Source organism: Frigoribacterium sp. PhB107 (genome assembly GCF_003751515.1).
In the GTDB taxonomy this organism is placed as follows: domain Bacteria; phylum Actinomycetota; class Actinomycetes; order Actinomycetales; family Microbacteriaceae; genus Frigoribacterium.
The window spans coordinates 1712565-1761251 of the sequence record NZ_RJKU01000001.1 but is presented as its reverse complement, the minus strand read 5'-3'; the positions used below and the strand labels follow the sequence as shown (position 1 = coordinate 1761251).

The window sequence follows — 48687 nt, the reverse complement described above, 5'->3', positions numbered from 1 at the left end:
GGAGGCGACGATGCCGAAGGCGGACTTGGTGATGGTCTTGCGTGAGATGTTCACGATGGTTCTCCTTGTCTGTGGTTCCCGGTGGGGAGTTGACAAGGGTTCGCCACCCTCACGCAGAACGACTGGTCCCGTTATCAGTCCGTGACCTTCGAGTCCCGAACGGGTCTGCCGGGGCTGCCGCGGCGCCCCCTCCGGCCCGGTCGCGTGCCTGCGGGCTCGTGCGGCACTCGCCCCCTCAGCCGGATCGCGATCTCGGAGGCGTCGAGATCCGCCAGGGACTCGGCCAGCACCTCGGCGTCGACCGTTCCCGCGTCGCGGGCGTCGAGCAGCGCGGCCCGCTGGGCGGCCAGCACCGCCAGGGTGTGCCGGACGGCGGCGTCGATGCGGGCACGCCGTGCGTCGTCGTCCAGGTCGGCAGCGGCAGCGGCGGCAGCGGTGTCCCGCACCACCTCGCCGCCCGGCACCGCGGCAGCCGTGTCGCGGAGCAGCACCACGAGGCGGCGCCGTTCCGCCTCCGTCTGCCGGTGTGCCGCCTCCTCGTCGACGGGTGCCGCGATGCGACGCAGCAGCGGCCCGATCGTGCCGCCCTGCACCAGCAGCGACAGCGCGGCCACCGCGTACGCGATCAGCACGAGCACGGGACGCTGCGGGGTGTCGTCGGGCAGCGTCTGTGCGGCCGCGACCGTCACCGCGCCGCGCATGCCGGCCCAGACCACAGCGGTGCCGTCCCGCCAGCCGAGGGGCTGCGCGAGGAAGTACTCGATGTCGGCGAGCCCCTGCGTGACCCGTCTGGCGAACTGGTCGAGGGCCCGGGGCGATGGCGTCCGTCGGCCGCGGTTCATCTCCGTGAACGATTCGTGCGTCCCCTCGCTCGTCGAGATGCGCTGATGCATGTCGGCGACGCGGGGACGCATCGCCTCGGCGTGCCGGGCCCGCGCCGAGAGCACCCTCAGCAGCGGCGCCACGTAGGCGGCGCGCACGAGCACCGTCAGCACGAGCGCCCCCACGGCGATGAGGAGGGCCGGGGCGAGGCCGGCGTGGTCCTGCTCGACAGCGATCACGATCGACCGGATCTGCAGCCCCATCGTGAGGAACACCGCGCCCTCGAGCACGAGCTCGACGGTGCGCCAGTTCTGCCCGTCCGACAGGCGCGACTGGGGCGACAGCTCGCGCGGCGCCCGGATGCCCGTCACGAGCCCGGCGACGACGGCCGCGACCAGGCCCGATGCGCCCACGGCACCGGCCGGCACGGACGCGAGGAACGGCACCGCGAACGAGATGACCGTGTTGACGGTCGGGTCGGTGAGCCGACGCCGCGCGGCAAGGTTCACGGCCCCGACGACCAGCCCGATCACGACCGCCACGACGACCGAGTACGCGAAGGTGCCGAGGGCGCCCCAGAACGAGAAGGAGGCGGCGGTCGCCACGATCGCCGTCCGCAGCAGCACGAGGGCGGTCGCGTCGTTGAGCAGGCTCTCGCCGTCGAGCATGGCGACGACCCGTCGCGACACCGAGGTCTGCTTGACGATCGACGTCGCGACGGCGTCGGTGGGGCTGACGATCGCGCCGAGGGCGACGCCCCACGCGAAGCCGAGATCGGGCAGCACCAGCGAGAAGAACAGGCCGAGCAAGAGCGAGCTTGCGACGACGAGCAGCACCGACAGCCCGCTGATCGCGCCGAACTCGCGTCGGAAGTTCATCGCCGGCATCGACACCGCCGACGAGTAGAGCAGGGGCGGCAGCACCCCCGCCAGGATCAGCTCGGGATCGATCTCGACCGAGCCGAGCGCCGGCAGGAAGCTGGCGCCCACCCCCACGGCGACGAGGAGGAGCGGCGAGGCCACGCCGAGGCGCGGGCCGACGACCGTGGAGGCCGCGATCACCACGAGGCCGGCCACGAGGAAGAGGAGGGTCTCGGTCACGGCACGAGTGTGGCACGGGCGTCGTGCGCCGCAGGTTCTGTCGTCGAGGGCGGGTGTTCCGGGCCGAGGGCGGGTCGCAGGGGACCCGCCCTCGGCCCGGAATGCCCGCCCTCGAGAGGCTCATCGGGCGTCGACGGGGACGGCGCTCAGGCTCGGGGCGCGACGACCGCCCAGCCGTGCGCACCGACGACGAGCACGTCGCCGTCGAGGCCGGCGTCGCGTCCCGCGACCCAGCCGTCGGCGGCGGGCGCGGGGTCCGCGACGCGGAGGGGCTCGTCGCCGAGGTTGAGCGCGACGAGCAGCAGCTCGTCCGCCCCGTCGGCCCCGGCCGCGGCCCCGCGCGCCTCGAGCACGAGCGTCTCGTTCGTCACCGAGACCGTGCGCGTGCGCGCCCCGTGCAGCCACGGGTGACGACGACGGACGCCGACCATCTCCTGGTGGAGGGCCAGGACGGCCGGGTCGGCGCCGGCCACGAGGGACACGGCGTCGGCACCGGCGTCGGTGCCGACGGCGTCGTCGCCCGACCAGCGGGGGAACGCGGGACGGATCGCGTCGTCGCCGCCGACCCGCTCCTCCTTGACGGCCCGCAGCCCGAGCTCGTCGCCGTAGTAGACGGACGGCACGCCGCCCAGGGTGAACAGCAGCACGACGGGGTGCGCGTGGTGCCGCTCGTCGTCGATCTGGGTGGCGATGCGGGTGACGTCGTGGTTGCCGACGAACGTCAGCGGCGCGAACTCGTCGAGGAACTCGTCGTGCCGCGTCAGCGCCCAGGCGAGCTCGTGCAGGTTGACGTCCTGGATGCCGTGCCAGGTGCCCTGCCAGAGCTCGTACTGGGTGACGCTGTCGAGGCCTCCGTCGCGGACGGCCGCCGCGTAGTCGCCGTGCAGCACCTCGCCGACCACCCAGACGTCGGGGTGGCTCTCGCGCAGGGGAGGCAGCACCTCGGCCCAGAACGACGACGGCACCGAGTAGGCGGCGTCGAGGCGCCAGGCGTCGGCGCCGCGGTCGGCCCAGTGCACGAGCACCTCGGAGACGAGGCGGACCACCTCGGGCGACGAGTGGTCGAGTGCGATCAGTCCGCCGTGCCCCTCGAAGGTCGCCAGCTCGCCGTGCTCGTCGCGACGGAACAGGGCGGCGGCCGGCGAGGACGAGTCGGCCCGCGCCTCCTGCAGGGCCGGGAACTCGGGGCCGACGTGGTTGAAGACGCCGTCGAGCATCACCCGCACGCCCTTGGCGTGCGCGGCCTCGATGAGCGTGACGAGGTCGTCGTCGGTGCCGAGCCGCGGGTCGACGCGGAACCAGTCGATCGTGTCGTAGCCGTGCGTCGACGCCGCGAAGACGGGGCCGAGCGCGAGCCCGTTCGCACCGAGCGCGAGCAGGTGGTCGAGCCACGGCACGAGGTCGAGGAGGCGCGGCTGCGGCGAGCGGTCCGCCCCGGTCGTGTCGGCCCCGCCGAACCCGAGCGGGTAGACGTGCCACCAGATGACGTGCTCGGTCCAGGCACGCTCGGGGGCGGTCGGGGTGCGGGCGTCGGTGCTGCTGCTGCTGCCGGTGCTGGTGCTGCCGGGGCTGGTCGGGGTGCTGTGCTGCATGCGGGCCACGGTAGCGGCGGGCGCGCGGGCCGGTCCGCCCGCAGGTCGTCACGCGCGCTGCGCGGCTGCGCCTGCGCGGCCCGAGGGCGGTCGCGGCTCAGTCCGCGTCGATCTCGACCGGGTCGCTGAGGTCGAGCGACCAGACGGCGACGCCGGCGAGGCCCAGCCCGCGGGCGAGCTGGACGCGCGTGTCGAGCGAGCGCGAGTCCGACCACCAGATCACCGCGCCGTCGGCGAGGGTCGCGGTCTGCTCCGCGGCCGTGGAGTCCCAGCGGGCGCTGCCGCCGGCGTCCCCGACGCGGTCGCGCGCCTCCTCGTCCGACACCTGCCCGCCGGGCTCCTCGCCGCCCCAGCGGTAGCCGTAGCCCGCGACGCCGAGCACGACCTGGTCGGTCGGCGCGAGCGCGGTGAGGGCGGCGAGCGAGTCGATCGTCCAGTCGAGGGAGCCGACGGGGCCCGGATCGTCGGGCTCCCACGGGCCGTGCTGGTCGTAGGCCATCAGCGTGAGGTGGTCGAGCGACGCCGCCAACGCCGGCACGTCGTAGCCGAGGTCGCCGTAGCCCTCGACCGTCGTCGAGGCCTGCAGTGCGACGTCCAGCCGCACGTCGGGGCCGACCGCTGCCCGCAGCTCCGAGGCGAAGGCGGTCAGCCCGGCGGAGTCGCCTGCCGTGAGCCCCTCGAGGTCGACCATGAGCGAGTCCCAGCCGCCCGTCGACACGCGCGAGGCCAGGTCGGCCGCGACCGCGGACCGGTTCGCCGGGCTCGACAGCAGAGCGCTCGCGACCGGCTCGCTGAAGTCGCCGATCCGGTCGTCGTAGTTGCTCACGAGCAGCTGCGCCTGCAGTCCCCTGGCGTGGGCCGCGTCCCGTTGGGCCTCGGCGTCGAGCGACGGGCTGCTCACGCTGGCCCCGTCGGCGGCCACGAGCACGCCGTCGACCCCGACCACGTCGAGGGAGGCGGCGCTCGCGTCGACGAGGTCGGGGTCGGAGCCCTCGAGCACGAAGCCCGTGACGTCGAGGGCAGGGGCAGTGGCGGCGTCGGCGGGGGTGGCGTCAGCAGGGACGGCGTCGGCGGGGGCGGCGTCGTCCGATGCCGCGGCGTCGTCGAGCGTCGCCCCGGACGAGGAGGCGGCCGGGGCGTCCGGCGACGAGGCGCCAGTGGTCGACGTGCACCCGCTCAGCGCCAGGGCGAGCAGGGCCAGGGCCGCGACGGGGGCGACGGCCACGACGGGACGCGACCCGCCCGCGCGGACGGAGCGGGAGCGGCCGGACGTCGGTGTCATGGACGGATCGTACGACGACTCGCGACCGATGCGAACTCCCGCTGCAGGATGAATCAGCGCTCCGGCGACGTGCACGACTGCACGGACCGTCTCGGCGGGACCGTCTGCCAGTTCACCCGCACCGAGGAGCAGTACGGGACGGACTCCACGCAGACCGTGCTCGTCCGCGACGGCGTCGTCGTCACGGTGCGCCAGTCGAACTACCCCACGGACGACTTGCTCGGCTCGATCGTCACCCGCATCTGCGGCTGACGCCCGACCTCGCGCACGTGCTCGTGCGCGGTGCCGGGAACGACGTGACGCTGCGAGGGAGTGGGAAGCTGCGGGACACCCCGGACGCGTCACATCGTCTTCACCTCAGGGCAGGTCAGACGCGGCCCCCGGGGCGGGCGGCAGCGAGCTCGAGGTTCACGTCGTCGGGGTCCTGCAGCGAGAGGACCACGAGGCCGAACGCAGGCAGGTCGGTGACCTCGCCGTGCTCGATCCCGGCCGCCTCGAGCCGCTCGGCCGCGGCGTGCAGCTCGTCGACGGAGCCGACCCGGAGGCTCAGGTGGTCGAGCCCGACCCGGTCGGGGTCGAAGCGGTCGCCGGCCGGGGCGACCGGCCGCAGCCCGAGCGTCTGCCCGCCGAAGGTGAACGAGCAGCCTCCGTAGGTGCGCTGCGGGTCGTCGTGGATCGTCGGGTCGTCGATCTGGTCGCTGAAGTCGCTGCCCGGCGGCATGCCGAACAGCTGCTCGTAGAAGGCCTTGCTGCGGCGGACGTCCGTGACCGTGAGGCGCACGTGCGAGAAGCCGAGGGGCGTGACGATGGCGTCGTTCATGGGGCCATCATCGGCTTCGAGGCTGGTCATGGCTCGCTCGCGACGCGGGGCCCAGAACGGGCGAGTTCGACGGGGCAGGCGCAGGCTCAGCGCAGCAGCCCCGAGCGCCAGGCCCAGACCACGGTCTGCAGCCGGTCGCGCGTGTCGAGCTTCGTCATGACCCGGGTCAGGTGCGACTTGACCGTGCTGGTCTCGATCACGAGGCGTGCACCGATCTCGTCGTTCGACAGGCCCTCGCCCAGCAGCCGGACGATCTCCTGCTCGCGCGGCGTCAGCACGTCGACCGAGGCCCCGGACGAGGAGGCGGCCCGCCGTCTCGTGAACTCCGCGATGACCCGGCGGGTGGTCGCGCCGTCGATCGCGGCGCGCCCCGACGCCAGAGCGCGGACGGCGGCGACGAACTCGTCGGGCTCCGCGTCCTTGAGGACGAACCCGCTCGCCCCCGCCTCGAGGGCGCCGAAGACGTACTCGTCGAGGTCGAAGGTCGTCGCGACGAGCACGGCCGGGCCGCGGCGGGCGTCGCCGGGCGTGCCCGGCTCCGCCTGCGGGTCGCCGGGCACCGCGACCGAGGAGGCCTGCCGGTCGCCGCCCGGAGGTGCGCCCGGGGCTGCGCCCGTGATCGACCGCGTCGCCTCGATGCCGTCGCCGCCGGGCATCCGGACGTCCATCACGACGACGTCGGGCCGGGTGCGCCGCACGACCTCGACGCCCTCGCGGCCGCCGGATGCCTCGCCGACGACCTCGATCCCTCCGGCGGTCTCGAGCACGATGCGGAACCCGGCCCGCACGATCGACTGGTCGTCGACGAGCACGACCCGGATCACGAGACGGCCCCGTCGGCGGACTCGGCGGACTCGGCGTCGTCGGCGGCGTCGGTCCCGTCGCGCCCGTCGGCGGCACCGGGCTCCGTCTCGACGGGCAGCTCGAGCCGCACGCGCCAGGTGCGGGCGCCGACCGCGTCGGCCCCGCCTGCGGCAGCGGCCCAGGCGTCCGCGTCCCCGGCCCCTCGGCCGTCGACCGGTCGCGTCTCGACCGGTCGCGTCTCGGCCGACCCCGTCTGGGCCGGACCCGTCTGGGCCGGCCCCGTCTGGGCCGGACCCGTCTGGGCCGGACCCCTCTCGGCCGGCCCCGTCCCGACGACGCCCGCCTCGAGCAGCCCGCCCACGAGGGCCGCGCGCTCGCGCATCCCGACCAGCCCGTACCCTGCCGGAGCAGAGCTCGCGGGCCCCCGGGGCACCGCGTTCTCGACGACGACGACGAGCCGCCCCTGCCGCACCGTCGTGGTCAGCAGGACGCCGGCGCCGGGGGCGTGCCTGCGGGCGTTGGCCAGCGCCTCCTGCACGGTTCGGTAGGCCGTGACGTCGGCGAGCGGGGCGAGCGTGGGCAGCTCGCTCTCGACTCGCTCGTCGACGACGGTGCCGGCCGCACGGGCCGCGGCGACGAGCCCGCCGACGTCGCGCAGCCCGGGCACCGGAGCGGTGCCGGTGGCGTCGTCGCCGGTCTCGCGCAGGATCCCCACGATCGACCGCAGCGAGTCGAGCGTCTCGCGCCCCTGCGACCGGACGCTGCGGAGCGACTCCTTCGCGCGCTCGGGGTCGACGTCGACGAGGCGCTCGGCGGCGCCCGCCTGCACGACGAGGCCGGTGAGGTGGTGCGCCGCGATGTCGTGCAGTTCGCGGGCCATGCGGGTGCGCTCGGCGGCGACGGCCGACCGGGTCAGCGTCTCGTGGTGCTCGACCGACTCGGCGGCGCGCGCCCGGCTGTCGCTCTCGTGCCGACGCCGCAGCGCGACCCACGAGCCGACGGAGGCGCTGATCCCGTTCACGAGGACGGCCGTCGCGACCAGCGCGAGCGCCTCGACCAGCACGGACGAGCCGGAGGCGCCGACGCCGCCGAGCCCGCCGATGCCCGCGCCTGCCCCGAGCGCCTGCTTGACGACCGCGGTCGCGCCGACCACAGCGCCGACCGTCTCGACGCCGACGGCGAGGAGCACGACGGTGACCGCCCGACGCGTCGGCAGCAGCGAGCCGACGGTGTACGCGGCGACGACCGGCGCGGCCGTCCAGATCGCCAGGCCGGTGGGCAGCACGGCCAGCAGACCTGCCTGCACCACGCTGATCGTCAGCAGGGTCGCCACCGGCCAGCGGCGCCGGAGCGCGAGCGGCAGGCACTGGACGACGGCGAGCACGAGGACGACGGTGATCTGCGCCGCCGGGATGCTGCGCGACGCACCGAGGAACTCGCCCGCGCCCAGGAGCGAGGCGAGCAGCGCGACGGTCACCAGCGTCCACAGCGCGGCTAGGACGACGTCTCGTCCGGCCGCCGTGCGCACCCCGACTCGAGCCAGGAGGCGCCGCGCCGCCGCGAAGCCGGGCCCCGTCCCCTCGTGCGTTGCCGCACCTGCGGCATCAGCACGGCCGGAGACGGCGGCGACGCCTGCGAGAGCAGAGCGGGAGGAGGAGGTGGTCACGTCCCGAGCATGCCAGGTGCCGTCGACCTCGTGGTCGCGGGGTGCACCTCCCTGTGGACGACGCATCAGAAGCTCACGCTCGGGGAGAGGAGACGCCACGTGACCGCGAACACGGCCAGCACGACGAGCGCCACGACGACGAGCACCCGTCCGGTCACCGAGGCCCAGCCCCGTCGCTCGCGCACGGCCTGCACGGCGGCGACGGCGGCGGGCACGATCGCGACGACGCCCACCAGCTGCAGCGTCTGCACCACGCGGATCGACCCGGCCGAGACGTCGACGAACGACATGGCCTGCCCGGCCACGACCGCCCAGCCGGCGAGGGCGAGCAGCGTCGCGACCTGGCCGATGCGCGACAGCAGCAGCGCGCGGCGGCGACGTCCGGTCTCGGGACGGCGTGCGGCGACGAGGTCGCGGCGTCCGGTGCGGCGGCCGAGCCCGACGAGCGCGGCGGTCGGCCACGCGACCACCGAGACGAGCAGCACGGCGACGGCGGCGATCACCGACGGCAGCGCCGTCGACGCGACCTGCCAGGGCTGCGCCCGCAGCATCGTGAAGGAGGCGCCCCACGAGATCGCCTGGACGGTCGCGTCGGCCTCGTCCGAGCCGCCGTCGGTCCGGGTCGCGAGCAGGGAGTCGCCGCCCACCTCGCGCCACAGGTGCTCGTCGACCAGCTCGTACACGCCGGTCGTCGTGGCGAGCGGCTTCGGGGTGACCGCGATCGTGCCGTCCGAGCGGGGGACGATCGTCGTCTGGCCGCTCAGGGCGAGGAGCGCGCCCGGGTTCGTGACCGGCGAGCGGGAGGAGGTGAAGGTGCCGGCCATCGCGGCGGCCGCGGCGGCGCTGTCGAGCTGGCCCGCGCCTCCTGCGGTCTCGTCCGACCCCGACGACGTCGCCGAGGAGGGGGCGGCGTCTCGTTCGGCTGATCCGTCTCGAGACGGATCAGCCGCAGCAGCGACCGAGTCCGCGCCGGTCCCCGCGAGGTCGGCCTCAGCCGAGGCGTCGCGCAGGTACCGGTCTGCGAAGCCCTGCAGCAGCGTCGTGCGCAGGTCGAGCGTCGCGGTCGGGGTGCGTCCCGAGGCGTTGAACGACACGAAGATGCCCGCGTCGGACTCGGGGAACATCCGCATCGCGCTGTGGAACACCTGCGTGTCGCCGTCGTGCCCGAAGGCTGGGACGCCGGGGGTGCTGTCGTCGAAGAAGCCGAGGTCCATGCGTTGCCCGACGGCGAGCGTGCCGAGCTGGTCGGCTCCGAGGGCGGGGCGGTGCATCTCGTCGAGGGTCGCGGGCTCGAGCAGGGACTGCTCTGCGGGCAGGTCGCCCAGGTGCGCGAGCATGAAGCGCGCCATGTCGGAGGCGGTGGCCGACATCGCGCCGGCGGGGGCCGCGTTCACGACCTCGGTCGGCACGGACGGCGCCGAGTCGTTCGGGTAGCCCTTCGCGAGCCGCGCCTGGAGGTCGTCGGGCAGGGGCTGCTCGAAGGTCGACGACGTCATGTCGGCGCGGTCGAGGACCTGCTCCTGCACCAGCTCGGCGAACGGCTTCCCGCTCACCCGCTCGGCGACGTAGCCGGCCAGCGTGGCGCCGTAGTTCGAGTACGCAGGAGTCGTGCCGGGCTCGTAGACCTGCGCCGGGGGAGCGTCCGTCACCGCCTCGCGCAGCGTCTTCTCGCTGCCGGGGGTGCCGATCAGGCCGGCGATGACCTCCTCGAAGCCGGCCGTGTGGGTCAGCAGGTGCCGCAGCGTGATCGCGCCCTTCGGGGTGTCGAGGTCGAAGTCGAGGTATTGCTGCACGTCGGCGTCGAGGTCGAGCTTCCCCTGCTCGACGAGCTGCATGATCGCGGTCGCCGAGACGACCTTCGAGACGGAGCCGATGCGGAACAGGGTGTCGTCGGGGTCGACCGGGCGGGCCGGGTCGCCGTCCGTGCCGGTGTCGGCGAGGCCGTAGCCGCGGGCGGTGAGCACCTGGCCGTCCGAGACGACGGAGACCGTCGCGCCGGGGATGCCGGCCGTCTGCAGCGCCGAGCCGAGCGCGCCGTCGAGCCAGGCGTCGACGTCGCCCTTCGTGAGCTCGCCCCCGCCGGGCTGGCGCTGAGGGGTCGCAGGAGGCGCGGGCTCGGTGTCGGGGGAGGTCGCGCCGGCCGCGGTGCCGGCGGCGGTGCCCGGGTCGGACGCGCCGGCCGAGCAGGCGGCGAGCGGGACGGCGAGGGCGACGACGGCCGCGGCGGCGGCGAGCCGGGGCAGGAGGCGGCGGCCGCGGAGGCCCGTCCGCGGCGGGGTGGGGAGGGGTGTCGATGTCATGCCTCCACGCTCGCCGGTCGGGCGCCGCGCCACAGGGGGCAGAGGTCGGGACCTCGCCTGCGACCTGAGTCGCAGGCGAGGTCCGCCCTGCCGCCGTCGCCGCCGTCGCCGGGGTCGCCGGGGTCGCTGACGTGTCGCGTCACGTTCCGAGCATCACGTCCCGCCACGACACGACGTGATGCTCGGAACACGATGCGACACGGGAAGCGCGAGACGAACGCGCGCACGCCCGGCGAACCCGCGCGTACCCGCCGGCGCGTGGGAGGGTGCGCGCGGGTCCGAGGGGTGCGGAGCGCGCTGCGGCGCGCCGTCGCACGCTGCAATAGTGTCGCGACGTGACGATCACTCGGCGGGCCGGCCGCCGCCTCCTGCGGGCTGCTGTCGTGCTGGCCGCCTCCGGTGCGCTTCTGCTCGGGCTCGCCGTGCTCCTGACCTGGTGGACCGACCTCACGGCGGGCGATCCCGCCCGGTACAGCTCGGCACCGCAGCCGGACTGGTTCACCCTCCGGCTGATCGCCGGGAACGTGCTGACGCTCGCCGCGGGCGCGCTGCTCGCGACGGCCCTGGTCGTCGGAGTCGTGGGTCTCGTGCGGATGCTGCGGGCCGGCGACGGACCCCGGTCGTCGTCCGACGGGCGCCCGGCGTGACGGCCGGCACCGGCGGACCCGGCGCTCCCGACCACGACGAGCCCGGCCCCGACGGGCCCGGCTCGCCAGACCACGACGAGCCCGGCGAGGGCGGCGACGCTGACGGCCCCGACGCTGACGGCCCCGATGCTGACGGCCCCGACGCGCCGCTCCCCTCCGGCTGGGTGCGGATCGGAGAGCGCAGCTGGTGGTCGTCGTGGGCCGGGTACAGCGCCGTCTTCGTCGTCACGACGATCGTCTACTTCGGCGCGCAGGCCGGCCGGTTCTTCGACGGCCTCGTGCCGTTCCCGAGCGACCTGCTGCTCGGCGCCGTGCTGATCGCGGCCCTGATGTGGGTCGCCACCGCGGTGCGGAACGCGATCTACCCGCAGCCCTGGGTGAACCTCGACACCGACCAGCTGCGCGCCGGCACCCGCCGCACCGTCGCGCTCGTCGACGTCGACCGCGCGCTGGTCCCGCTCGACCCGGCCCTGCGGTCGGACGTTCTCGTGCTCCGCCTGACCGCGAAGGAGGCGCGGGTCGAGATCATCCTGCGCGACCGGCGGGGCCCGCGCCTCGACGGCACCTCCACCCGGGTGCTCGCGGAGGCGCTGCGCCGCACGTCCGTCGCGATGCCGACCTCGGCGACCGACCCGACGGGCCGCTTCGGCCGCTACAACTTCCCCGGGCACATCGGACTCGGCGACGCCGTCGCGCTCGTCGAGCGCCCGCCCGCTCCCGGGGCGCCGCTGCCCGCCTCCTGGTGAACGTGCGCCGTGGGGCCCGCAGCTCGCGCTGAGGCCGCCTGCACGCCTCCGGCGCACGGCTCGTCGAGCTACACCCCCGAGCCAGCGCTACACCCTCGGTTCCGGGGGTGTAGCGCTGGATGCGGGGTGTAGCTCGCAGCTAGTGGAGGCGGGCGGCGCGCGCGGCCCACGCGCGGCGGCTGGTCTTGCCGGCGTCGTCGCGCACGGGCTCGTCCACGAGCCACAGCGCAGCCGGACGTCGCTCGGGGTCGAGCCGCTGCCGCGCCCACGCGAGCAGCTCCTCCGCGGTGACGCCCGCACCCACGCCCGCGCTCGCCCGCGCCCCCGCACCTGCCCCCGCGCCCGCCACGTCGACCACGGCCTCGATCCGCTGCCCGAGGTCGTCGTCGGCGACGCCGAACGCGACCGCGCCGCGCACGGCGGGGTGCGCCTCCAGCACCCGCTCCACCTCGGTCGGGTGCACGTTGACGCCGCCGCGCAGCACGACGTCGTCGACCCGGTCGACCAGGTGCAGCCACCCGTCGGGGTCGAGGCGGCCGAGGTCGCCGAGGGTGTCCCAGCCGTCGTCGGTCCGGGCCGAGCGGCCGCCGAGGTACCGGTAGGTCGGGCCTCCCTCGCGCCGGAGCCACACCTGCCCGACAGTGCCCGCTGGCAGGTCGTCGCCGTGGGCCGTGCGGACGGCGACGCTCGTCCGGCCGCCCGGGCGACCCACGCTGCCGGGGTGCTCGAGCCACTCGTCGCCACGGATCGTCAGCACTCCGTTCGACTCGCTGCCGGCGTAGACCTCGACGACGCGTTCAGCGCCGACCCAGGCCATGAACCGGCGCTTGAGGTCGGGCGGGCACGGCGCGCCGAGGTGCAGCACGGTCTGGAGCGACGACAGGTCGGCGGCGGCGCGCTCGTCGGCGGGCAGGCGCAGCAGCCGGTGCATCATCGTCGGAACGAGCAGCGCCCAGGTCACGCGATGTGCGGCGATCGCCCGCAGCACCCGTCGCTCGTCGAAGCGCGGCAGCAGCACGAGCTCGTGCCCGGTCAGCAGCCCGCGGAACGCGTACGTGAAGCTCGCCGAGTGCGTCAGCGGCCCGGCGACGAGCTGCACCTGGTCGCGCGGCAGGAACGACGCGACGGCCGCCGACGGGTCGAGCAGCGCGGGCGCCGCGGCCAGCACGACCTTCGGCCGGCCGGTCGACCCCGACGAGGTCGGCGCCTTCCAGCTCGACGCCCACGCGTCCGGCAGAGGAGGCGCGTCGCCGGCCACCGGGGGAGGCGCCCAGCCCGCAGGCACCCACGGCACGCCCCCGGCACCCGCGGCACGCCCGGCACCACCACCCGCACCCGCCGACGGCACCCCCACCACCAGTGCCGGCCGCACCAGCGCCTGCAGCTCGGCTCGCTCCGCGGCGTCGAGCCCGAGCGAGATCGGCTGCGGCGTCGCCCCGCACTTCCAGATCGCGGCGCAGACGACGATCATCTCGACCGTGTTCGGCAGGGCCACGGTCACCAGCGAGTCGTGGCCGACGCCGAGGTCGAGGTAGGCGCGGGCGAGCACCGAGGAGGCGCGGTCCAGCTCCGAGGCCGTCAGCGTCCCGGCGTCGTCGCGTGCCACCACGCGGTCCGGGTCCGCCTCAGCGAGCCCCGTGACGATGCACGAGATCGACTGCCGCGCCATGGTCGCCCTCCCCGCCGACGGCCTCGTAGAACTGCTCGTGGAGCAGGGCGACGTCGTCCCAGGAGTGCGACGCCGCGAGGTCGCGGCCGGGACCGGCTGCGGGGCCGGCCCCGTCGAGGGCGGCGACCAGCGCCTCCTCGATCGACGGGGGGTCGGCCGCATAGACGACGGTCGGGCCGAACACTCCGTGCAGCACCGGCAGGTCGCGGGCGACGACGGGCACGCCGGCGGCGAGGGCCTCCATCGCGGCGAGCCCGAAGCCCTCCTTGGTCGAGACGAAGGCGAGGGCGCCGGCGGCGGCGACGAGCGAGGGCAGCTCGTCGTCGTCGACCACGCCGAGCACGACGGGGTCGAGGCCGAGTGCGGCGATGCGGGCGTCGACCCGGGCGCGGTAGTCGCGATAGTCGAACAGGGTCTCGCCGCCGCCGAACACCAGGCGCACGTCGGGTCGGCGGCGCTGCAGCAGCGCGAACGCCTCGACCAGGTCGAGGCTGCCCTTGCGCGGCTCGATGCCGCCGAGCGCCAGCACGTACTCGCCGAGCCGGTCGCGCCAGCGAGCCCGGTCGCCGTCGCCCGAAGGGCCGGCCGCCGCGGCGAAGCGGGCCGAGTCGACGCCGTTCGGGATCACGGTCGGGGTCAGCCCCCAGCCGCGCTCGACGTCGGCGGCGACGGCGGCGGACACGCAGATCCGGGCGAGCGGGCGGCGGACCGCGTCGTCGTGGCAGCGCACGAGCTCGGGGGTCGTGAACTCGTCGAGGTGGTGGATCGTCCGGAGGCACGGGCCGACCGCGTTGGCCGAGATGCAGTCCTGCGCGTGCACCACGTCGTACCGCTCGCGCATGCGGGCCTCCGCGAACGCGGCCCCCATCGTCTCGATCGATCGAGCGATCCGCTCGCCGACCGACTCGTCGTCGCGCGCCTCGAACGGTACGACGCGGATCGACACGGCCGGGTCGACGCGGCGGAAGAACGCCTGGTCGCCGCCGCGGCCGAGGGTCCAGACGGTGACGTCGTGACCTCGCCGGGCCAGCGCCTCCGACAGGGCGAGGGCGTGCACGACGCCGCCCCGCGGCTTCGTCGAGTAGGTGACCTGCGCGATCCGCATCAGCGCAGGCCGCTCTCGTAGGCGGCCGGCACGCGCTGCCGCAGGTGGTCCATCGTGCGGCGGGCCCGGGCGGCGTCGGCGGCGACGTCGGCCGTCGCGACGGCGAGGCCGCCCTTGGCCCAGGTCTTGGCGACGATCTCGCCGGCAGGGTCGACGACCTTCGCCTGCCCGAGGAACCTCAGCCCGCCGAGCACCCCCGTCTGGTTCGACGAGACGAGCCAGAGCTGGTTCTCGGCGGCCCGGGCGCAGTCGTAGAGGTCGAAGAGGTGGGCCTGGCGGTCGTTCCGGAGGCGGTCCGAACGGTCCGTGACGCTGGCCGGCCAGGCGCTCAGGCAGACGAGCAGCTCGGCGTCCGCGAGCGCCAGGGTGCGCGACGACTCGGGGAACGTCTTGTCGAAGTCGATCATCATGCCGAGGCGGCCGACGGGGGTGTCGACCGGGGCGAAGCCGGTGCCGGCCCGGTACACCTCCGACTCGCCGAGCGGCAGGTGCACCTTGCGGTGCGAGCCGAGCACGCGGCCGCCCTGCACGCAGACGGCGCTGTTGTAGCGGACGTCCTCACCCCCCTCGAGGGCACGCTCGGTGACGCCGAAGCAGACCGTCATGTCGCCGGCGAGATCGGCGACGGCCTGCACCTCGGGCCCGTCGATCTCGACCGCCGGCGGCAGCAGGGCGTCGGCGTCGTCGGGACCCGAGGAGGCGCCCCCCGGGTGCACGAGGTCGAGCAGGTACCCGCCCACGGTCGCGTCGGGCAGCACGAGGAGGTCGACCCCGCGGGCGCGCGCCTGCTCGACCATGCCGGGGAGCTTCGCGAGCGTCCGCCCGACGTCCCGGCCGAAGTGCGCGGCGACGGCTGCCATCGTGATCTCGGCCATGGCGTCAGGCTAGCCCGCGGCCACGGCCTTCTCCGCGAGCACCGATCGGTCAGCGCGGCCAGCCCGGCCGGCCCCGCCGGCCCGCGCCGCGATGCTCTCCGCGACGTGCGCGGCGTCGCGGGCGATCGCCTCGAAGCGCCCCGACCCCCAGGTGTGCAGCCACGGCAGCCCGAGGAAGTGCAGCCCGGGCGCGGTGGTGACCCCGCGATGGTGCGTCGGGACGCCTCCTCCGTCGAAGACCCCGACCTGCACCCACGACCAGTCCGCCCGGAACCCGGCCGACCAGACGACGCTCGTGATGCCCGCCTCGCGCAGGTCGAGGCTCGTCACCTCGGCCTCGGGCCGCCAGACCGGCACGTAGCGCGGCTCGACGGGCGCGTCGACGCCGGTGCGCTCGATGAAGCGGTCGATGTCGGTCTTGATCGACTCCATCACCGAGTCCGCGTGGTCGAGCGACGCCTCCGCGGTGGGTCTGAAGGTCAGTGCGGTGCCCTCGGCGCCGGTCAGCCGGCCGTAGAGCCGCATGCCCTCGAGCGCGAAGGCGCGCAGGTCGATGTCCCGGCCGCCGTCCCGCCCGGTCATGTAGTGGTTCGTCGACTCGCGCTTCGTGAGGCCGCCGACCTGGGCTTGGACGGGCACGTCGTACACGCCCATGTCGCTCAGCCAGGCGATGCAGTCGCGGCCGCGGTAGAAGCGGGCGCACCGGGGCGCGGAGCCGAGCGCGAGGTGCACCTGGCGTCCGGCGAGGTGCAGGTCCTCGGCGATCTGGGCGCCCGACTGGCCCGAGCCGACGACGAGCACGCCGCCCTCGGGCAGGGCCTGCGGCGAGCGGTAGTCGGCGGAGTGCACCTGCACGACGTCGTCGGACACCCCCGCGGCGACGGCCGGCAGCACCGGGCGGTGGTAGCCGCCGGTGGCGAGCACGACCTGGTCGGCGACGATCGTGCCCTGGTCGGTGACGACCTCGAAGCCGCCGGCCGCCGCCTCCCGCAGCCGGGTGACGAGCACGCCCTCGACGACGGGGGCGTCGAAGGAGGCGGCGTACCGACGGATCCACGCGTGCACCTCGTCGCGGCCCATGAAGCCGTCGGGGTCGTCGCCGTCGTAGGCGAAGCCGGGCAGCACGCACTGCCAGTTCGGGGTCACGAGCGTGAAGGCGTCCCACCGGCGGTCGATCCAGTCGTGCGCGATCGTGTCGCGCTCGAGGACGACGTGGTCGACGCCCTGGCGCGTCAGGTGCCAGCTGATCGAGAGGCCGGCCTGGCCGCCGCCGACGACGGCCACCTCCACGTGCGTGCCGTCCACGACACGGCGCTGGGCGGTCACGAGCGCGGTCACGACGACGCTCCTGCAGGAGGCGCGGCTGCGGTCGCCGGGGCAGGCAGCGGCGGATGCATCTCGAGCACGCGCACCGCGCCTCCTGCGTGCGTCGCCGCGATCGCGACGATCTCGGCCTGCTGCTGCATCGCAGACGTGCAGGCGAAGCCGTAGGCCGCGGCGACGCGCTCGCTGGCGATCTGCAACGCGGTCGTCGAGCGCTCGACGAACTCGGCGAGCGGGTACTCGGCGCCGGTGACGAGGTGGTCGTGCATCACGAGGCTCGGTGACCAGCACGCGGTCTCGGAGCCGTCCGGCCAGCGCACCTGGAACGTCATCTCAGGCACGGGCGAGGCTCCTGCCGGCGGCGGAGGCCGCCTCGGCCTCGCCGGTGCGGTACGCGTCGGGCCGCCGGTCGCGCAGGTGGAACATGCCGCCGCGCATGGCCCGGAAGGTGCCCTCGACGTCGATCTCGGCGATCGCGAGGCCCGCCTCGAGCAGGGTCGTGGCGAGTACGACGCCGCCGGGGTCGACCACCTTCGCGTTGCCGACGTAGCGGAGCGAGCCGAAGGTGCCGGCCTGGTTCGAGGCGATCCAGAAGACCTGGTTGTCGAGGGCGCGGGCCGTGTCGAGCAGGTTGAAGCGGTAGGTCCAGCGGTCGTCCTGCAGGTTCTCGGCGGTGGCCGTGCGGGCCACGGGCCAGGCCGACATGCTGACGATGATCTCGGCGCCGTCGAGCGCCAGCGACCGTGCCGCCTCCGGGAACGCCTTGTCGTAGCAGATCTGCATGCCGAGGCGGCCGACGGGGGTGTCGAACGCCTCGTAGACCTCGCCGGCCGAGTACGACATCGCCTCGCCGAGGGGCTGGTGCACCTTGCGGTACGAGCCGTAGATCCTCGTGCCGTCGAGGCAGACCGCGGCGTTGTACCGCGTCTCGCCGTCGTCGGCGAGCTCGCAGAAGCCGATGCAGACGACCATGTCGCCGACGATCTGCTGCACGCGGCGGAGCTCGGGGCCGTCGAGCGCGACCGCCGGCGGCAGCGAGCGCGTCGTGGTCTTGAGGGTGTCGCCGTGGTTGCCGAGCGACGACAGGTAGCCGCCGATCGCGGCCTCGGGGAAGACGAGCAGCTGCACGCCGGCCGCCCTCGCCTCGCCGACGAGGGTCTCGATGAGCTCGTAGTTCTGGTCGAGGTCCCGGGTGAAGTTCGCCGAGACGGCGGCGACGGTCGTCGACATCGTGTCTCCTCTGGTCGGTGGAGGCGGTGGCGCAGGTTCCTGCGGTGCGTCCATCAGACGCCAGGACCTGTTTCGGATTGGTTACAGCCGGAATAAGAACTCGTGTCGCGGGTCGGGGCCGCAATAGAGAGGCACGATCCGCGACGCCGAAACAAAACGGCGAATCCTCGTAATCCGCCTGCAACACGGCGGTCGAAGACTCGGGACCAGATCCAGGCACCGCAGTTCGACCGGCACCGTCTCGTCCCGACCCCGCAAGGAGCCCGCACCATGAGCGACAACGACATCGACTTCGACCAGCAGGTCCTCGACAACATCGAGATCTCCCGCAACGAGATCGCGCACCCCTCGCTGCCGAAGGGGAGCAACATCTACGGCTCGACCAAGATCTTCCCCGACTACACGGCCACGAAGGACGAGCACTACTTCCAGCTCGTGCACGGCATCGCCCACGAGTCGTCGGTGAGCTTCGTCGCCGTGCTGCAGGCGACCAGGGCCCTCCGCAAGGGCTTCACGAGCGTGCTCTACTTCTACGGCCCCGGCTCGATGAACTGCATCGCCAACCGCGGGTTCCCGACGACGGGCTCGGACGGGTTCCCCGGCGAGAACAACATCAACAACGCGCTCGAGACGTTCATCGCCGAGGGCGGGACGGTGTTCTGCTGTCGCTTCGGCCTCGCGCTGCACGGCAACCGCGAGGAGGACCTGATCGCCGGCGTGATCCCGTGCCACCCCCTCGACGTGCAGGACGCCGTCATCCACTACGCCCGCAAGGGCGCCATCATCAACAGCACCTACATGGTCTGAGCCGGTGACCGCGTGACGATCACGAACGAGCCGCAGGCCCCCACGCGCGGTGCCGTCGGCATCTCGAACGGCGGGGCGCTCTCCACCCGCGTCGACGTCGCCATCCGCGGCATCCGGGTCGCCGCCCCCGTGCACCGCGAAGGAGGCGCTGGTCCGAGCGACGACGGACACGTGCTGTTCCAGGGCCTGCAGTCCGCGATCCCGCAGAGCCAGGACAGCCCCTACCTCGTCGACGACGGGCGACTGCTGCTCGACGGCGAGGACACGGGCATCGAGGTCACGCCGGTGTCCCGCCCCCGGTTCTACGACCTGGCGACGGCGGACGGCGTCTCCTACGAGGCGATCGCGCGCCTCCACGGGGCCAAGGTGCTGGCGACCACAGTCGTCCAGACCTGCGTGCGCTACGACGTCGCCGAGCGCTGCCGCTTCTGCTCGATCGAGGAGTCGCTGAACTCCGGCGCGACCGTGGCCGTCAAGACGCCGTCGATGATCGCGGAGGTGGCCGAGGCCGCCTGGCGACTGGACGGCGTCGAGCAGATGGTGATGACCACCGGCACCTCGAAGGGGCGCGACCGCGGCGCGACCCACCTGGCTCGGTGCGTGCGCGCCATCAAGGCCGTGGTGCCCGAGCTCGAGATCCAGGTGCAGTGCGAGCCGCCGGGCGACCTCGCGACGATCACCGACCTGTACGAGGCCGGCGCGCGCTCGATCGGCATCCACGTCGAGTCGATGGACGACGACGTGCGCCGCCGCTGGATGCCGGGCAAGTCGCGCGTGTCGATGGACGAGTACCGGGCCGCCTGGCGCGAGGCCGTCCGCGTCTTCGGCCGCAACCAGGTCTCGACCTACCTGCTCGTCGGCCTCGGCGAGGATCCGGACGAGATGGTCGCCGGCGCCCAGGAGCTGATCGACATGGGCGTCTACCCGTTCATCGTCCCGTTCCGGCCGCTGCGCGGGACCCTCGCGACCGACGTCGACCACGTGCCCGCGCCGCACGGCTCGGTGCTGCACGACATCACCTTCCGGGTGTCGGAGGCGCTGATCGCGGCCGGCATGAAGGGCACCGACCAGAAGGCCGGCTGCGCAGCCTGCGGCGCGTGCTCGGCGCTGCAGACGGCCGGGGGCTGAGGTGGTGCTGCTCGACGTGCCCGCCCTGATGGGACCGCGGGTCGTCGCGCCGCCCACCGCGGAGTTCATCGTGGGGGTCGCCGACCGCGCCGAGGTCGAGGCGTACCGACGGCTGCGCCGGGACGCGTTCGTCGACGAGCAGGGCCTGTTCGAGGGCACCGACCGCGACGAGCTCGACGACGACCCGCGCACCGTCGTGCTCGTCGCTCGCGCTGGCGGAGGCGTCGTCGGCGGGGTGCGCCTGGCGCCCGTGGGGGAGGAGGACGTCGGCTGGTGGACCGGCTCCCGGCTCGTCGTCGCGCCGTCGGCCCGGAGCGCCCTCGGCGTCGGATCGGCACTCGTCCGGGCCGCGTCGGCGCTCGCCGAGCATCTCGGGGTGCTCCGCTTCGACGCGACCGTCCAGGTGCGCTCGTCGGTGCTGTTCCGGCGTCTCGGCTGGGAGCAGACCGGCCGCTGCGTGATCGGCGGCGTCGACCACCTCCGGATGCGCTGGCCGATCGACCGGCACCAGCGTCTCGTCGACGCGACGAAGTCGCTTCTCGAGGCCGTGCTCGAACCGCACACCGCCTGGGCGGCGTCGCCCGACGGATCACTGGGAGGCGCGGGCTGGGTCGGCGACGACGGGGCGCCCGTGCCGGGCACCGACGTCGTCGCGGCCTGCGACGCGATCCTGCCCTCGATGGTCGAGCGCGACCCGGAGTGGGCCGGCTGGTGCGGCGTGCTCGTCAACGTCAACGACCTCAGCGCGATGGGCGCCGCGCCCGTCGGGCTGCTCGACGCGGTGGCGGGCCGCGACGCCGCGTTCGTCCGACGGGTGCTCGCCGGGGTGCGCCGCGGCGCCGAGGCCTGGGGCGTGCCGTTGCTCGGCGGCCACACGCAGGTCGGGGTGCCGGCCGCGCTCAGCGTCACGGCGCTCGGACGGACGGCCCATCCTGTGCCGGGCGGCGGCGGCCGGTACGGCGACGCCCTCAGCCTCACGGTCGACGTGAGCGGCTCGTGGCGCGAGGGGCACCACGGCAGCCAGTGGAACTCGACCGAGCGGCGCCGCTCGCACGAGCTGCGCGACCTCGCGGGCACCGTCGCGCGGGCACGACCCGCGGCGGCGAAGGACGTCAGCATGGCCGGCATCGTCGGCACCGTCGGGATGCTCGCGGAGGCCAGCGGGTACGGCGCCGTCGTGGACGTAGCATCCGTGCCGAGGCCGGGCGGCGCCTCCTCGGGGGTGACCGTGGGGGACTGGCTGAGCTGCTTCCCCGGGTTCGGCATGGTGACGGCAGACCGTCCTGGGGAGTCGCGGATGCACTCGCCGTACGCGGAGACGGCCGAGATCGGCGAACTGTCGCTGCGGCGTGGGGTCGACCTGCGCTGGCCCGACGGCGAGGTCACGCGTGCGGTCGGCGGCGGTGTGACGGGCCTCGGCCCCGCCTGAGCGGTGCGGACGCCGGCGCCGCCGCGGACGGCGCCGACCGGATCCTCGGCGACACCCGACGGGAAACACGACCGTAACGACACTGTGCGTCTGCTCGAAACACCCCATGAATACGGTGTGGATCGTGTGATCCACACGAGCGGACCGACGGCGATCTGCGAGGCACGAGGCCGTCCCGTCGGCCCCGTCGTGCAGCCCGGCCGTGCGTCGGACCAGCGTCCCCCTGCCCCGCAGTCGTCGACGAGCCGCGCTCGACCTCGACCGAAGGAACCTGCCCCGATGCAGCACACCACCCGGCGCCTCGTGCGCCCCCGGACGGCCCTGGCCACCGGCGCCCTCGCCGTCGGCCTCGTCGCCCTCGGGAGCGCTCCGGCCCTCGCCGCGCCCGCCCCGATCGCGCCCGGCATCACCGCCGCGTCGATCACCGCTCCCGCCGCGGCCACGGTCGGCGACGTCGTCGACGCGTCGGTCGCGCTGACCGGCACCAGCGACGTCTACGCGTACGAGCTCGTGGTCGAGTACGACCCCGCCGTGCTCGACTACGTCGACGGCAGCGCGACCGCGCCCGACGGCGGCTTCGACGCCGTCGACGAGCAGGACGGCACCCTCACCGTCACGCACACCCGGCTCGGCACCTCACCCGGGCTCGCGGGCGACCTCGCCGTCGACCTGCAGTTCGCCGCGATCGGCGCCGGCGACGGCACGCTCGACCTCGCCTCGGTCACGCTCGTCTCCGAGGACGGGCTGACGACGACGCTCGCGGCGCCGTCCACGGCGCCGCTCGCGGTGACGGCCGCCGCAGTGCCCCCGGTCGACCCGGCACCCGTGCCGGTACCCGACCCGAGCACGCCCGCAGGAGGCGGCACCGCGCCGGTGCCCTCGCCCACGTCCGGCGCGACCGGCGCCTCCTCGGCCTCGGGGCCCCTGGCCTTCACGGGCTCGGACGCGTTCCCGGGGATCCTCGCGGGCGCCGCCGTGCTGCTCGCCGGGATCGCCGCCGTGGTCGTCGCCCAGGTGCGCCGCCGCCGCTCGGCGGGCACCCGATGAGCGCGCTCCGCCCCGGCGCCCGCCAGGCGCCGCTCCGCCCCGGCGCCCGCCAGGCGCCGCTCCGTGCCGACTCGCCCGGCCACGTCTCGCCCGCCCCCGACTCGACCAGCCACAGGAGGACCTCCCTCGTGCCATCCACCCGACGCCGCGCCCTCGCCGCGACGACCGTCACCTGCGCCCTCGCGCTCGGCGGGCTCGTCGCCGTCCCGGCCGCGAACGCCGCTGACGCAGCCGCAGGCACCGACACCGCCGCCGCGGCAGCGCCCGCGCCCGCCGCCGGCACGTTCCTCGCCCCGTACTGGGTCGAGCTCGACCTGACCGGCGACCGCCAGGTGACGGCCGACGACCTCGAGGTGCTGAGCTCGGCGCTCGGGGCGACCAGCGCCTCCCCGGCGTGGGACCAGGTCGCGGTCGCCGACACGGACGCCGACGGCGTGGTCACCGTCTCGGACGTCGCCGCCCTGTCGCAGCGCATCGTCTACGACGACGGCCCCTTCGAGATCGTCGAGGCGTCGGTGGTCGAGATGCAGGCCGCCATGAACGCCGGGGTCACGACCTCGGTCGAGCTCACGCAGGACTACCTCGACCGCATCGCCGCCTACGACACGGCCAAGGTCGACCCGGCGTCGAACGGGCGCCCGCTGCGCTCGATCATCACGACCAGCGGGGTCGCGCTCGCCGCGGCCGCCGCGGCCGACGCGACCCGCGCCTCCGACGGGATGACCGACATGCTGCTCGGCGTGCCGATCGCGGTGAAGGACAACTACGACACGGTCGACATGCCGACCACCGGCGGCTGCGGCTGCTGGGACGGCAACCAGACCACGACCGACGCGGCCATGGTCGCCGGGCTGCGGGCGTCGGGCGCCGTGATCCTCGCGAAGGCGAGCCTCGACGAGTTCGCGTTCGGCTTCGCGTCCGAGTTCTCGTCGTACCAGCCCGCCGGCACGAGCACGCTCGTCGCCAGCCCCTACGTCACCAGCCAGACGGCCGGCGGCTCGAGCGGCGGCACCGGGGCGGCGATCGCGGCGAACCTCGCCGGCATCGGGTTCGGCACCGACACGGGCGGCTCGATCCGCATCCCGTCGTCGTTCAACCAGCTCGTCGGCGTCCGCCCGACCGTGGGCCTCGCGAGCCGCGACGGCATCATCCCGCTCGCCCTCTCGCAGGACACCGGCGGCCCGATCGCCCGCACCGTCACCGACGCGGCCGTGGCGCTCGACTCCGTCACCGGCGTGGACGCGGCCGACCCGGTCACCGCCGAGCAGCAGGGCCTCGTGCCGGAGTCGTACACGAGCTTCCTCGACGCAGACGCCCTCGCCGGCACCCGCATCGGCTACGTGACGTCGATGGTCAGCACCAACCGGACCACCGCTCGGCTCTTCGCGGAGGCGCTGGTCACCCTGCAGGCGCAGGGCGCGACGGTCGTCCCGATCTCGGCGCCGCCGAGCGGCTTCGCCGCCGTGCTCGCCGAGGGCAGCGGCAGCACGAACGAGTTCAAGCACGACCTCGACGCCTACGTCGCGAGGCACCTGGCGCCGAACGTCGAGGCGCGCTCGCTGCAGGGCGTGCTGGCGTCGGGCAAGTACGTGCCGTCGCGGGCCGGCACCTACCGGTCTCGCGACGCCGTCACCGAGGCGACCTACCAAGGGTGGGCGGGCCCGACCGGCACGCACACCACGGCCATCGCGAACGGGCACGCCCTGGTCACGGCGATGCTGGAGGACCAGGACCTCGACACGCTGATCTACCCGTCGGGCAACCCCTACGCCGCGTTCAGCACGAACATGCGCCTCAGCCCCAACACGGGCATGCCGGCCGTGACGGTCCCGATGGGGCAGGCGACCGACGCGGACGGCACCGTCACCGGCGCCGGCGTCAACCTCGAGTTCCTCGGGCGGGACTACGCCGAGGGCGACCTGCTCGGCCTCGCCTACGCGTTCGAGCAGGCCACGGGTCCGTCGCAGTCGCGCACGGCGCCGGGCCTCTACGGCCCGCTGCCCGCGGGCTGAGCGCAGGAGGCGGCCTCCCGGCCGCGCAGGACGGGGCCTGCGTGCCGTCGCTCACCACGAGCGGCGGGGCGCGGGCCCCGCGCTGTGCGCAGAGCATCGCCGCCGTGCGTGGGAGCACCTCCGCCGCCGCCCGTCAAGCCCGGGACACCGGCCGCGCGGGCGCGCAGCGTGGTGTGACGGCGGCGATCGGGCCGCTGTCACGGACTGAGGAGAGAACACCCATGGCAGGACGCAACACGGTCATCCGCAGCATGCACGACCTGGGCCTGGCGGCCTGGTTCGGCGGCAACCTCATGGGCGCCGTCGGCGTGAACGGCGCCGCGGCCGGTGCGGAGGACCCGGTCGAGCGCCTCACGCTCTCGTCCCTCGGCTGGGCCAAGTGGGCGCCGTTCCAGGTCGGCGCGCTCGTCGTGCACGGCATCGGCGGGATCGGCCTCATCGCCGGGAACAAGAGCCGGCTCGCCGGACAGCGAGAGGCGCGCGGCAACACCGCGCTGAAGCTCGTCCTCACGGCCGCGGCGATCGGCACGACCGCGTGGTCGGGCGTGGTCGGCGCCCAGATGGCGAAGAACGCCCAGGAGGGCGCGAAGGGCACCACCGAGCCGGGCGCCGGCACCTCGGACGAGCTCGCGAGCGCCCAGCGCCAGCAGAAGCTGCTGCAGTGGGCGACACCGGTCCTCACGGGCGTGCTCCTCGTGCTCGGCGCCCAGCAGGGCGAGCAGCAGCGGCCGTTCGCGGGGCTGCTCGGCCGTCGCTGAGCACCTCCGGCACCCCCGACGATGCACCCCTGAACTCGGGGGTGCGGTGCATCGTCGGGGGTGTCGGACGTGACGGCGGACACCGCCGCCGAACAGTGCCCCACGCTGCACCATCCCGGGCGCGGGCGCGCGCGCTGGCCTTCGACGGTGGACGACGACCTGCCCTGGGCCAGCTACCAGAGGGACAGGCTGCCGCGCGGCTGGGGCTGGCCCCTGACCCTGACCCGGTCATCTGTCGCGGAGCTGTTGCGCGAGCAGGAGGCGGTGGTCGACCACCTGCACTTCTTGCTGCCCCTCCTCCCGGTCGACCTCTCCCGCGTCTCGCTGGTCTCCGCGCGGATCCCCGGGAACGCTGTCTCCTCTCTTCGCATGACGCCGGCGTGACGACGCGCGTGGCGCAGCCGCCCCTGCGAGACTCGGAGCATGCCCGAACACGGTTCCCCGCTGCAGCGCCTCGGCTTCCTCACGATCGGGTCGTTCGACCCCGCGTCCCCGGCCGGCGGCCACGAGGACACGCTGCGGGTCATCGAGCGCGGCGAGCAGCTCGGCCTCGACAGCGCCTGGCTGCGTCACCGCCACCTGCAGCCCGGCATCTCGTCGCCCGTCGCGATCATGGCCGCCGCGTCGCAGCGCACCAGCCGCATCGAGCTCGGCACCGCCGTCACGCCGATCGGCGCCGAGAACCCGTTCCGTCTGGCGGAGGACCTCGGCACCGTCGACGTGCTGCTCGGCGGTCGCCTCAACCCCGGCTTCTCGACGGGCACGCCGATGAACTTCGACCTCTACCGCGACGCCATCTACCCCGACACCCTCGACCAGGAGGACCTCGGTCCCGACCGCCTCCTCCGCCTGCGTGACCTCGTGCGCGGCGACGTCGTCAGCGCCTCGCCCGGCCGCCGCGGCATCGAGGAGTTCAGCGACGTCGTGCAGCCGCACAGCCCCGGCCTCGTCGACCGGCTGTGGTGCGGCGTGGGCAGCACCCGGTCGGCGGTCTGGGCGGGCGAGCACGGGTTCCACCTGCTGGCGTCGAGCGTCACGAAGGCCGAGCAGGGCACCGACTTCGCCGTGAACCAGCGCGCCCAGATCGACGCGTACCGCGACGCCCACCCGGCTGGCGCCTCCGCCCGGGTCTCCCAGGGCCTCGTCGTCGTGCCGACCGACTCGGCGACCCCGGAGCAGCGCGCCCGCTACGCCGCGTACGCCGAGTCGCGCACGGGACGAGTAGGTGTGCCGCAGGGCCCCGGGCAGCTGCTCTTCGCCGCCGACCTGGTCGGCACCTCGGCGGAGATCGCCGACGCCCTGCACGCCGACCCGGCCTACCAGGCGGTCGACGAGGTGGCCTTCGCGCTGCCCTTCGCCCTCGAGCCGGACGACTACGCGCAGATCCTCACGGACCTCGCCGAGCACCTCGGGGCGGAGCTCGGCTGGACGCCCGCCCCTGCGCCTGCCCCTGCGCCGACGCCGACGCCCTGACGACCGCGTCCGCGCAGGCGCGATGAACCGCGTTCCGAACCATGAACCGCGATAGAACGCGGTTCATGGTTCGGAATGCGGTTCGAGGCGAGAGAAGAGACCTCAGGCGCCGCCGCCACCGCTGCCGCGCACCACGCGCTCGAGCAGCTCGAGGTCGATGCCGACGTGCGCGCGAGCGAGCGCCGCCGCCTCCCGTGCCCGCCCCGCGCTGATCGCGTCGACGATCGCCTCGTGCTCGGCGAGCGCGCGCAGCTCCATCTCGCGCATGCCGTCCCGACCGCCCCAGGGGTGGGCCGGCGCGGCGATGCTGACCCGCGCCTCCAGCTCGAACAGGACGTCGCGCAGGACGGCGTTGTGGGCGGCCTCGGCGATCGCGACGTGCAGCAGCTCGTCGGCCTTCTGCGAGGCGAGCCCCGAGTCGGCGGCGCGGTAGGCCTCGAGGCGGTCGCGCAGCAGGGCGACGTCGGCGTCCGTGCGGTTCTCGGCCGCCGCCTCCGCGACGGTGCCGTGCAGTCGGCCGATGGCGGCGCTCGTGTCGCTGAGGTCCGACCACCGGGCGGCGAGGGTGCGCTGCGCGACGGCGGACGTCGATCGGGCATCCTGCTCGGGGCGGGAGTCCTGCGCGAGCACGAACGAGCCGCCACCGCGCCCGCGCTGCGTCTCGATCAGCCCCTGCTCGACGAGCCGCGCGAGAGCCTGCCGCACGGTCATGCGCCCGACGCGCAGCGAGGTCGCGAGCTCGCGCTCGGCGGGGAGGCGCTGGCCGGGCAGGTACTCGCCGGTCGCGATGGCCGTGACCAGGCGGTCGGTGATGTCGTCGGCCCGGGTCGTCGGCTCGAGGGGAGCGTCGAGGGCGCCGGAGGCGGTCGTCTCGCTCGTCGTCATCCGCCCTGCCCCTGCCTGCGTCCTCATGTGCTGCGTCTCTTTGTTACCGCCACATTAAGTCACGAACAAAGGTCTTGGCACGAGACCTTTCCGGGTGCATGCTCTCTCGCATGTCCACGAGCACCGCCGACGTCCTCCCCTTCCGTGACGGCCACACCTGGCTCCAGGTGACCACGCCCGACGAGCCGCGCGTGGGCGCCCTGCCCCTCGTCGTGCTGCACGGCGGCCCCGGCATGGCGCACGACTACCTGCGGAACCTCGCGGCGCTCGCCGACGAGACCGGCCGCACGGTCGTCCACTACGACCAGTTCGGCTGCGGCCGCAGCAGCCACCGTCCCGGCGCCCCCGTCGAGACCTGGACCCCGGCGCTCTTCGTCGCCGAGTTCGACGCCGTCGTGGCGCACCTCGGCCTCGAGCGCTTCCACGTGCTCGGCCAGTCGTGGGGCGGCATGCTCGGCGCCGAGATCGCGGTTCGGCAGCCCGCGGGGCTCGCCAGCCTCGCGATCTGCAACTCGCCCGCCTCGATGCAGCTCTGGGTCGAGGGCGCGGCCGAGCTGCGGGCCCAGCTGCCGGCCGAGACGCAGGAGGCGCTGCAGCGTCACGAGGACGCCGGCACCACTACCGACCCCGAGTACCTGGCCGCGACGCAGGTCTTCTACGAGCGCCACGTCTGCCGTGTGGTCCCGATGCCCCAGGACTTCGTCGACAGCGAGGAGCAGATGGAGGCCGAGCCGACGGTCTACCACACGATGAACGGGCCGAACGAGTTCCACGTCATCGGCACGATGCGCGACTGGAGCATCGTCGACCGGCTGCCCCGCGTGTCCGCTCCGACCCTCGTCGTGGCCGGCGAGCACGACGAGGCGACGCCCGCCACCTGGCAGCCGTTCGTCGACGGCATCGCCGACGTCCGGTCGCACGTCTTCGCCGGAGCCAGCCACTGCAGCCACCTCGAGCAGCCCGAGGCGTTCCGCCGCGTCGTCGCGGAGTTCCTGAGCGCACACGACGTCGCTGCGCACGACGCCTGACCCGTCCCCCCCTGACCGGCGCGGGTCGCGCTCCCTGAACCGACGCGACCCGCGCCTCCCGCACCTCCTCTGCCCCACCCCCACCGCACCTCCTCGTCGTTCACCCGCCTCGACCCGAGAAGAGACACCATGTCCGAGAAGACCGCGTCACCCGAGCTGAGCAACCAGCAGCAGCTCGAGCAGTACGGCTACAAGCAGGAGCTGAAGCGGTCGGTCTCGACCGTCGACCTGCTCATCTACGGCCTGATCTTCATGGTGCCCATCGCGCCGTGGGCGATCTTCGGCACCGTCTACAACGCGTCCTCGGGCATGGTGCCGCTGGTCTACCTCGTGGGCCTCGTCGCGATGATCTTCACGGCGCTCGCCTACGCGCAGATGGCCAAGTCGATCCCGCTCGCCGGCTCGGTGTTCTCGTACGTCGGCCGGGGCATCCACCCGATCGCCGGGTTCTTCGCCGGCTGGGCGATCCTGCTCGACTACCTGCTCGTGCCGACGCTGCTCTACGTGTTCGCGGCCGAGTCGATGATCGGCATCTTCCCGGGCAGCGCCCGCTGGATGTGGGCGCTGATCTTCGTCGCGATCAACACCGCGGTGAACCTGCTCGGCATCAGCTCGATCAAGGTGATGAACCGCGTGTTCCTCGCGATCGAGGTCGTCTTCATCGCGATCTTCGTGATCATCGCCGTGGTCGCGCTCAACAACGGCACCATCCCCGGCGCCGAGTTCACGACCGACCCGATCTGGGACTCCAGCAAGGTCACCGCGCCCCTCATCGCCTCGGCGCTGTCGATCGCGGTGCTGAGCTTCCTGGGCTTCGACGGCATCTCGACCCTCTCGGAGGAGAGCACCGGCAAGCGAGGAGGCGCGGGCAAGGCGATGATCATCGCCCTGTTCATCGTCGCGTTCTGCTTCGTGCTGCAGACCTGGCTGGCGAGCGCGCTGGCGGGGGGCCGGGACTCGTTCCCCGAGGGCGAGGCCGGCAACGCCTTCTTCGACCTGGTCAGGGCCGCGTCGAACAGCGGCTGGGCGACGGCGTTCTTCGTCGTGAACGTGCTCGCGGTGGGCATCGCCAACGCGATGGCGGCGCAGGCCGCCACCTCGCGCCTCCTGTTCTCGATGAGCCGCGACAAGCAGCTGCCGGCGTTCCTGTCGAAGATCAACACCCGCAAGGTGCCGCAGGCCGCGATCCTGGTCGTGTCGGCCCTGTCGGCCGTGCTCGTGCTGTTCTTCGTCGGGCAGATCAACGTGATCGCGTCGCTCGTGAACTTCGGTGCGCTGTTCGGCTTCATGCTGCTGCACGTCTCGGTCGTCGTGCACTACGTCGTCAAGAAGAAGTCGCGCAACTGGCTGCTGCACCTCGTCGTGCCCGTGATCGGGTTCCTCATCATCGGCTACGTGCTGGTGAACGCGGCGCCCGAGGCGAAGATCGGCGGGCTGGTGTGGCTCGTGCTCGGCGCCGGGGTGTTCCTGTACTACCGCAGCCGAGGAGGCGCCGCCCCGACCCTGGGACAGGGCGCCGACGACGCCGCGGTCGCGTCGACCCCGGCCGCCGACTCCGAGCGGCACGACGCGTGAGCGGCGGCGACGGCATCGACCACTTCCTCGGCAACGAGCTCGGCCGGCCCGGCTTCAGCGCCGCCGTCGAGCCCGTGCTGCGGATCACGCCCGGCACCGGCGAGACGATCGGCTTCGAGACGAGCGACGCGGTCTACGCCGAGCTGCACGGGCACCACGACCTCGCGCAGCTGTCGGTGCCGATCAACCCCGTCACCGGGCCCGTCTTCGTCGAGGGGGCGATGCCCGGCGACGCCCTCGCCGTGACGGTGCACGACATCCGGCTGGTCGACCACGGCTGGTCGGTCAGCCTGCCCGGCTCGGGAGCGCTGCAGCACGTGATGGGCGACGAGATGTTCACCCGGCGCGTGCCGATCGACGACGACGGGGTGCACGTGACGTCGCGGCACACCTTCGCTGCACGACCGATGATCGGCTGCATGGGCACCGCGCCCGCCGAGGGCGAGAACTCGACGATCATGCCGGCGTACCCGCAGGGCGGCAACATGGACGTCACCGAGAACACGATCGGCTCGACCGTCTACCTGCCCGTGATGGTCGAGGGCGCGTACCTCTCGATCGGCGACGTGCACGCGATCATGGCCGAGGGCGAGTCGTCGTTCGTGGCGATCGAGGCGCAGGGCACCGCCGTCGTCTCGATCGACCTCGTGAAGGGCCTCGGGCTGCGGGCGCCGCGGATCGAGACGGCCGACGACTGGATCTTCGTCGGCCTCGGCGTCCCCGTGCAGGAGAGCGTCCGGCGGGGCTACGAGGACGCGTTCGCGTTCCTCGTCGACGACCACGGCTGGTCGCGGGGAGACGCCTACGCCGTGCTCAGCGCGGTCGGGCACTCCCGGCTGGGCGGGCCGACGGGGTCGGTCGCGCCCGACCCGCTGCACCCGTTCGCGGCGGTCGGCGCGGTGACGCTGCACCGCGTGCCGAAGAGCGTGCTGTAGGCCGCTGCTCTCTCTCGCACGCTCGCCCCTGTCCTGACACCGCCGAGTGAACCGGACACCACCCATCGACACGGTGTTCCGTTCACTCGGCGGTGTCGGAACGCGGTCCTTCGCGAGACCGGCGACCCCACGGCCGGGGCGGCCGGGTCAGCTCTCGAGGTGCGCGAGCATCGAGCCGATCAGGTCGTTCGTGGGCACGTTGTACTGCTCGACGGCGATGTAGAGGTCGCCCCGGACGAACCACGTGTGAGCCGCCTCGATCGGGTACTGCTCGACCTCGATCGGCTGCTGGCAGAGCTGGCCGCCGTGCGCGTCCTCGCAGGTGGCGCCTGCAGCGGTGACCTGATCGAGCAGGGAGGCGGCGGTCGGCTGGTCCAGACGGCCGAGGATCACGCCGATGCCGGTGATGTCGGCGGCAGGGTCGCGCCAGAAGCAGTCGAGCTCGGCGGCGGCGTCGACGATCTGGAACGGCTGCGATCCGGCCTCGGGGACGGTCGCCGTCCGTGAGCCCCTGGCGGTGCCGTCACGACGCGGGAACTCGACCGGGTTGAGCGGGGTGCTGCCGAACGTGGCGGCGTAGGTGGACCCGTCGACGATCTGGGTGCAGTCGGTCGGGATGGTCACGACGGGCGCGACGGTCTCCGTCTCGGCGGGCTCCGACGGCTCCGCCGTGGGCGACGACGTCTCGCCCGGCGTCTCCGTCGGAGTCGGGACGGCCACGGTCGCCGTCGGCCCCGCGGTGACGTCGTCGCCGGACGCACCGCCGGCGCACCCGGTGAGCCCGATCATCGTGGCGGCCACGAAGGCGGCGGCCCCCAGCGTCGTGCTGCGTCGTCGGTTCGTCATGGCGTTCCCCCTGCTGTCGTGCGCCCGTCGGTCCGGGTGCCTGTGTTCACGCTAGCCAGCGCGAGGAGGCGGTCGATCGTCCCGCAGGATGACATCGCCCCCGGTCCGATCACGATCGGATCACGCTGCTCACCCGGCGAGGTCGCCGGCCCCGCCTCGGACGGCGGGTCACCCGTCGGCGTCGACCGTCCAGGTGACGGTCCTGCTGCCGGCCATGCTCCTGCGGGTCCGTTCGTTCTTCGCCCCGGAGTAGCCGATCTCCGTCACGGTCGAGCCGCCGGGGGCCAGGAGCAGCACGCAGATGTCCGCAGAGCCCTCCGACCGCAGGGCGGCCGCGGTCGCTTCGGCGTCGTTCGGGCAGTCCTCCCGGTCGAGGTGCGGCCCGCCGAAGCTGAGGCGGCTGGGCCCCTTCACGTAGTCGCCGTCGACGCCCACGACCCACATGCCGTTCTCGAAGGCACCCGTCCTGCCGTCGCCCGACCAGCTGCCCTCGACGAGCTCGACGGTGAAGTGTGCCTCGTAGGCGTCCTGGCCGCCCGCGTCGAGCTCCCACCGGTCGAGCGTCTGCTCGGTCACCGGCTCCAGGGACTCGGCCGTGATCGAGAGGGTCCCGTCCTCGAAGTCGGGCTGGGCCCAGAGACGGGTCTCCACGGGTTCGCCGAGGGCGGCCTCGGGGCGGTCGCGCCCCAGGTACACGGGCACCACGATGGCGAGGACGGTGATGACGGCGATGCCGATCGGGACTGCTCTGCTGCGCTTCACAGGACCTTGCTCCACAGGACCGTCCTGGCCCGGAGCTCGCCCCCTGCGGGCGGACCGGTGGGCTCGCCAGCCCCGTCCACCGCTCTCCGGTGCCCGACGTCCGCCCATGCCCTGCGCCCTACGCCCTACGCCAGCTCGACGAACAGCGCCGAGACGAACTCGGTGCGCTCGACCATGCCGCCGAGGCTGATCCACTCGTGGCGGGCGTGGGCGCCGCCGCCGACCCCGCCGACGCCGTCGAGCACCGCGCAGCCGAGCGCCGCGGCGAAGTTGCCGTCGCTGGCGCCGCCCACCGACACCTCGCGCAGCTCGAAGCCGAGCGAGTCGGCCACGGCGGCGGCGCGTCCGTAGAGCGCGGCCGTCGCCTCCGTGCGCTCCATCGGCGGCCGGTTCCAGCCGCCGGTCACCTCGACGCGGGCGACCGGGTCGTGCGGCGCGAGGGCGGCGAAGACGGCCTCGACCCGCGCGGCCTCGTCCGCCGACGTGACCCGCACGTCGACCGAGGCGCGCGCGTGGCCGGCACGCACGTTGGTGCGGGTGCCGCCCTGCACGATGCCGACGTTGAGCGAGGTGCCCGCGTCGATGTCGGCGGCGCCGTGCAGCTGCAGGATGATCCGGGCCATCTCGTCGACGGCGCTCGCGCCCGATCGCGGGTGCAGCCCGGCGTGCACCTCGACGCCGAACGTCTCGACCTCGAAGATGCCGACGCCCTTGCGGGCGGTCTTGACGGCGCCCTCCGCAGCGGACTCGAAGACGAGCACCGCGCCTCCTCGGGAGACCTCGGCCTCGATGGCGCTGCGCGACGCGAGGCTGCCGATCTCCTCGTCGCCGTTGAGCAGCAGCCGGACGCCCGGCCTGGGCAGCCCCAGGGCGTCGGAGGCAGCGATCGCGTGCCCGAGCTGGATCAGCCCCGACTTCATGTCGAAGACCCCGGGGCCGGTCATGTGGTCGCCGTCGATCGTGACGGGCCACTCGGCGAGGGTGCCCTCGGACCAGACGGTGTCGTAGTGGCAGAGCGCCGAGACCCACTCGGCCGACCCGGTGGGCGACGGGTACTCGAGCGTGACGGTGTCGCCGTAGCCCTCGACGACGTGCACGCGGCGCTCGGCGGGCGGGCCCACGGTGCGGCCGAGCCAGTGCTCGATCCACTCGAGGCCGCGGGCGAGCAGGTCGACGTCGTCGGAGGGCGTCTCGAGGGACGCGTAGGTGACCAGGTCGGCGACCATCGCCTCGCGCCGCTGCTCGATGCGCTCGCGCAGGGCGGTGATGTCGAGGTCTGTCACGGTGGTGCCTCCGGGGGAGTGGCGGCGCGGACGCCGACGTCGCTCGCCAGGAGGACGCACCCCCAGGGTAGGAGGCGCGGGTCGTCACCGCCCGCCGGTCCCGTCAGCCTGGGGGCGGCTCGGGCCCGCGTGGCCGCTGTGGAGGAGCGGCTCGCTGCCGTCTGCGGGGCGCGCGACCGCCTCCTGCGCGCACGGCCGCGCGCACGGGTCAGGGCGCGTGCTCGCCCGGGGCTGGCGGCTGCAGGACGACCTGCTCCGCGCCCTCTCGGTCGAGCGTCCCCGGGAAGTTGTAGCGGCCGAACGCGCCCGTCGGGTCGTGCGGGCTGACGGGCCGGGCGATCCGAGAGCCGCGGACCACAGCGAGCAGCAGCTCGCGCCGCTCGTCGTCGAGCACGGGCTCGGCGCGGTCACGCAGCAGCACGGACGCCTTGCGTCCCTTCTTCTTCCCGAACCTCAGCAGCAGCCCCGAGGCGTCGTCGTTCGACAGGGGCACGAGCTCGGCCGAGTCGACCTCCTCGAACGCGAGCACCTTCCCGCGGATCCGGAGGCGCCGCCCCGCGACGTCGACCGCGAACGGTCGCGAGAGGCGCAGCACGACGTTCCAGGAGACGGCCGCGACGGTGCTCCAGAAGACGAACCAGATCGGGACGGCGATCGGTCCGAAGCTCTGGAACGGCGACTCTCCCGACTTCGAGAAGAAAGCGCTCGCCGTGCCGACGAGCACCATGATCGGCAGGACGGTCCGCATGAGCCGGAGGAACGCGCGCTGCTTCGGGGCGTCGGCGAACTCGACCCAGGTGCCGGCGTCGTCGGACATGCGCTCGAGGGTACGGGAACGGTGCCGGACGAGTCCGGATCCCTCGAGTCGCCGCCCGGCGGTGCCGGCTGTCCCGGCGGTGTCGGCGGCCGCCGATACAGTGACGGCGATCTGACGACGGCCGTCACGGCCAGACCGACCACGACGAGAGGGCGACCGTGCGCATCCTGCACACCAGCGACTGGCACCTCGGGCGCACCCTGCACGGGGTCGACCTGCTCGAGCACCAGGCCGCGTTCGTCGACCACCTCGTCTCGCTCGTGGCCGAGCGCGACGTCGACGTCGTCGTGGTGGCGGGCGACGTGTACGACCGGGCCGTCCCCTCGGTGCCGAGCGTCCGCCTCCTCGGCTCGGCCCTGCGGCGCCTGAGCGAGCACGCGGTCGTGATCGTGACCCCGGGCAACCACGACAGCGCCGTGCGGCTCGGCTTCGCGGCCGAGCTGATGCGGCCGGGGCTGCACGTGCTCGCCTCGGTCGAGGCCCTCGACCAGCCCGTCGTGGTCGACGACGAGCACGGGCCCGTCGCCTTCTACGGGCTGCCGTACCTGGATCCGGACACGGTCCGGCACATGTTGGCGCCGGGTGTCGGTGCGGGCGCCGGTGAGGATGCGAGCCTCAGTGCCGATGCGGGGCTCAGCCCCGGCCCCGCCGCCGAGCGCCCGCCGTTGCCGAGATCGCACGAGGCCGTCGTCGCGGCCGCGATGGACAGGGTGCGCGCCGACCTCGCCTTGCGCCCCGGCGCCCGCTCGGTCGTCGTCGCGCACGCCTTCGTCAGCGGGGGCGAGGCCAGCGAGAGCGAGCGCGACATCCGGGTCGGCGGGGTCGACTCGGTGCCCTCGGCCGTGCTCGACGGCGTCGACTACGTCGCGCTCGGGCACCTGCACGGCGCCCAGCGCATCGGTGCATCCCGCGGCGAGCGGCCCGTGATCCGGTACTCGGGCTCGCCCGTGGCCTTCTCGTTCGGCGAGCTCGGGCACGTCAAGTCGACGGCCCTCGTCGACCTCGACGGCGGGGGAGGCGCGACGGTCGAGCTCGTCCCGGCTCCCGTCCCGCGTCGCCTCGCCGAGGTGACCGACACGCTCGAGCACCTGCTCGACGGTCGCCACGACGAGCTGCGCGACGCGTGGCTGCGCGTTCACGTGACCGACCCGGTCCATCCCGAGCGCCTGTACAGCCGGGTCAAGGCGCACTTCCCGCACGCACTCGTGGTGCTGCACGAGCCGGTCGGCGCCGTCGACGCCCCCGCGCTCCGCCTCGTGACCGCCGAGACCGACCCGCTCGAGGTCGCCGCCGACTTCGTCGCTTTCGCATCGGGCGGCGTCGCGACCGACGCCGAGCTCGCGGCCGTGCGGCACGCCTACGAGACCGCCCGCAACGCCGAGGAGTCCGCGTGAACCTGCACCGCCTCACCCTCCGCGCCATCGGGCCGTACGCGGGCGAGCACACGGTCGACTTCGCCGAGCTGGGCGCGTCCGGCACGTTCCTGCTCGAGGGCCCGACGGGCGCGGGCAAGTCGACGGTGATCGACGCGATCGTCTTCGCGCTGTACGGGTCGCTGGCCGGCGAGGGCGCGAGCCGCGACCGGCTGCGCAGCCACCACGCCGCCCCCGAGGTCGAGCCGTTCGTCGAGCTCGTCTTCGAGACCGCCGCGGGCATCCACCGGGTGCGGCGCACCCCGGCCTGGCGGCGGCCGAAGAAGACCGGTACGGGCACGACCCCGGCGAACGCCACGGCGAGCCTCGTCCGCCTGACGTCTCCCGACGCGACCGGCGGCGAGCCGGTCTCGACCAGCACGCAGGAGGTGGGCGGCGAGATCGGACGCATCCTCGGCCTGACGCGCCAGCAGTTCGTGCAGACCGTCGTGCTGCCGCAGGGCGAGTTCGCGGCGTTCCTCCGCTCGACGGGAGAAGAGCGTCGCACGATGCTCCAGTCGCTCTTCGGCACCGAGATCTACGAGGCGACGACGGCGCAGCTCGTCGAGGCCCGACGCTCGGCGAACACCGAGGTGGCCGCTGCCGACCACGCCGTCGAGCTCGGCTGGGCGCGCCTGCGCGAGGCCGCCGGCGTCGGCAGCGAGGACGAGCTCGGGGGCACGGGCGTCGGCACGGGCGCTGGCGACGAGCCCGCGGCCAGTGGCTTCGCGCTCGACGGTGACGCGGCCCTGGGCCGCCGGGAGCCCTCCGAGGCCGAGGCCGAGACCGGTGTCGGCGCCGACGCCGCCGCCGACGCCGCCGCCGACGCCGGCGCCGGCGCCGACGCCGACGCCGCCGCGGTCGTCGTCGTCCGTGACCTCGCCGCGCGACTGGACGCCGGGCCCGACTCCGATCCCGACGCGGTCGTCGCCGATCTCGCGGCGGCGGCCGCCACGGCGCAGTCGCTCCGTGATCTGCGGGCAGCCCGTCGCGACGAGCTGAGGTCGACCCTCGACGCGCGACGTCGGCTCCGTGAGGCCCTCGACCGTCGGGTCGCGCTGCTCGTCCGCGCCGCCCAGCTCGAGGCCGCCGAGCCGGCCGTCCGCGAGGCGCGCGACAGCCTCGACGCTGCTGCCCGGTCCGACCTCGTCACGGGAGCAGCCCGAGGTGCAGCCCGAGCCGAGGAGGCGGTCCGCACGACCGCGGACGAGCTCGCCCGTGCTGCGCGCGCGGCCTCCGCAGCCGGGGTCGCCGCTGCCGGCGCCGCCGACGCTGGTGCCGCCGTTCCTCCCGAAGCCGCCGCTGATGCCGATGCCGGCCCCGGCCCCGCCCCCGACCCCGACGCGGCCGAGCTGGTGGCTGAGCGCGACCGGCTCCGGTCCGAGCTGGCCGTGCTCGCCGAGACGGCCAAGGTCGAGGCGGCGCTGCCGGCCCGCCGAGCCGCCGTCGAGTCGACCCGGGCGCGACTGTCCGCACTCGATGAGGCCCGCGCTGCCGCCGACGCCGAGCTCGCCGGTCGGCCCGAGGCCCGCGAGGTGCTCGAGGCCGAGCGCGACGACGCCGCCCGGCGAGCTGGAGGCCGGCCCGCCGCCGAGCAGGCGCTGGACACCGCCGAGCAGCAGGCCGCCGCCCTCGACCGCGTCGCGGTCCTCGAGCGGGACGCGGAGCAGGCCGCGACGGCGCTCGCGTCCGCCAGCCGCGACGCGGTCTCGGCCGTCGAGGCCGAGTCGGCCCTGCGCCTCCGCCAGATCGCCGGGCTCGCGGGCCAGCTCGCGACGACGCTCTCGGCGGGCGAGCCCTGCCCGGTCTGCGGCTCCGTCGAGCACCCTGCCCCGGCCTCCCTCACCCCCGAGCACCCGAGCGACGACGACGTCGAGCGCGCTTCCGCGCGCGCGCGAACGGCGCAGGACGCACAGCGCCGCGTCGCCGAGCTCGCCTCCGCCGCCGAGGCCCGACGCGACGACGCCCGTGCCGCCCTCGGCGACCTCAAGGCCGACGCTGCCCGTGCGGTCGTCGACGCCGCCCGGCTCCTCGTGGCCGAGGCGGTGGCCGCCGAGCAGCTCCTCGCGGCGGCCGAGCGCGCGCTCGTCGCGTTCGACGCCGACACCGAGCGCCGCCGGTCGGCTCTCGCCGTGGTCCTGACCGAGCACGCGACCCTGGCCGAGCGTCTCGTCGGCGAGCAGCGGCGACTCGACGACGACGCGGCCGTGGTCGCGGCCGCGCTGGCGGGGGCAGGCGAGTCCGTCGTCGGCATCGTCGCCGAGCGTCGGACCCGTGCCGAGGCCGCCGAGCGCCTCCTGCGCGCCGTCGACGCCCACGGGACCGCCGTCGACGCGCGAGCCCAGCGCGAGGCCGAGCTGGCCGCGGCCCTCGCCGAGTCGGGCTTCGACGCCGCGGCCGCCGCGGCGCGTGCCGTGCTGCCGACGCACGAGCGTGACGAGCTGCGCGCCCGGGTCGGACGGCACGAGGCCGACCTCGCCGTCGTCGCCTCCGGGCTGGCCGAGCCCGAGGTCGCCGGCCTGTCCGGCGACGAGCAGGTCGACGTCGACTCCGCCGTCGAGGCGCTGGCCGCGGCCGAGGCCGCCCTCGCCGGGGCAGCCGAGCTCGCGACCCGGCGTGGCGCACGGGCGACCGCGTCGGCGGCGGCCCTCGACGACCTCCGACGTGCGCAGCGGGCCGGGGCCGAGGTCGCCGACGAGGCCCGGGCCGTCGTGAGGATGGCCGACCTCGCCAGCGCGACCGGCTCCGTCAACGTCAAGGGCGTGACCCTCGGCACCTACGTGCTGCTGCGGCGCTTCGACGACGTGGTGGTCGCGGCCAACGCCCGCCTCAGCGTGATGTCGAGCGGCCGGTACGCGCTGGAGGCGTCGGACGAGCGCGAGCAGCGGTCACGATCGCGTCGGGTGGGGCTCGCCCTCGCGATCCGCGACCACGCGACCGACACGACTCGCGACCCCGCGAGCTTCTCGGGCGGCGAGACCTTCTACGCGTCGCTCAGCCTGGCACTCGGGCTCGCAGACGTCGTGCAGGCCGAGGCCGGCGGGCTCGAGCTCGGCACCCTCTTCGTCGACGAGGGCTTCGGCTCGCTCGACCCCGAGACCCTCGACGCGGTGATGACCGAGCTCGGGCGCCTGTCCGACACGGGTCGCGTCATCGGCATCGTCAGCCATGTCGACGAGCTCAAGCAGCGCATCGCCGACCGCATCGAGGTGCGACGGCAGCCGGACGGCTCGTCGGTGCTGCGCACGACCGTCGGCTCGTAGGTCTGCGCACGCGGACGGGCGGGTCCGTCGCGACCGGGCGCTCGTGAGCGCCCGCCCGGGACGAACCCGCCCGTCAGGAGGGTGCGTGTCGGCAGAGCCGGTCAGACGACCGGACCGCCGCCGTCCTGCGTCGAGCGACGCGTGACCTGCTCGCCGCTGGCCGGGTCGACGGCCGTGCGCGCCTCGGTCACGGTGCGGCGACGACGCGTCGCGAACACGATTCCGAGGATCGTCACGAGGACGCCCGCCGCGATGAGGATGTAGCCGATCAGCATGATGTCGATGCCCGCGACCTGGAAGTCCAGGGCGTACGCGAGGATCGCGCCGATCACGATCAAGGCGATTCCGCCGCCGATGCTCATGGTGTCTCCTTCGTCGAGCGGGGGAGTGTCCACCGCGGTGGACCACGGTACCGACGCCGCGCCTCCTGCGTCACCCCTTCTTCGGGCGCGCCCTGCGCTACCGCGACGACGGCCGTCGCGCAAGTCCTCCCGCCGGGCCCCTCCTGCGCGCTATCCTCGACTCACTTCGGCGGGTACCCGGCCGTGGAGTCCCTGTTCAGCGACGTCCGTCGCTCGTGTTTCCCGGTGTGGGACACAGGGCCGGGTCCGTCGGAGCCCTCGGCTCGCGCCCCGCACGACGCGCCCCGCACGACGCGCCCGTCACGACTCGGGCGTCGACGCCCCGTGCAGCAGCTCCAGCGCCGCCCGCACGCCCGCCGCGTCGAGCTGCCCCGGGGCACTCGCCCCGTCCGCCGTCGCCGCGGCGAACGTGAGGCACGACCCGAAGGTCTCGCCGACGAGCCGGGACGCCGCGCCCAGCGGGCCCATCGACATGGTGACCGCCGGCACGAGGCCGGGGCCCGAGCGGAAGTCGTCCGTCGCCGCGAGCAGGGTGAGCACGTCGGCCGGGCTCGCGGGCATCGCGGCGAGCTTCACGACGTCGGCGCCGTGCTCCTGCTGCTGCAGCAGGCGCGAGAGGATCTCGGCCCGCGGCGGCGTGCCCGCGAAGTCGTGCGACGACATGACGACGACGACGCCGGCGTGGTGCGCGGTCTCGACCACCGCCTCCCGGATCTCGGGCTGCGTGAACATCTCGACGTCGACCGCGTCGACGCCCCCGTCGCGGATCGTTCGGGTGAGCAGGTCGCCGTACTCCTCGGGCGTGATGTCGCGGTCGCCGCCCTCCTGCTTCGTGCGGAACGTGAACAGCACGGGGACGTCGTCGGGCAGCGCGGCCCGGACCGCCGCGACCGCCTCGCGGACCTTCTCGGCGTCGTCGACGGCCGTGAGGTGGTCGACCCGCAGCTCGACGAGGTCGTAGGAGGCGCGGGTCAGCTGGCCGGCAGCCTCGCCGAGCGCCGAGGCGGTCCGGGCGACGAGGGGCACGCACACCGCGGGCCGGCCGTCGCCGAGCACGAGCGACCGCAGGTTCGCGGGCCGGGGCGTCGGGCGCACGTCAGGCCACCGGTGAGGTCGTCATGGCGGCGGTGGCGACCGGGGCCGCAGCGCCCACACCGCCGGCCGCGGTCGCACGTCTCTCCGGCAGGCCGACGGCGGCGCGCATGACGGCCCGCACGCGGTCCTCGTCGTCGAGCCGCTCCTCCTGCGCCCGTCCCGTGAAGAGGCGCACCTGCGACACCGCCTGCTCGACGAGCATGTCGAGCCCGCTGAACGCGATGCCGCCGTCGGCCGACCAGGTCGACGCGACGCGGGTCGGCCACGGCTCGTAGGCGACGTCGAACAGGATCGACGACTGGCTCCGCGGGCGCAGCGGGAGGTCGTCGGCGACGCCCCCGGGTAGGGTGCTGATGACGAAGTCGAGCGGGGCCAGCGTGCCGAGCTCGGTCAGGGGCGCGATGCTGATGTCGCCGCCCAGCTCGCTGGCCAGCGAGGTCAGCTCGCCGGCACGCATGGGGTTCCGCAGGTGCACCGAGAACGAGCGGGCCCCGAGCTGCCACGCGGCCCACATCGCCGAGGAGGCGGTGGCCCCGCCCCCGAGGATCGTCGCGCTCTCGGGGCGCGTGTCGTGGTGCGCCTCGACGGTGCGGACGATGCCGTCGACGTCGGTGTTGTGGCCGTGGCGACGTCCGTCGTCGTCGATGACGACCGTGTTCGCGACGCCGAGCGATCGGGCGAGCGGCGAGACCGTGTCGAGCAGCGGGAGGACCTCGCGCTTGAGCGGCATCGTGAGGCTCAGCCCGCGCCAGGGTCGGTCGCCGGTGTCGCCGGTGCCGGTGCCGGTGCCGGTGCCGGTGCCGTCGACGGTCTCGGCCAGGAACTGCTCGAGCCCACCCGAGGCGACCTCCGCGCGGTCGTAGTGCCAGTCGAGCCCGAGCTCCGCGTAGGCCGCCCGGTGGAGGGCGGGCGACAGGGAGTGGGCGATCGGCGAGCCGAGCACGGCCAGGCGGCGGGGAGCAGCGGACAAATCGGGCACCTCTCTGACGGCGGACGGACGCGACACAGTATGCCCGGGCCCCCTGGGCCGTCCCTCCTCCCGTCCGTGCCAGCATCGTCGGATGCAGATCCGTCCCTTCGCTCCCGCCGACACCGAGGCCGTCGTCGCCCTCTGGCACGAGTGCGGCCTCACGCGCCCCTGGAACGACCCGCACCGCGACATCGAGCGCAAGCTCGCGGTGCAGCCCGAGCTCTTCCTCGTGGGCACCGAGCTCGTCGAGCCGGCCGACGACACCGGCAGCCCCGAGGAGGTGCTGGTCGCGACCGCCATGGCCGGTCACGAGGGCCACCGCGGCTGGCTCTACTACGTCGCGGTCGCGCCCGGGCACCGCGGCGGCGGGCGCGCCCGCCAGATCGTCGCCGAGGCCGAGCGGCTGCTGCTCGAGGCCGGCTGCCCGAAGGTGCAGCTGATGGTGCGCTCCGGCAACGACACCGCCGAGGCGACCTGGGGCAGCCTCGGCTACGAGCAGTCCGACGTCGTCGTCTACGGCAAGCGCCTCATCGAGGACTGAGCCGCCGGCCAGCCCGCCGGGCCGCCACCAGCCCGCACGGCAGCTCAGCGCGGCGCTGCTCAGTCCAGCGCCAGCAGCACCGCCGCGCCGAGGGCCAGCACGAGCCCGCCGACCTGCGCCCGGGTCAGCCGCTCGCGCAGCACGAGGGCCGCGAGCACCACCGTCGCCGCCGAGTAGAGCGCCGTCAGCACGCTCATCACGGTGAGGTCGCCGACCCGCAGCCCCACGAGGATCAGCACGTTCGCCCCGCTGTCGGCGACGCCGCAGGCGAGGGCCAGCCCCAGGGCGCGACGCAGGGGCAGGAGGCGCGGGGCGGCCCCGTCGACCGGCGCCGCACCTCCTGCGTCCTGCTGCCGCAGCGGAGCACGCCCCGGCTCCTCGGCCCGGGTGCGCGCCCGCGCCCGCGCGACCAGCAGCAGCACCAGCACCGCCCCGCCCGTCAGTACGAGGTTCGCCGACCGGTTGGCGACGAGCGGCACGAGCCCGGAGTCGTCCGGCGTCCGGTCGAGGAACACGAGCACCAGCCCGATCCCCGCACCGGCGCCCAGGGCCATCAGCAGCCCGCGCGCGCTCGGTCGCGGAGCGGACGGATCGGGCACGAAGCCGACCAGCACGACGGCGACGAGGGCGAGCGCGATGCCGGCCCAGCCCGCGCCTCCCAGCCGGGAGCCCTGCGCCAGCCCGACCCCCACCGGCACGATCGCCGAGACCACCGCCGTGAGGGGCGAGAGGATGCTCATCGGCCCGAGGGCGAGGCAGGCGTAGAGCAGGGCGAGGGCGACGGCGCCCGCGACGCCGCTGAGCAGGCCCCAGCCGACGGCGGCCGTCGAGGCCGTGCCGGGCACGACGAGCAGCAGCAGCGCGAGCAGCACCAGCCCGCTCGCGGCGGCGATCGCCGTGACGCGCAGCGGGGCGATCCGGCGGGCGGCGAGCCCGCCGAGGAAGTCGGCCGAGCCGTAGGAGGCGGCGGCCAGCAGGCCGAGGACGGCGGCGATCACGGCGACTCCAGGAGGTGCGGGGCGAGCCAGGACGACAGCTGTCGTCTCACGAGACGGCCGTCGCGTTAACAACGGATGACGAAGCTGCGGGAGGCCTTGTCGGACTCCCAGCTGGATCTTATGGTCGTGGGGGCCGTCCCTCGACCGGGGGGCAGGCCGTCGAGGCCGATCCGGCCCCCACCCCACAGCCCACCAGGAGACACACTCGTCATGCGCCCCCGCCCCGCCGCCACACCCCAGCTCGAGAACGGGGGCCGGCGACGTCGCCGCGCCGCCCTCTCGCTCGTCGCCGTCACCACGATGGGCCTCGGCGTCCTCGTCGCCGCCCCTGCCGCCCAGGCCGAGACGAAGACGATCGACGTCCTCGGGATCAACGACTTCCACGGCCGCCTCGAGCGCGGCACCGACCCGGTCGCCGGCGCCGCCGCCATGGCCGGGACGGTGAACCAGTTCCGTGCCGCCAACCCGAACGCGCTCTTCGTGTCGTCCGGCGACAACATCGGTGCGTCCACGTTCACCTCGTTCATCCAGGACGACGAGCCGACCCTCGACGCCCTCAACGCCATGGGCCTCGACGTCAGCACCCCGGGCAACCACGAGTTCGACAAGGGCCAGGAGGACTTCAACGGTCGTGTCCAGGAGAACAGCGAGTTCCCCTACGTGAACGCGAACATCTACGAGACGGCGACCGGCGAGCGCGCCTACGACCCCTACTCCGTGCAGGACGTGGACGGGGTCAGGGTCGGCTTCATCGGGGCGATCACCGAGCTGATGCCCGAGCTCGTGAGCCCGGCGGGCATCGAGGGCCTGGAGTTCCGCGACATCACCGACTCGGTCAACGACGCGGCGGCAGAGCTGACCGACGGCGTCGACGAGGGGGAGAACGGCGAGGCCGATGTCATCGTGCTCCTCGTGCACGAGGGCAATGCCTCGGCTGACCAGGCCGACGCCACGGGCGACTCGGACTTCGCGGACATCGCCCTGAACGTGACGCCGAAGGTCGACGCCATCCTGTCGGCGCACACGCACGCCACCTACAACTTCACCGGGATCGTCCCGACCGGCGGCACCAAGGCCCGCCCGGTCGTGCAGACCGGCAGCTACGGCGCGAACCTGAGCCACCTGTCGATCCAGCACGACGACGTGACCGGCGAGAACATCGTCACGAGCTCGCTCGTGCCGCTCTTCACCTCCACCGCCGCGCCTGACACCGACGTCGCGAAGATCGTGTCCGACGCCGTCGAGGTCGCGCGCGTCGAGGGGCGCAAGCCCGTCGGCACCATCACGGGCGACCTGCGTCGTGCGGTCCAGACCAACGGCTCGGAGAACCGCGGCGGGGAGTCGACGCTCGGCAACCTCGTCGCCGACGCCCAGCTCGCCGCCACGCAGGACCAGCAGTCGCAGATCGCGTTCATGAACCCCGGCGGTCTCCGAGCCGACCTGACGTACGCGTCGAGCGGCACCGAGGGCGACGCCGACGGCGTCGTCACGTACCAGGAGGCGGCGGCCGTGCAGCCCTTCGCCAACACGCTCGTGGTGTCCACCCTGACCGGGGCGCAGATCCGCGCGACCCTCGAGCAGCAGTGGCAGCCGGCCGGCTCCAGCCGCCCGTTCCTCAAGCTCGGCGTCTCGAAGGGGCTGGCCTACACCTACGACCCGACCGCGGCCGCCGGCTCGCGCGTCGGCACGATCACGCTGAACGGCGTCGTCCTCGACGAGGCCGCGAGCTACAAGGTGACGGTCAACTCGTTCCTCGCGTCCGGCGGCGACAACTTCACCGCGCTGAACGGCGCCTCGGCGAAGGCCGACAGCGGCAAGATCGACCTGCAGAGCCAGGTCGACTACTTCACGGCCAACCCGGTCGTCTCGCCCGACCTCGCCCAGCGCGCCGTGGGCGTCACCACGACTCCTGCGCCCGCGGCCGGCTTCGCCGCCGGTGACGAGGTCACGATCGCGCTCTCGTCGCTCCTCTTCAGCGCGCAGGACGCCACCGTTGCCGGCGACGTGTCGGTCAGCCTCGACGGCGTCGTGCTCGACTCGAGCGTGATCGACGCCAGCGTCGTCGACACGTTCGACGAGCAGGGCCGCGCCACGCTGACCTTCGCCGTCCCCGAGGGCATCACCGCCCCCACGGCCGGTCCGGTCACGCGCTCGCTGCGCGTCACGGTCGCCGGGACGGGCACCGCGGTCGACGTGCCGGTGGTGTTCGCCGCCGCGGCGGCCCCGGTCGTCGTCGACCCGACCCCCGGCGACGGTGACCCGGGCACGCCCGGCACCCCGGGCACAGGCGCAGGCGCTGCGCCCGGCACGGGTGCCGGCACCGGCACCGGGTCGGGCACGGGCTCGACCCCGCGCCCCGCAGCCGCGGGCGACCTCGCCTTCACCGGCTCGGACGCGGCCACGACGGCCCTCCTGGCGGCGCTCGCCCTGATGCTCGCCGGAGCCGGCGTGCTCACGGCCACGCGCCTCCGTCGCCGTCGCGAGCTGCTCGCCGAGACCACCGACTGACCCACCGGCACGACACGGCACCACCCCGCACGACCCGGCGGCCCGGTCGCACCTCCACAGGTGCGGCCGGGCCGTCGGCGTTAACCTCGGGGGCGTGACCACCGCCTCCGTCGAGTACCACCGGCTGTTCCGTGCACTGCCGACGTACCGCTGGTGGCGGCCGCTGCTCGCGGCCGTGATCGGCGCCGTCCTCTACTGGGTGCTCGCGAACGCGGTCGTGCTGGCGATCTTCGCGGTCCTCCGCGCGGTCGGCGGCCAGGAACTCACCTCGACGGTGGCGCAGGGCGTCCAGGACGACCCGCTCGACGCCTCCCAGCCGCTCGTCCTGCTGACGACGCTCGCGTCCATCGCGACGCTGCTGCCCGCCGCCCTGCTCGCGACGAAGCTCGCCGGCCTCGGACGACTCGGCCAGCTGTCGAGCGTCACCGGCCGCCTCCGCTGGCGCTGGATGGCCCGCACGCTGCCTGCCGCCCTCGTGCTCATGACGCTGACGGTCGGCCTCAGCTACCTCGTGCTGCCCCCGCTGACGGGCCAGGCGATCGGCACGGGGCCCGTGACGACGCCGCCGGCCACGATCGTCTGGTCGGCACTGGTGATCCTGCTGCTCGTCCCGCTGCAGGCCTCGGCCGAGGAGTTCGCCTTCCGCGGCTTCGCCATGCAGGCGCTCGGGTCGTGGATCGTGTGGCCCGCGGTCGCGATCGTGCTGCCGACGGCTGCGTTCGCGCTGTCGCACGCGTACAACCCCTGGGGCATGCTCGACGTCGCCGTGTTCGGGGTCGCGGCGGCGTGGCTGACCTGGCGCACGGGCGGGCTCGAGGCCGCGATCGTCGGCCACGTGCTCAACAACACCGTCCTGTTCCTGCTGCTGGCACCCTTCGCGGGCACCGAGGCGAGCGACGGCAGCCCGCTGGGGCTCGCCGTCACGGTCGTCTGCACGCCGGTCTGGGCGTGGCTCGTGACCCGTGCCTTCCACAGGTCGGGTGAGCGTCGGTCCTCCCCGGACTCGCCCGCCGACGGCACCGTCCACGAGGAGGCGCAGGTCGGCTGACGCTGTCGGCGCAGCCTCCTAGACTCGTCGCGTGACCGACCCCGCCGCACCCACCGCCACCGCCGCGCCCTCCTCGTCGGGCCCCGCCGGGGCTCCTCTCGAGGTGCTGCAGCGTGTCTTCGGCTACGACGCGTTCCGCGGCGACCAGGCGGCGATCATCGACCAGGTGGTCGGCGGCGGCGACGCCCTCGTGCTGATGCCCACCGGTGGCGGCAAGTCGCTCTGCTACCAGGTGCCGGCGATCGTCCGGCCGGGCACGGGCGTCGTCGTCTCGCCCCTCATCGCGTTGATGCAAGACCAGGTCGACGCCCTCGAGGCGGTCGGCGTGCGGGCGTCGTTCCTGAACTCGACACAGGATCCCGACCAGCGGCGAGCCGTCGAGCAGGCCTTCGTCTCCGGCGAGCTCGACATGCTCTACCTCGCTCCCGAACGGCTGAAGCTCGACTCGACCAAGTCGCTGCTCGACCGTGGCCGGGTGTCCCTGTTCGCCATCGACGAGGCGCACTGCGTCGCGCAGTGGGGGCACGACTTCCGCCCCGACTACCTCGAGCTGTCGGTGCTGCACGAGCGCTGGCCCGACGTGCCGCGCATCGCCCTCACCGCGACAGCGACCGAGACGACGCACCGCGAGATCTCGCGTCGGCTCGAGCTCGACGACGCCGCGCACTTCGTCGCCGACTTCGACCGTCCCAACATCCAGTACCGCATCGAGGCGAAGGACGGCCCGCAGCAGCAGCTGCTCCGGTTCATCCGTGCCGAGCACGAGGGCGACGCGGGCATCGTCTACTGCCTGTCGCGCAAGTCCGTCGAGGGCACGGCCGAGTTCCTCGTCAAGCAGGGCATCGCCGCCCTGCCGTACCACGCGGGCCTCGACGCCGGCACGAGAGCACGCAACCAGTCGCGGTTCCTCCGAGAAGACGGCATCGTGATGGTCGCGACCATCGCCTTCGGCATGGGCATCGACAAGCCCGACGTGAGGTTCGTCGCGCACCTCGACCTGCCCAAGTCGGTCGAGGGCTACTACCAAGAGACCGGTCGCGCGGGGCGCGACGGCCTGCCGTCGACCGCGTGGCTCGCCTACGGCCTGCAGGACGTCATGCAGCAGCGCCGCATGATCGACCAGTCCGAGGGGGACGCCGAGCATCGTCGCAAGCTCGGTGCCCACCTCGACGCGATGCTCGCTCTCTGCGAGACCGTCGAGTGCCGTCGCGTGCAGCTGCTCGGCTACTTCGGCCAGGCGAGCACGCCGTGCCACAACTGCGACACCTGCCTGAACCCGCCGCAGGCCCTCGACGGCACCGTCCCGTCGCAGAAGCTGCTGTCGACGATCGTGCGCCTCAAGCGCGAGCGGAACCAGCAGTTCGGCGCGGGGCAGATCATCGACATCCTGCTCGGCCGCACGACGCCGCGCATCACCCAGAACCGCCACGAGCAGCTCTCGACGTTCGGCATCGGCACCGAGCTCACCGAGATCGAGTGGCGCGGAGTGGTCCGCCAGCTGCTGGCCCAGTCGGTGCTCGCGGTCTCGCCCGACGGCTACGGCACCCTGCTCATCACCGACGCGGCCGCCGAGGTGCTCTCGGGGGCGAAGCAGGTCCGCCTGCGCAAGGAGCCGGAGAAGGCTCCCCGCGTCCGCGGAGCCCGCGGCTCGTCGGGCAGCGGCTCGACGCGTGGCTCGCGCGGCGGCTCGGGCGCGGCCGACCTCGACTCCGCCGACGTCCCGC

General features: G+C 74.2%; 42 protein-coding genes (1 of these 42 cut by a window edge). 20 read left to right on the top strand and 22 right to left on the bottom strand.

The window, feature by feature from the left end:
- Window positions 1-134: 134 nt before the first annotated feature.
- The 3 genes from EDF18_RS08070 to EDF18_RS08060 form a co-directional block, all read right to left on the bottom strand.
- A complete protein-coding gene (locus tag EDF18_RS08070) occupies window positions 135-1922 on the bottom strand; it encodes a sodium:proton antiporter (protein ID WP_123547155.1) in 1788 nt (595 codons plus the stop codon).
- Between the two features lie 146 nt (window positions 1923-2068).
- Window positions 2069-3514: an alpha-amylase family glycosyl hydrolase gene (locus EDF18_RS08065; RefSeq protein ID WP_123547380.1), complete on the bottom strand. Its 1446-nt coding sequence runs from the start codon at window positions 3512-3514 to the stop codon at window positions 2069-2071.
- A 97-nt stretch (window positions 3515-3611) separates the two neighbouring features.
- Complete coding sequence (locus EDF18_RS08060; RefSeq protein WP_123547154.1) at window positions 3612-4796, bottom strand: glycosyl hydrolase family 18 protein; 1185 nt, start codon at window positions 4794-4796, stop codon at window positions 3612-3614.
- Window positions 4797-4844: 48 nt separating this feature from the next.
- Between EDF18_RS08060 and EDF18_RS08055 the strand changes: the two genes are divergently transcribed.
- The gene (locus EDF18_RS08055) at window positions 4845-5048 is read left to right on the top strand and encodes a hypothetical protein (protein ID WP_123547153.1); all 204 of its coding nucleotides are present in this window, start codon (window positions 4845-4847) and stop codon (window positions 5046-5048) included.
- Window positions 5049-5163: 115 nt separating this feature from the next.
- On the opposite strand, the gene EDF18_RS08050 is transcribed toward EDF18_RS08055, so the two are convergent.
- From EDF18_RS08050 to EDF18_RS08035, 4 genes are all read right to left on the bottom strand, one after another.
- The gene (locus EDF18_RS08050; RefSeq protein ID WP_123547152.1) at window positions 5164-5616 is read right to left on the bottom strand and encodes a VOC family protein; all 453 of its coding nucleotides are present in this window, start codon (window positions 5614-5616) and stop codon (window positions 5164-5166) included.
- Between the two features lie 86 nt (window positions 5617-5702).
- Window positions 5703-6440 carry a response regulator transcription factor gene (locus EDF18_RS08045; RefSeq protein ID WP_123547151.1) on the bottom strand — a complete coding sequence of 246 codons (738 nt, stop codon included), beginning with the start codon at window positions 6438-6440 and terminating at the stop codon, window positions 5703-5705.
- Window positions 6437-8086, bottom strand: a complete 1650-nt coding sequence (locus tag EDF18_RS08040) for a histidine kinase (protein WP_233569033.1) — start codon at window positions 8084-8086, stop codon at window positions 6437-6439. Before EDF18_RS08040 ends, EDF18_RS08045 begins: the two co-directional genes overlap by 4 nt.
- Window positions 8087-8151: 65 nt before the next feature.
- A complete protein-coding gene (locus EDF18_RS08035; protein WP_123547150.1) occupies window positions 8152-10386 on the bottom strand; it encodes a serine hydrolase in 2235 nt (744 codons plus the stop codon).
- A 335-nt stretch (window positions 10387-10721) separates the two neighbouring features.
- Between EDF18_RS08035 and EDF18_RS08030 the strand changes: the two genes are divergently transcribed.
- Together EDF18_RS08030 and EDF18_RS08025 are read left to right on the top strand one after the other, a co-directional pair.
- Window positions 10722-11033, top strand: a complete 312-nt coding sequence (locus EDF18_RS08030; RefSeq protein WP_123547149.1) for a hypothetical protein — start codon at window positions 10722-10724, stop codon at window positions 11031-11033.
- Window positions 11030-11779, top strand: a complete 750-nt coding sequence (locus EDF18_RS08025) for a hypothetical protein (protein ID WP_123547148.1) — start codon at window positions 11030-11032, stop codon at window positions 11777-11779. The genes EDF18_RS08030 and EDF18_RS08025 overlap by 4 nt, the downstream gene beginning before the upstream one ends.
- A gap of 139 nt (window positions 11780-11918) precedes the next feature.
- Here EDF18_RS08025 and EDF18_RS08020 read toward each other — a convergent pair whose 3' ends face one another.
- From EDF18_RS08020 to EDF18_RS07995, 6 genes are read right to left on the bottom strand one after another with little or no spacing between them, the layout of a single operon-like run.
- Complete coding sequence (locus EDF18_RS08020; RefSeq protein ID WP_123547147.1) at window positions 11919-13448, bottom strand: AMP-binding protein; 1530 nt, start codon at window positions 13446-13448, stop codon at window positions 11919-11921.
- Complete coding sequence (locus tag EDF18_RS08015) at window positions 13405-14553, bottom strand: MSMEG_0565 family glycosyltransferase (RefSeq protein ID WP_123547146.1); 1149 nt, start codon at window positions 14551-14553, stop codon at window positions 13405-13407. Before EDF18_RS08015 ends, EDF18_RS08020 begins: the two co-directional genes overlap by 44 nt.
- Window positions 14553-15428 (bottom strand): carbon-nitrogen hydrolase family protein, encoded by an 876-nt coding sequence (locus EDF18_RS08010; protein ID WP_123547145.1) that lies wholly within the window; start codon window positions 15426-15428, stop codon window positions 14553-14555. The genes EDF18_RS08015 and EDF18_RS08010 overlap by 1 nt, the downstream gene beginning before the upstream one ends.
- A 9-nt stretch (window positions 15429-15437) precedes the next feature.
- A complete protein-coding gene (locus EDF18_RS08005) occupies window positions 15438-16766 on the bottom strand; it encodes an MSMEG_0569 family flavin-dependent oxidoreductase (RefSeq protein ID WP_233569032.1) in 1329 nt (442 codons plus the stop codon).
- Window positions 16763-17083 (bottom strand): MSMEG_0570 family nitrogen starvation response protein, encoded by a 321-nt coding sequence (locus EDF18_RS08000; RefSeq protein ID WP_233569068.1) that lies wholly within the window; start codon window positions 17081-17083, stop codon window positions 16763-16765. Before EDF18_RS08000 ends, EDF18_RS08005 begins: the two co-directional genes overlap by 4 nt.
- Window position 17084: 1 nt before the next feature.
- Window positions 17085-17981, bottom strand: coding sequence for a carbon-nitrogen hydrolase family protein (locus EDF18_RS07995; RefSeq protein ID WP_123547143.1), 897 nt, complete (start codon window positions 17979-17981; stop codon window positions 17085-17087).
- A gap of 270 nt (window positions 17982-18251) precedes the next feature.
- Here EDF18_RS07995 and EDF18_RS07990 point away from each other — a divergent pair, with 270 nt between their 5' ends.
- From EDF18_RS07990 to EDF18_RS07955, 8 genes are all read left to right on the top strand, one after another.
- The gene (locus tag EDF18_RS07990) at window positions 18252-18788 is read left to right on the top strand and encodes an MSMEG_0572/Sll0783 family nitrogen starvation response protein (RefSeq protein ID WP_123547142.1); all 537 of its coding nucleotides are present in this window, start codon (window positions 18252-18254) and stop codon (window positions 18786-18788) included.
- A 12-nt stretch (window positions 18789-18800) separates the two neighbouring features.
- Window positions 18801-19916: an MSMEG_0568 family radical SAM protein gene (locus EDF18_RS07985; RefSeq protein ID WP_233569031.1), complete on the top strand. Its 1116-nt coding sequence runs from the start codon at window positions 18801-18803 to the stop codon at window positions 19914-19916.
- A gap of 1 nt (window position 19917) precedes the next feature.
- Window positions 19918-21345, top strand: coding sequence for an MSMEG_0567/sll0787 family protein (locus EDF18_RS07980; RefSeq protein WP_199732363.1), 1428 nt, complete (start codon window positions 19918-19920; stop codon window positions 21343-21345).
- 279 nt (window positions 21346-21624) lie between these two features.
- Window positions 21625-22392, top strand: coding sequence for a cohesin domain-containing protein (locus EDF18_RS07975; RefSeq protein ID WP_148050065.1), 768 nt, complete (start codon window positions 21625-21627; stop codon window positions 22390-22392).
- Window positions 22389-24404 (top strand): amidase family protein, encoded by a 2016-nt coding sequence (locus tag EDF18_RS07970; protein ID WP_123547140.1) that lies wholly within the window; start codon window positions 22389-22391, stop codon window positions 24402-24404. Before EDF18_RS07975 ends, EDF18_RS07970 begins: the two co-directional genes overlap by 4 nt.
- 221 nt (window positions 24405-24625) lie before the next feature.
- The gene (locus tag EDF18_RS07965) at window positions 24626-25162 is read left to right on the top strand and encodes a hypothetical protein (protein ID WP_123547139.1); all 537 of its coding nucleotides are present in this window, start codon (window positions 24626-24628) and stop codon (window positions 25160-25162) included.
- Between the two features lie 147 nt (window positions 25163-25309).
- Window positions 25310-25546, top strand: a complete 237-nt coding sequence (locus tag EDF18_RS07960; protein WP_148050064.1) for a hypothetical protein — start codon at window positions 25310-25312, stop codon at window positions 25544-25546.
- 39 nt (window positions 25547-25585) lie between these two features.
- Complete coding sequence (locus EDF18_RS07955) at window positions 25586-26635, top strand: LLM class flavin-dependent oxidoreductase (RefSeq protein ID WP_123547137.1); 1050 nt, start codon at window positions 25586-25588, stop codon at window positions 26633-26635.
- A 102-nt stretch (window positions 26636-26737) separates the two neighbouring features.
- Here EDF18_RS07955 and EDF18_RS07950 read toward each other — a convergent pair whose 3' ends face one another.
- On the bottom strand, window positions 26738-27547 hold the full coding sequence (locus EDF18_RS07950) for a FadR/GntR family transcriptional regulator (RefSeq protein WP_166644827.1): 810 nt from the start codon (window positions 27545-27547) through the stop codon (window positions 26738-26740).
- Between the two features lie 83 nt (window positions 27548-27630).
- Between EDF18_RS07950 and EDF18_RS07945 the strand changes: the two genes are divergently transcribed.
- The 3 genes from EDF18_RS07945 to EDF18_RS07935 all read left to right on the top strand — a co-directional run bounded on the left by EDF18_RS07945 (window position 27631) and on the right by EDF18_RS07935 (window position 31058).
- Entirely contained in the window at window positions 27631-28548 is a 918-nt protein-coding gene (locus EDF18_RS07945; RefSeq protein ID WP_233569030.1) for a proline iminopeptidase-family hydrolase, read from the top strand.
- Between the two features lie 129 nt (window positions 28549-28677).
- Window positions 28678-30123, top strand: coding sequence for an APC family permease (locus EDF18_RS07940; RefSeq protein WP_123547134.1), 1446 nt, complete (start codon window positions 28678-28680; stop codon window positions 30121-30123).
- Entirely contained in the window at window positions 30120-31058 is a 939-nt protein-coding gene (locus EDF18_RS07935) for an acetamidase/formamidase family protein (RefSeq protein ID WP_233569029.1), read from the top strand. Before EDF18_RS07940 ends, EDF18_RS07935 begins: the two co-directional genes overlap by 4 nt.
- 147 nt (window positions 31059-31205) lie before the next feature.
- Here the strand turns inward: EDF18_RS07935 and EDF18_RS07930 are convergent, their stop codons facing one another.
- The 4 genes from EDF18_RS07930 to EDF18_RS07915 form a co-directional block, all read right to left on the bottom strand.
- Entirely contained in the window at window positions 31206-31904 is a 699-nt protein-coding gene (locus tag EDF18_RS07930; RefSeq protein WP_123547133.1) for a hypothetical protein, read from the bottom strand.
- Window positions 31905-32072: 168 nt separating this feature from the next.
- Window positions 32073-32666 carry a hypothetical protein gene (locus tag EDF18_RS07925; protein ID WP_123547132.1) on the bottom strand — a complete coding sequence of 198 codons (594 nt, stop codon included), beginning with the start codon at window positions 32664-32666 and terminating at the stop codon, window positions 32073-32075.
- Window positions 32667-32791: 125 nt separating this feature from the next.
- Window positions 32792-33949 carry a M20/M25/M40 family metallo-hydrolase gene (locus tag EDF18_RS07920; protein ID WP_199732362.1) on the bottom strand — a complete coding sequence of 386 codons (1158 nt, stop codon included), beginning with the start codon at window positions 33947-33949 and terminating at the stop codon, window positions 32792-32794.
- A 208-nt stretch (window positions 33950-34157) separates the two neighbouring features.
- The gene (locus EDF18_RS07915) at window positions 34158-34766 is read right to left on the bottom strand and encodes a hypothetical protein (RefSeq protein WP_123547131.1); all 609 of its coding nucleotides are present in this window, start codon (window positions 34764-34766) and stop codon (window positions 34158-34160) included.
- 158 nt (window positions 34767-34924) lie between these two features.
- Here EDF18_RS07915 and EDF18_RS07910 point away from each other — a divergent pair, with 158 nt between their 5' ends.
- Both EDF18_RS07910 and EDF18_RS07905 read left to right on the top strand, forming a co-directional pair.
- A complete protein-coding gene (locus EDF18_RS07910; RefSeq protein WP_123547130.1) occupies window positions 34925-36160 on the top strand; it encodes an exonuclease SbcCD subunit D in 1236 nt (411 codons plus the stop codon).
- A complete protein-coding gene (locus tag EDF18_RS07905; protein ID WP_123547129.1) occupies window positions 36157-39441 on the top strand; it encodes an AAA family ATPase in 3285 nt (1094 codons plus the stop codon). The genes EDF18_RS07910 and EDF18_RS07905 overlap by 4 nt, the downstream gene beginning before the upstream one ends.
- Window positions 39442-39542: 101 nt before the next feature.
- Here EDF18_RS07905 and EDF18_RS07900 read toward each other — a convergent pair whose 3' ends face one another.
- From EDF18_RS07900 to EDF18_RS07890, 3 genes are all read right to left on the bottom strand, one after another.
- On the bottom strand, window positions 39543-39803 hold the full coding sequence (locus EDF18_RS07900) for a DUF6458 family protein (protein ID WP_123547128.1): 261 nt from the start codon (window positions 39801-39803) through the stop codon (window positions 39543-39545).
- Window positions 39804-40103: 300 nt separating this feature from the next.
- Window positions 40104-40898, bottom strand: coding sequence for a type I 3-dehydroquinate dehydratase (gene aroD, locus EDF18_RS07895; protein WP_123547127.1), 795 nt, complete (start codon window positions 40896-40898; stop codon window positions 40104-40106).
- A 1-nt stretch (window position 40899) separates the two neighbouring features.
- Entirely contained in the window at window positions 40900-41877 is a 978-nt protein-coding gene (locus tag EDF18_RS07890) for a shikimate dehydrogenase (RefSeq protein WP_233569028.1), read from the bottom strand.
- A gap of 82 nt (window positions 41878-41959) precedes the next feature.
- Between EDF18_RS07890 and EDF18_RS07885 the strand changes: the two genes are divergently transcribed.
- The gene (locus tag EDF18_RS07885) at window positions 41960-42409 is read left to right on the top strand and encodes a GNAT family acetyltransferase (RefSeq protein WP_123547373.1); all 450 of its coding nucleotides are present in this window, start codon (window positions 41960-41962) and stop codon (window positions 42407-42409) included.
- Between the two features lie 59 nt (window positions 42410-42468).
- On the opposite strand, the gene EDF18_RS07880 is transcribed toward EDF18_RS07885, so the two are convergent.
- Complete coding sequence (locus tag EDF18_RS07880) at window positions 42469-43407, bottom strand: EamA family transporter (protein ID WP_123547126.1); 939 nt, start codon at window positions 43405-43407, stop codon at window positions 42469-42471.
- Between the two features lie 210 nt (window positions 43408-43617).
- Here EDF18_RS07880 and EDF18_RS07875 point away from each other — a divergent pair, with 210 nt between their 5' ends.
- The 3 genes from EDF18_RS07875 to recQ form a co-directional block, all read left to right on the top strand.
- Window positions 43618-45915 (top strand): bifunctional UDP-sugar hydrolase/5'-nucleotidase, encoded by a 2298-nt coding sequence (locus EDF18_RS07875; protein WP_158614651.1) that lies wholly within the window; start codon window positions 43618-43620, stop codon window positions 45913-45915.
- A 94-nt stretch (window positions 45916-46009) separates the two neighbouring features.
- Window positions 46010-46963, top strand: coding sequence for a CPBP family intramembrane glutamic endopeptidase (locus tag EDF18_RS07870; RefSeq protein WP_123547124.1), 954 nt, complete (start codon window positions 46010-46012; stop codon window positions 46961-46963).
- Window positions 46964-46994: 31 nt separating this feature from the next.
- On the top strand, window positions 46995-48687 hold the 5' portion of the coding sequence (gene recQ, locus EDF18_RS07865; protein ID WP_123547123.1) for a DNA helicase RecQ. The gene runs 491 nt beyond the window's last position; only the first 1693 of its 2184 coding nucleotides appear in the window; the start codon lies at window positions 46995-46997; its stop codon lies off the right edge, out of view.

Excerpts from the sequence above, each read along its gene's own strand:
- EDF18_RS08065 (WP_123547380.1), bottom strand. The coding sequence starts at position 3,514 with ATGCAGCACAGCACCCCGACCAGCCCCGGCAGCACCAGCACCGGCAGC.
- EDF18_RS08060 (WP_123547154.1), bottom strand. The coding sequence starts at position 4,796 with ATGACACCGACGTCCGGCCGCTCCCGCTCCGTCCGCGCGGGCGGGTCG.
- EDF18_RS08055 (WP_123547153.1), top strand. The coding sequence starts at position 4,845 with ATGAATCAGCGCTCCGGCGACGTGCACGACTGCACGGACCGTCTCGGC.
- EDF18_RS08050 (WP_123547152.1), bottom strand. The coding sequence starts at position 5,616 with ATGAACGACGCCATCGTCACGCCCCTCGGCTTCTCGCACGTGCGCCTC.
- EDF18_RS08035 (WP_123547150.1), bottom strand. The coding sequence starts at position 10,386 with ATGACATCGACACCCCTCCCCACCCCGCCGCGGACGGGCCTCCGCGGC.
- EDF18_RS08020 (WP_123547147.1), bottom strand. The coding sequence starts at position 13,448 with ATGGCGCGGCAGTCGATCTCGTGCATCGTCACGGGGCTCGCTGAGGCG.
- EDF18_RS08015 (WP_123547146.1), bottom strand. The coding sequence starts at position 14,553 with ATGCGGATCGCGCAGGTCACCTACTCGACGAAGCCGCGGGGCGGCGTC.
- EDF18_RS08010 (WP_123547145.1), bottom strand. The coding sequence starts at position 15,428 with ATGGCCGAGATCACGATGGCAGCCGTCGCCGCGCACTTCGGCCGGGAC.
- EDF18_RS08000 (WP_233569068.1), bottom strand. The coding sequence starts at position 17,083 with ATGACGTTCCAGGTGCGCTGGCCGGACGGCTCCGAGACCGCGTGCTGG.
- EDF18_RS07995 (WP_123547143.1), bottom strand. The coding sequence starts at position 17,981 with ATGTCGACGACCGTCGCCGCCGTCTCGGCGAACTTCACCCGGGACCTC.
- EDF18_RS07990 (WP_123547142.1), top strand. The coding sequence starts at position 18,252 with ATGAGCGACAACGACATCGACTTCGACCAGCAGGTCCTCGACAACATC.
- EDF18_RS07975 (WP_148050065.1), top strand. The coding sequence starts at position 21,625 with ATGCAGCACACCACCCGGCGCCTCGTGCGCCCCCGGACGGCCCTGGCC.
- EDF18_RS07970 (WP_123547140.1), top strand. The coding sequence starts at position 22,389 with ATGAGCGCGCTCCGCCCCGGCGCCCGCCAGGCGCCGCTCCGCCCCGGC.
- EDF18_RS07965 (WP_123547139.1), top strand. The coding sequence starts at position 24,626 with ATGGCAGGACGCAACACGGTCATCCGCAGCATGCACGACCTGGGCCTG.
- EDF18_RS07955 (WP_123547137.1), top strand. The coding sequence starts at position 25,586 with ATGCCCGAACACGGTTCCCCGCTGCAGCGCCTCGGCTTCCTCACGATC.
- EDF18_RS07950 (WP_166644827.1), bottom strand. The coding sequence starts at position 27,547 with ATGAGGACGCAGGCAGGGGCAGGGCGGATGACGACGAGCGAGACGACC.
- EDF18_RS07945 (WP_233569030.1), top strand. The coding sequence starts at position 27,631 with ATGTCCACGAGCACCGCCGACGTCCTCCCCTTCCGTGACGGCCACACC.
- EDF18_RS07940 (WP_123547134.1), top strand. The coding sequence starts at position 28,678 with ATGTCCGAGAAGACCGCGTCACCCGAGCTGAGCAACCAGCAGCAGCTC.
- EDF18_RS07930 (WP_123547133.1), bottom strand. The coding sequence starts at position 31,904 with ATGACGAACCGACGACGCAGCACGACGCTGGGGGCCGCCGCCTTCGTG.
- EDF18_RS07915 (WP_123547131.1), bottom strand. The coding sequence starts at position 34,766 with ATGTCCGACGACGCCGGCACCTGGGTCGAGTTCGCCGACGCCCCGAAG.
- EDF18_RS07900 (WP_123547128.1), bottom strand. The coding sequence starts at position 39,803 with ATGAGCATCGGCGGCGGAATCGCCTTGATCGTGATCGGCGCGATCCTC.
- EDF18_RS07885 (WP_123547373.1), top strand. The coding sequence starts at position 41,960 with ATGCAGATCCGTCCCTTCGCTCCCGCCGACACCGAGGCCGTCGTCGCC.
- EDF18_RS07875 (WP_158614651.1), top strand. The coding sequence starts at position 43,618 with ATGCGCCCCCGCCCCGCCGCCACACCCCAGCTCGAGAACGGGGGCCGG.